Below are 57,671 nucleotides of genomic sequence, written 5' to 3' on the forward strand. Positions count from 1 at the left end.
TGAGGCTAGCGATGAGGAAATTGAGCAAGCTGCTAGGGATGCTTTGGCGCACGATTTTATTTGCGAACTTCCAAATGGATATAAAACGCTTATCGGTGAAAGTGGACACACGCTGTCAGGCGGACAGAAACAGCGTTTGGCAATCGCGCGGGCGCTATTAAAAAATGCTAAACTGGTTTTACTCGATGAAGCGACATCAGCCTTAGACAATGAAACAGAGGCGAAGCTGCAAGTTGCGATGCGGCGTTTGATGAGCGGGCGAACAACACTTGTTATTGCCCATAGACTTTCAACAATTCGGCATGCTGATAAGATTTGCTTTTTGCGTAATGGAGCGATTATTGAGCAGGGTAGCCATGAAGAGCTGATTGCACAAGAGGGCGCATACGCTGCTCTTGTCAACCTACAGTTTTCCAAGGCAGAGGATGCAGCAAGCAAAAGCTCTGCTACACAAGTAGAAGCGGCCCACTTTGGGTAGTCTACCTTAAGTGATAGAGCATGCTGTATTTTAGACAGTTACGACTTCAACACCTTGTTCTTCAAAGTTTTGTTTCAATTCGGCATCGATATCTGTATCTGTGATGAGAATATTGATTGCGCTGGTATCGAGCACCTTGCTAAATCCTACACGCCCTATTTTGGAGCTATCCACCACGGCGATGATGGTTCTGGCACAGTCCGCCATAACAGCGCTGATAGCGTAACCTGTGTTGAAAGTTGTGATGCCCTTCTGGGGATCAATACCGTCGGCGCCAATGAAAAGAATATCTGCTGACACTCCTTCCAGGCACTGCTCGGCTTTTGGTCCGTGTAAGGATTGCGTCTTGTGGCGGTACGTTCCGCCGCATAAAACGAGCGTGGTATCAGGCGCCTCAGCCAACGCGTCCGCGGCGGGAAGGTTGTTTGTGATAGCGATGATATTTCCAGATCGCGCCAGTTGCAGTGCGATGAGGTGTGTAGTGCTGCCGCTATCTAGAATGACAGAGCTACCGGGAGAGACATAGGCAGTAGCACGCTTGGCAATCCGCTCTTTAGCGCCCGCGTTGATGCCATAACGGCGCTCAATGTTTACTTCGTTTTCCAACGGTCGTAATGGAGAGGTACTGAGCAGCTGCGCCCCACCGTGAAAGCGCTTCAGTTTACCTTCTCGCTCCAGCTTGCGCAGGTCGGTGCGAATTGTAACTTCGGATGTTTCAAACATCTCGACAAGTTCTCTCACTTCGACACGCCCCTTGGCGTGGAGGCGTGTGAGGATTTCGCTACGTCGTTCTGCGGCGCTCATGACCAATCACTTTCGAATTTTCGAAATGTGATTTCCCCTAGCATGAAGAGAAAGGGGAAACCACAGCTACTATGACAAATTCAGGTACTATCCGGCGATCTTGCCGTCAAGATCCCAAAGGTCTTCCCAATCATTTGCTGACTCCCAAAGGAACACCTGACCTTTGATCAGACGACAGTTTTTGTCGATTTTCGAAATAGCTTCCATTTCTGCAGTGGTCAGTGGGTTTTCGGTGATGCAGCGCAGATTTGAAGTGTACTCGTTCTCATGAATTGAGAAAGGAATTGGCACGTGCCCGCGCTGAACAGCCCATTTAATACAAACAACAGCCGGGTGCACACCAAGACGTTTCGCCGCAGCAACGATGACAGGATCCTCGATATCAACAGTATCGTTCTCGGTCATATCGCGATCTGGCCGGGTTGGAGAACCGATCGGGCAGAAGCCAATTGGCTGAACGCCGTTCTTCGTCAAGAAGCTGTAAAGCTCTTGCTGCTGGAAGTGTGGGTGACACTCCATTTCGTTTACAACCGGCTTAATGCGGGCATCGCGTAACAGCAATTCCATTTTCGGGATAGTCATGTTGGACGTGCCGATGGAGCGAACGAGACCCATATCGACAAGCTCTTCCATTTGCGCCCATGTTTCCATGAATTGCTCGTGGCGGTAAGGCACGGCATCTGGGCTGCGGGAATCTACATCACACCCAGGTGCGTGATAGTTAGGGAAAGGCCAATGAGTCAGATAAAGGTCGAGATAGTCGAGTTGCAGGTCATGCAGAGTTTGCTTACAAGCGGCAACGACATTTTTATGTTGGTCGTTCCAAACTTTTGAATCGATGAAGAGCTCGTCGCGGGGGATGACGGTCATCATTTCTTTGAAAATGTTGCCGATCTGTGGTTCGTTTTCATAAACAGCGGCGCAATCGAAAAAGCGGAAGCCTGCAGCTGCGCCCCCAAGAACTGCATTGGCAATATCATCGGCTGTAAAACGGTCAGAGCCGAAAGTGCCCATGCCGATTGCCGGCATGACGACACCATTAGCGAGAGTTTTTGTTGGGATCACGGATTGATCAACGGCGTTTTCGCTAAGTTTGAAACTAGACATTTTGACTTCCTTAAGGGGAGAGGGCTACCTCTATTTTAAAGAGATAGCCCCAGTGGGTTTTTATCTATTAGTAAAGAACAGCCTGAGCTTCTGGGCTGTCGATATTTTCTTTGGTCACAAAGACAACACCGGTATCGATGAACTTCTCTACTTTTTTACCGTCCAAAACAGCCTTGACAGTTTTTACACCTTTGTAGCCCATTGCGAAGGAGGACTGTACAACGATGCCATGCAGAGTGCCGTCACGAACGAATGCCTGCAGATCGGAGTTACCATCAAAGCCAACAGCTGCAACCTTACCGGCGTAACCTTGCTGTTTCAGTGCGCGTGCCATGCCTACTGCGGTTGGTTCATTGGAGCCGAAGATACCCACGAGGTCTTGGTTAGAGGCCAGTACGTCGATGGTCTGGTTCAGCGCGGTTACCATGTCAGCCTGAGAGTAGAATGGGCCGATAACGGTGTTACCTGCTTTTTCGATAGCGCCTTTGAAGCCGCCGTCACGATCGATTGCAGAACCTGCACCCGGGGTGAAGGACATCATGGCGACCTTGCCTTTTTTGCCCATCGCTTCAGCAAGCTTTTCGGCTGCAAGAGCACCAGCTGCGCGGTTGTCTGTTGCCAGGAAGGATTGGTAGTACTTGCCTTCACTGTTCAGGCTAGAGTCAATCAGGATGACCGGAATGCCAGCTTCCCAAGCTTTTTTCACGGAAGGAACCAGCGCGACAGGATCGGAAGGAGCAAGAACGATACCGGCAACACCGCGGTTTACTGCGTTCTGCACCATGTCCACCTGTTTGGCGACTGCGGTTTCCGCTTCAGGGCCTTGGAAGGTGATTTTATAGTCTGGCAGTTCTTTTTGCGCAGCGTCTGCACCGCCGCTTACGTTCTGCCAGAAGTTAGAGTTTGAGGTCTTTACGATGACTGCGATTTCGTTTGACTTCGCAAACACGCCTGGTGCGGTCATTACTGCTGTCAGACCAACCATTGCTGCAATTGCTAGTTTTTTCATAACATCGCCCTCCCTTTTAGGCGCTTTAGTAGTAGACACTTTCTTTGGTTTGGATTTCCGCTGGCTTTGGCGCAGCTGATCGAAGGCAACAGTCGCAATGATGACGCCACCAATGATGATTTGCTGGATAAAGAAGGATGTACCGTTCATGTTCAGGCCATTCCGCAGAACGCCCATGATAAAGGCACCAATAAGTGTGCCGGGAACGGTGCCAACACCACCGGTGAGTGAGGTTCCTCCAACAACCGCACTCGCGATCGCGTCAAGTTCGTACATAACGCCGCCGTTTGGCTGAGCTGTTACTAGGCGGGAAGCCAGAACAACACCAGTCAGACCAGCTAGCGCGCCAGAGGCCATGTAGGCATAAACTTTGACACGATCAGTTTTGATACCCGATAGACGGGCAGCCTCTTCGTTTGAACCGATGGCATAGAGATAACGGCCCACACGAAGCTTGGTCAGCGCGAAGGTGAAAGCCAACGCGAGAACAATCATAAGAATTACAGGATAAGGAATGCCGGGGAACTTGACGATAGGGAAACCGTTTGCCCCAACTTCCACAACACGGAACAATGCACCATTGCCCAGTTCGGAAAAGGATTCCGGCATCCCCGAAACCGGCGCTGCATTGGTGATGTAAAGCGCGATACCACGGGCGATCATCATCATACCAAGCGTGGCGATAAACGGCGGCAGGCGCAGCATAGTGATAAACAAGCCATTGGTTGTACCGCAAAGGCCACCAATGAAGATGCCAAAGAGCATCCCGAGCGGCACCGGAACGCCAGCGTTAACAATCATCGCCGCAGCGACACCGGACAAGGCCACAACAGAGCCGATGGAAAGATCAATACCGCCTGTCAAAATTGGCAGGGTGACCCCGATACCGATGAAGGCAATGGTTGAGGTCTGCAAACCAATGGTCATCAAGTTGTTGACCGTGAAAAAGTATTCGTTGGTAGCGGCAAAATAGATGAACAGGCAGATCAAGCCTGCGAGTGCTGCTAGTTTTTGCAGCATTAGCTTTTGTTTCTCAGACATTTATGCCACCTCCACCTGTGGTGTAAACATGTTTTTCACGCCTGTTGCGTATTGCATTATTTCTTCTTGGTTTGTGCCTGCCCGATCAATGAGGCCGGTGACTTCACCCTCTTTCATCACCAGAACACGATCGGACATACCCAGGACCTCTGGCAGCTCGGAAGAGATCATAATCACGCCAACGCCATTCGCGGCCAGTTCATCAAGCAACTGATAAATGGCGTATTTTGCGCCAACGTCGATGCCACGCGTTGGCTCGTCAAAGATCATGACCTTTGCGTCGCGGAACAGCCATTTGCCGATCACAACCTTCTGTTGGTTGCCGCCGGAGAGGTTGTTCACCAGCTGCTCAACGGTTGGGGTCTTGATTTCCATTTTTTTGATGTAGGTGTTGCTTGCAGCAACTTCGTCACCATGAGAGATCACACCTGCGCCATTCGAGACTTTGTCCATGGAGGCCATGGTTGTGTTCTCGCGGATGGACATTTTTACGGCGACACCATTCAGCTTCCTATCTTCGGAGAGGTAGGCAATACCTGCACTGATCGCGTCAGCCGGACAGTTAATGCAGACATCCTCCCCATGGATAAGGATGCGCCCGGAAGTCGCTGGATCTGCACCAAAGAGTGTCCGCGCCATTTCGGTGCGTTTCGCCCCGACGAGACCGGTAACGCCGAGAATTTCGCCCTTGCGAAGCTCAAAGGAAACCGGATCAAAGACGCCATCGCTACCAAGGTTTTCTACCTTCAATACGATATCATCGGAAATGACAGCGGTTTTCTCGGGGAAGTGATTGTCTAACGAGCGGCCCACCATCTTCGCAATTATCTCATCCATCGAGATCTCTGAGAAGACATGATCAGAGACGTAGGTACCATCGCGGAAGATCGTAATGCGGTCACAGATGCGCTTCAGTTCGTTCATCCGGTGAGAGATGTATACGATACAGACGCCTTTCGCTTTCAGCTTGTCCACTAACTCGAAGAGCTTGTCGATCTCGCGCTCTGTCAAGGCGGAGGTTGGCTCATCCATGATGAGGACTTCAACGTCAAACGACAGAGCCTTGGCGATCTCAACCATCTGCTGCTTAGCAACCGAAAGGGTATTTACGATATCTGTTGGCTTAACATCGATATCGAAAACCTTCAGGAGTTCGGCAGCGTCTGCCTCCATTTTTTTGTGATCAATAATGCCACTCTTGAGTGGTTCGCGAGCAAAGAAAATGTTCTCTGCGACAGACAGGTGGGGAATTAGGTTCAACTCCTGAAAGATCATGGAGATGCCTTGTTCCTGCGCCGCCAGAACACTTTCGAATTTGACAGGCTTGCCTTTGTACACGATTTCGCCTTCATCGGCCTCGTGCACCCCGATGAGGACTTTCATCAGGGTAGATTTACCGGCGCCGTTTTCGCCCATAAGAGCGTGGACTTCGCCTTTTTTGAGAGAGAATTTTACATCTTTCAGCGCCTGAACCCCCGCGAAAGATTTGTAAATTCCCTGCATAGACAACAGAGTGTCTGACATTTTTAGCCTCCCTAAGACTAGGTTTAGTCAGAGTTAATTCAGTCGGTCACGCCTTTCTTCAAAATGATGTTCCCGTATTTGCGCGTTGTCCCGGTCACAACGACAACGCTGGCAGTTTTGGCACGATCGTAGAAGGCGAAGCGGTCTGTGTAGGTAATAGAAACGCCCGCTGGCAGCGCACTTTGGTAATCCTCAGCCAGCCCCTCCGGCAAGCTGTCGCCTTCTACCGGTGCCATCATTACGGCTTTGTCATCCACATACTGGTCCAATTCAAAAAGGGGGAGAATAGCCTGCATGAGGCGCGTGACTTCTAAGCCGTCAGCACGCAATACTTTGTCGTTTACCGAGTAAGCGGGAAAGTGAGCATCGCTCAATACGATCTCATCGCCATGACCCATCTTGTGGATCTCGTAGAGGAGTTCCGGCGAAATGGTCGGGTCAATATTCTTTAACATGGGTGTTAGCCTGCTTGCCGGTTTCGATATTGCGATTTAATCGTTTTTTGTTTCGAATAGTGAATACGCAAAAATACGAGAAAGTCAAACGCGTAAGAAATTTGTCGAAACTTACGTAGCGTTTATAGGCCTGAAATATCTCTCACGACACTTTGTCGCAGGCGGTAAATATGAGGATAACTTTCTCTTAGGTGAGCATGATTCGTGTAAATGGGAATGACTGCGAGTCGATTCGCGATGGGAGGCGCTGAAATCGGCAGAATTCCAACACTAAATGGAGGTGCTCAAATCTTTATTTTGTAAAATAAAATGTGAAAATGGCTGCCTATAACAGAACGCAATATCCGTCTTGAGCTCGCGAGATATCATTGACGGATAGTCGCGAAATACGAGGCACACATGATGAGCCATGTTCTACCTTTCTTGAACGGATCTGAGGCTGGCTTGCATTTCGAATAGCATCACTTTGTGCTTTCGTTTGGCGAAAGCAACTAAGAGTTATTTGCAGTTATTTCATATCGTTAAAGTTGCTTGAAATTTTGATAGATATTGCGTAAAATGACCTTATAGTCATTATAGAGCCCTGAATAGGCGTAGAATTTGTGTTCATTTGGCTCTTGTAAATTATAGGATAGTGCCTATCTAGGCTTCCGGGTTACGTTCATCTGGCTGTCGTGAAAACGGCTATCCTACAAATTATAAAAACACGCCGCTGGAATTGGTCACCATGCTTTACTAAAGGAAATAAGGATTGATCTATGGAACCGAAGCGCGCAGCTAAAGCATTTAAAGAGCTCGGCCATATTGTTCGGCTCGATATTCTACGGCACCTCGTTCGCGCAGGTCGTCGTGGCTGTCCCGTGGGAGAACTCCAGTTGGAGTTAGGGATTCCGAACTCTACTTTGTCGCATCACATACATGCTCTTATGGAAGCTGGTCTTGTGATTCAGCAACGCGAAGGGCGTGTTCTTCGCTGCTTTGCCGATTTTAACGTTGTTGAGGCGCTAGGCTTGTTTCTGGCGCAAGAGTGTGGCGCTGATTTGCCACCAAAGTTTGAAGGTTTGCAGCCAATCTCGACGGTTGCTTAACCCACACTTTCTCCCCCGAAAGGTAAAAAAGGGCCACCCGTATGCGGGTGGCCACGAGGTGTGATGCCGTCTTCCGTGGCCAAGCGGGAAAGAGGCCATGGGAGGAGGTAGTGCTGGGAGACGGCCTCAGATAATGGGGCTGGCTGTTGCCCCACGCTCTTTAGGCGTCACGGCAGCCGAAGCGATAATCTTCGAGCACCTGCGTTACTTTGTCGAGCAAGACACTTGTGGCGGTTACTGGCTTTCCGGCGCTTGCAAGGCGACTTCGTTCAAAGCCGACATATTGGCGCGCAAGACTATCAATGATTACTTGATCACCGAGGTTGTTCATTAGCTTTTCTACTGCTAGTTGAACTTCCGTTTGCGGCCAGTAGTAGCGGATGCGGTCAGAGTTAGAGTAGGCGCGCAATATCTTTTGCTCAGATGCGTTACCTTGATAGTAACGTTGCCACTGAGATGGATCGTCAGTCATGATTCGTTCCATGACAGCGCGGAGTTGCGAACGCTGCTCGGCAGGAATGAGCTCGTCTTCTATGGCCGCGAGAGCAAAGTATCCTTCACGAAGTGCAAAGGTCAGTGCAGGACCGACTTTTAGTATGGCAAAGTGATCGCGGACCAGCTCAAAGAACTTTTCCTTAGGCTGGTAGTCGGTTGAATGGGCTTCAAAAACCATGCCCGCTTGAGATTCTATGAACTTGGCGAGCTCTGCAGCTTTTTCCGGTTCATATGCGATGATGCTGGTGTGGTCAAAATCCACGCCGGGTTGCACAACGACGCCAATAACGCGAGAAAACGCATCCTCCAGCCCGCGTTTTGCAAATGCTGTGCGATGTAGCTCGATTGTCTCCTTCACATCGGGAACTTTGGAAATCTGGATTCCATCAAGTCCATCGGTTTCCCCACCAGGAACCGGAACTTCTGTGCCGATAATGTAAAGTGGCTTGTCGCCATCTGTTGCTGCTTCTTCGCAAGCTTGGCAAAGGTCTGCCGCGCGCTCTGCGACAACTGCCGGGTCGATTGGATCGACTTCGCTTGCAACTGCCATAGATGCATCGAGGTGGATCTTACGAAAGCCAGCTGCAACGTAATCTGCAACAAGTTTACGAGAGAGCTCCATGGCAACGGCCGGGGATTTGTCGCGCCAGCAGTTTGGGCCCAAATGGTCACCGCCCAGACAGATGCGCTCTTTTGGGAAACCAACCTTTTCGGCAATGCTCAAGACAAAGTCGCGGAAGTCAGTTGGCTTCATACCTGTGTAACCACCAAACTGATTGACCTGATTTGACGTCGCTTCAATCAATACTGTTCGGTTTGTTTCAAGATCAAAGCGCAAAGCCGCTTCGATGACCAGTGGGTGGGCGGAGCATACGGAGCAAATGCCGGCAACCTTGCCGCTTTTGTGCAATTCGAGAATGTGTTTCATCTGAACCTCAAAGAGCCTTCGTTTGTTGCTGCTGCAGTTGTTGCAGTGGCGGAAAGGGGAGGAAGTCAAGGCTCAGCCTTGTAATGCGGGGGAGACTCGGCATTGAGCAATTGACATCCAAACGGATAATTACTCGTTAAATGAACACATGACCAACAAAAGCGCAATAGCTCAGGGTCATGTGAGACATTCTGTCATTGTACGGCTGGCAACGCAGACAGGGGCACTGCTACGCTGAAAGGCTTTACCTACAAGTTGTGCAGCAAAATAGATCTTTGATATCAATGTTATAGTAGGAATTCGCTATTACGGCACTAATGAGCAGCCCAGACAAAAACCACGTCAATCACGCTGTGGATTCTGATACATTGATGTGGAGTTGGCAGCTGTCAATTTTCTGAATAGGTCAGCATTGCGCACTTTTAAGGGCCAAAAGTGTGCTCTTTCGTAACAAAACCAAGTGCGTCAATTTGGCATGACCTTACTGATTGGCTGTAGAAGACAAGTTAACCTATTGAAATAGAATCAGAAAAGGAAACGTATGCATTGATGATATTGCAAATGCTTGAAAAAAGAGTAATTGCCCATGTTTGGGGAAGTTGCTAAAAGCAAGTCAGCACCAGCGATCCGTTATCTCAGTTTTCGGAAGCAGGGCCCGAAAATTGGGAGTATGCACTGGCCTTACTTGGGCATGATGCCAGCTGTATGCACATACTACCCACGGCTCGCGGTGCCGTTCTGGAGGAATGACAATATGTCTGCGACTTTAACAATTGATATCGGGACCACGAGCCTAAAGGCAGTGCTCTTCAACGAAGCTTTGGAGGTTTTGGCGGAGGCTAAGCAGGAATATGCCACCACATACCCCCGCTTGGGTTGGGCAGAGCACAATCCGGCTGAGTGGTGCCGAGCTACAAAAATTGTTATTGCCGAATTGCTCCAGAAAACAAAGGTCCGGCCCGCCGAAATCGTCGGCGTTGGCGTCGCTGGCATGTCCAGCTTGATGCTCCCGGTGGATAGCCAAGGTAACCCGCTAATGAACGGGCTTATCTGGCTTGATCGGCGGGCCGTCGACCAGTCAGAGTTTATATCCGCTCATCATGGCGTGGAGCAGTTATCCATCGGTGGCAATCGGTCAGATCCATCAAATTTTGGACCCAAAGCCATGTGGTTGAAGCAACAGCATCCAGATGTCTATGAAGCCGCTGCTTGCCTTATGCACTGCAACAGCTATCTCGTGCAGCAGATGACAGGCACTTTTTCGATGGACCGGACACAATCCGGCCTCTCGCAAATCTGCGATATCGCCACTGGCGAGTATAGCGATGATCTGCTTAAAGCATGCTCTTTGGAGAGATCAAAACTTCCTGACATCTTTGATGCGACCGCTATTGTTGGCAAAGTTGACAAGCGCGGTGCGCAGGCGTTTGGCCTTGCAGAAGGGACGCCCGTAATTGCTGGTGCGATGGATAACGTCGCCGCGACTGTCGGACTTGGCCTTAGTAATGCGGGTGATGCCTATATGGCCGCAGGTACTGTAGTCAATGCAGGCGTGCTGCAGGATCATGCCAAAACAGATGGAACCGGATTGATCTACCATTTTGCCGACAGCAGGCAGTGGCTGATAAATGGTGGTGTCGATTATGGCGGGGCTGGTCTGCTTTGGTTCCGCAATCTGCTCGAAGACGCATCCTATGAAGATCTTTGCTCAGCCGCCGCTGAAACGCCAGCGGCAGAGTTACCTATGCTGTTCCTCCCATACATGGCGGGGCAAAGGGCGCCAAACTGGAACGCTGATCTTTCCGGGGTAATGCTTGGCGTAAGTCCCTCAAGCGAACGCCGACATCTGGCGCGAAGCCTAATGGAAAGCGCAGGTCTGGGCGCGCGCCATGTCTTCAAAAAGCTATGTGATCACATGCCTGCGTTCGTGGCGCTGACTGGCGGTATTACCAATAGCCCGCAGTTTACCCAAATCTTCGCGGATGCATGTGGTGCATCCCTACGAATTCCCCCGCAAGCCGAAACTGGCAATCTTGGTCTTGCTGTCTTGGTTGGTGTTGGCGTGGGTCGTTATGCAAGTGTGGCGGAGGGCATTAAGCATCTCCCTGCACAACGTGTTGTCGCGCCGCATGCGCAAACCAAGACGTATTATGCCGATCTTTTTGACCTTTTCTGTCAAACATATGAAGCGAACTTAAGCACGCTTGCAGGCCTAAGCGCTCTGCGCAAGCGTTACGAGGTAACCCAATGAAAGCCGCAGTACTGCATGCAAACTGCGATTTGCGTAGCGAAGACGTAGAAACCCCAACCCCCGCCGCAGGTGAAGTCCTGATAAAAGTTGCTTATTGTGGTGTGTGTGGATCAGATATCCCCCGATTGATCCACGAAGGGGCGCATTACTATCCTATTATCCTTGGCCACGAGTTTTCTGGCGATATTGTTGGTGTCGGCGAAGGCGTCGCTCAAAGCTGGATTGGGCGCAAAGTGGCATGTGCACCATTAGTTCCAAACTTTGACGATCCACAATCAGCGCAAGGGAACTATTCCCTATCCAAAGGATACAGCTTTATTGGTTCGAGGCAGCAGGGCGGCTTTGCAGAGTTTGTCTGCGTGCCGCTGATCAATGCGGTTCCTCTTTCAGATGATGTGGATCTGCTCGCAGGCTCCTTCTTAGAGCCCGTGACGGTTGGCCTCCATGCGATCAACATAATGGATCTGAAGCTCGGCCGGCCCGTCGCTGTTATTGGTGTTGGGACTATCGGCAATCTCCTCATGCAGGCGCTAAAGAGCCTTGGCGCAGGCCCGATCACCGCATTTGACGTGGATGACGAAAAACTCGGTGCGGCGAAGCGGGCAGGTGCGGATTACACGTGTAACTCACTACAAGATGAGCAGGTAAAACAGGCGCTGAGTAGAACACCCGGTGGCGCTGGATTCCATGCTGTCTTTGAAAATTCTGGGGTACCAGCCGCGGAGATTATGTCGCTGCGTGTTGCCGGGCCTAACGGGCGCGTGATGTTTGTTGGTACGCCGCACGTTCCGCTCACGTTGCAACCAGCCGAGTTTGAGCTCATCAACCGTAAAGAGTTGATGGTTCAAGGGTCTTGGATGAACTATTCCGCACCATTCCCGGGATGGGAGTGGCAGTATGGGTCTAAGTTACTATCCGGCGGCTCGCTAAAGCTGGATGAGCTGGTTGACCGGGTGGTCCCACTATCAGAAGCCTCGTCTATTCCGGGCCTCTTGCAGAAAAAAGGCGAGGTCCGCTCGAAACTGGTGATTGATTGCCGCGCATAGTCGGCGCCAATACGATCAAAGAGATCGGTGCGTAAAGCGCGCCGATGTCTTTTTGTATTGGCATGCGAGAACGAGCGGTTTTTGATCACGAGAGCTTTGATAGACAAGCGGGAAGCAGTTTAGTAAGAAACCTAAGCCTTGCTGGGCTACATGCAAGGCCAACACAGGAAAGAACAAGAGGTCATGATGGCCAGAGCCGCACGCAGTGAACAAAAACTGGAGCAAGCCGCCCGGGCAGCGTGGCTCTATTATGTCGTGGGCGACACCCAAGATCAGGTCGCGGCCAAGTTGAATGTTTCCCGGCAAGCGGCACAGCGCCTTGTGTCGCTGGCAGTCAGCGAAAAGCTGATAAAGTTTCGACTTGATCACCCAATCGCAGCGTGTGTCGAACTAGAGCAACGCCTGCAAGATAAATTTGGGCTGCAATTGTGCGAAATCGTCCCGACAGCGGAGACAGGGGCACACCCGCTTGGAGGCCTTGCTGTTGCTGTTGCCGAGCATTTGGAAGATGCCTTGCAGGCGAGCGAGCCAGCGGTGATTGGCGTATCTACGGGGCGAACATTGCGCGCGGCGGTGGAAGAAGTACCGCATATGGAATGCCCAGACCACAAGATCGTTTCTCTGGTTGGTGCTATGAGCCGCGACGGTCAGGCAAGCCATTTCGAAATTGCTGGACGGCTGGCAGATAAGGCAAAAGCCATGTGTTTTCCAATGCCGGCTCCGGTGGTGACAAGCACGGTAGAAGAGCGCGAAATCATGCAAGCGCAGCGCTTCTACAGAACAATTGAAGAGCTCGCTGCGCAAGCACAAAAGTGTTTTGTTGGCGTCTGCGAAATTTCATGGAACTGCCCTTTACAAAGAGATGGGTTCTTAACCCCTTCTGAAATCATTGAATTGGCCGATAATGGCGCGGTTGGCGAAATTGTTGGCTGGACATTTGATCGCGCGGGTAATCTTCTCGACAATCCCATCAACTCAAGGGTCACGGGCATTCCGTTGGATGTTTTGGCGCAGCGACATACGATAGCAGTGGGCAGTGGTGCGCATAAAATTCAGCCCATTCTAGGGGCTTTGAGGGGTGGTATCGTCTCTGGGCTTATCTCTGATGAGGCGACAGCACGCGCACTAATTGCCGCGAGTTGACCTCAGGCTGCGGCTGGTATTTTTCCTAATCCTCAACGGCTTTTCTCCTCCCATTACTTGAGGAGAAAAATTAGCAGGTTTGCCAAGTTCGCGCTCTGTGCTTTGCTAGAGCCACTGTGTTTCAGGTGGGTAGGCGATTTTGGCTGTGCAAGCGCAAAAAATAGCTGGTCTTTCAGCTTTTATCATCTGCAAAAATGAGGAGGATCGCATCCTTCTCGCGATCAACTCGCTTCGAGAGCTCGTCGAAGAAATCGTAGTGGTTGATTCCGGTTCCACCGATAAAACTGTTGAAGTTGCCCAAAGGCTTGGGGCCAAGGTCTTTTACAATGAGTGGCGTGGTTACGGTCTGCAGAAACGCTTTGCGGAGGAATGTTGCAGCAATGACTGGCTGCTGAACCTTGATGCCGATGAAGAGTTGACGTCGGAGCTTGCCAAGGAAATAAGGGGGCTGTTTCTTGAAGGCCCCAAGAACGACATCTACAAAATTCATATTTTGGACGTTTATCCGCATGAGGACCAGCCCAAACCTTGGGCCTACGGCTATTGGCAGTTTCGCCTTTACAACAGAAGCTTTGGGCGCTTTTCTGAATCATCGGTTCATGACACGGTGCAGCCTCTTCCCAATGCGAAAATCGCACGTCTTTCAGGTAAGATGAACCACCGCTCTTTCCGCTCCTTGAATTTCTGGAGTGACAAATTCAACCGGTACTCTTCAATGCAAGTTGCTGATATGGTGACGAAAAATAGAAAACTGCCACACTTCAGGCTGGTGATAGAGTTTCCCATCGCGTTTTTGAAGAGCTACATTTTGCGCCGCGGATTTCTTTATGGCTGGTGGGGCCTGGTTATCGCGCATAATTATGCATTTGGGCGTTTTTTACGCATCGCCAAATATTACGAGCACGAGCTGCTAAAGCGATCTTAACGCTGGTTGCCCGCGCTCGTCTCATTTTAGTTGCTTGTCTTGCCCAGTTCGATGCTTCGCAAAGTAGCCGCTTCAATAGCTTGGTCAACTGTTGGCGCGATGCCATCTTGCGGGTGCATCAATACGGAAAGCGCCGCTGCTGTGGTGCCATTGGGTGAAGTTACGTTCTTGCGCAGATGTGCTGCACCTTCTGATGAGCTTTGTGCCAGTTGCCCTGCGCCACTTACCGTCGATGTGGCCAGATTAGCGGCCAAAACTTCTGGAAGGCCCTGTGCAACTCCGGCTGCTGTCATGCATTCGATTAGGTAAAATACATAGGCAGGGCCTGAGCCAGACACAGCTGTTACTGCATCCATTTGCGCTTCATCGGTTAGCCGAACTGTAGAGCCAACGGCCTGTAACAGCGCTTCGGCTAATGCTAGGTGTTCTTCGCCGCAGATGCAATTGCCAATCAGCGCAGTAATGCCTTTACCAATAGCAGCTGGTGTGTTGGGCATAGCCCGAACAATAGGTGTGCGCGTACTAAGCGTATCGGCAAGTACATCCAACGAAATACCCGCCGCGACTGAGACAAATAGAGTTTGACCCTTTGCCAAAGCTTGTACCTGTGGTGTGGCGACGCCCATCATCTGCGGTTTAACCGCCAGAACACAAACAGCAGCAGTTGAGGGCAGTGTTTTGTTGAGATGCAACCCTTGTTGTTGTAGTTCCAAAAGCCAAGAGGAGGGGAACGGATCAACGACAAAGGCGGAAGAGGGCTGCACGCCTGCGTCTAGCCAACCCTTTAGCATCGCAGACCCCATTTTTCCGCAGCCAAGCACCACAAGGCCTTGCTCATTCACTTTGTCTATTTGCGTTGCTTGGGACATTTATCTTGCCTTGTGTTGAATCAGATTTAGGCGAGGGTCATCAAGTTCAAGTGGAAACTTGCGTGGTACCAGCCCGGCTTGAAACCAATTGACAAATGAATAGATCGAAAAGACCGGCAAGCCAGTCAGTTTGCGGATGTCATTGGCATAAGGCACCATATTCGTACATTCAAGCACAATCGCGCCGATGTTGTCGTGCTCGCACACAAGTTCTCTGGCTGCATCCAACAGATCTAGTCGCGCATCTTCAAAGTTGATTGCCTTGTAATCGCCAAGCACCTCTCTCGTGAAGTTACGCAGTCCATCCGTTCCTACGATAACCGTATCCTCAGGAGCCCCAGCCGCTGCTAAATGGGCCTTAGATAGCGTTGCCTTGGAAATGGTGATAACGCCGACCCGTTTGCCTGCCGGTAACAGTTGTTGTACGGCAGGTATCTGCATTAAAGATGACGTGGCAACCGGCACACCAAGTGCCTGTTTTACTTCATCCTGTATGAGTGCGAGAAAGCCGCAGTTGGTGGTTATCCCATCGCAGCCGGTGCGCACCAAGTCTTGCCCAGCTTCTATGAAGGCATCAAGCAACAAGCGTGGATCGTTGCGCACAACCTTGTCAGGAGTTGCACCGCTGACGACACGGTAATGTACCGGAAAATCCCATGTTTGCGCATTGCCAATGTCCCCGTAAATTCTCGGAAAGCGCGTTTCAAGCATAAGTATGCCGATTGAGGCTCCGAATACGGTCTTGCCGCCAAATTCCTTATTCATTTTGTTCCTCTAGACTAATCATCACCCGGTACGTACAGTTGGGAATATGCAATCCGCACCGCCTCGGTCGCTTCTTCAAGTCTGCGTTCAATGTGGTGGCGCATGGTTCGCGAGGCGGTATCTGCATCTCTCGCCAGCATCGCGTTGAGTACAATTCTATGGGCGGAAAGCTGTGCCTTCTCGTGGTTTGAAACCGGACTTTTTCCGCGCAGGCTTTTTAGGTCGATCAAGCGGATATAGCGCATGCGATCATTGATATTGGCCAGAGTGCGTTGCAGCTCTTCATTTTGGGAAAGTGCTGCAACTTTCATATGGTAAGTTTCGTCCATACGCAGCAATTCCAACGGATCCTCGCAGTTATCGTAGTCTGGCTCGGTGGCATCCAGATAGTCTTGCACCGCGCGAATGTCGGCATCCGCAGCACGCTTACAGGCAAGGCGCACTATCTCGGTTTCAACCGCCACGCGAGCCTCGTAAAGATCCATGATCCGAGCAGGGCTGAGAGGACGGCAGAAAAACCCTTTTCCGCTTTGGAAGCGTAGAAAGCCTTCAGCTACAAGCCTGTTTAGTGCTTCTCGCAGGGGAGTTCGGCTCGCGCCAAGCTCTGTGGATAAAGCGCTTTCGTTTATTCGAGCGTCCGGCTTGAACTCAAAATTTGCCGCCATTTTCCGTAGTTTTTCGTAGACTCTGTCCACGTTGCTATCGGTCTTGCTCATCTGGAAATCCGATCTATTTGCTGCGCAATTGGCTTTAAATACCGCTTCTAATCTCTCGTTTTCGCTTGCAACAATACAATCTAATTGACTTGCGCTCAATACTGAATAATCATCTGTATACAGATTGGAGTTCAGCCGAGTCTTCAGCATGGAAAGGTCGCAAGGTGTTCAACACCGTGCAGGTGAGCGAGTGGTACAAAATGTGATTGGCAGCAGGTGCAATGCGGTAGCCATAGGCAATGCGATAAAAGAATAGGGGGTTACGCGCAGTGGCGAGTTAGAAGTACCGCGCGGTACCCCTAGATATTTGCAGATAGTCACACCCGTTTCTCCGCACCCCACATGCCTAGAATGTATAGCCTCGACTAACCAAAAGACAAGCAACGCACCAGTACAGCGCTGGATGGGATAAGAATGATGAATACCGAACAAAAAATTATCGGGATGGACCTTTGGCACTTGCAACTCCCTGTAAACGCCAGACGCGACCATGGAATTGGTTCAGTAGAACATGTTGTTGATGTTGTTGTGTTGCGTTTGACCGCAGAAGGTGGGGAACATGGCTATGGTGAAGCATCCCCATGGTCTGTCTTCACAGGCTCTGCGGAAGCGTCCTTCGCTGCGCTTGATCGCTACATCCGCCCGCTGGTTGTCGGGCGCGAGATTGGTGCTCGCGCTGCGATTATGAAGGATGCGCAAAAAGCAGTTGCCCACTGCACAGAAGCTAAGGCAGCTCTGGAAACCGCTCTACTTGATTTGCAAGGACGCATTGCCGGATTGCCAATTTGGGCTTTGCTGGGAGGCAAATGCCGCGACACGATCCCTCTGTCTTGTTCAATCGCGGATCCAGACTTTGAGCGTGATCTGGCACTAATGGAACGCTTGAAGAATGACGGTGTTCGGGTGATCAAGCTGAAAACTGGCTTCAAAGGTCATGCCTATGATATGATGCGGTTGGAGCGGCTGCGCAAAGATTATCCTGAGTTTGCTATTCGCGTTGATTACAATCAGGGTCTGCACCACGATGATGCGGTCCGCTGCGTGCAAGATGTTGCAAGCTTTAATCCGGATTTTATTGAACAGCCTGTAGCGCACCACCTTCGTCCTCTCATGGCGAAGATAAGAGACTCAATCGATGTACCTCTGCTGGCTGACGAAAGCATCTTTGGCCCCGAAGACATGCAGATGGCAATTAATTTGGGAATTGCGGATGGGGTCTCTGTCAAGATTATGAAAACTGGGGGGTTAACTAGGGCGCAAACGGTCGCACGCATGGCGTCATCTGTCGGAATGAGTGCCTATGGTGGTGACATGTTCGAAGCGGGAATAGCGCATCTTGCCGGAACACACATGATTGCGGCAACGCCGGAGATTTCGTTGGGCTGCGAGTTCTACCAAGCATCCTATTTCCTCGTAGAGGATGTATTGGAAAGCCCGTTTGAGGTGAAAGACGGCCAAGTAATCGTGCCAAAAACACCGGGTCTTGGCGGGCACCCTTCATTGGAAGTGCTTGAGAAATATGCTGTAAACAAAAAGTTTTCGGGGTGAAGATGAGCTCGAAGAAGGTTGTGGTTGTTGGGGCAGGCATCATAGTTGCCTCAACTGCCCTATGGCTTGCCCGCGCCGGGCACCGTGTCACCTTGATTGATCGCGATGAACCGGGAATGGGCGCATCCTATGGCAATGCAGGGGTGCTTGCTGCCTGTTCTGTTGCGCCGGTGACGGCCCCCGGCCTAGCGCTTAAGGGACTAAAACTGCTGCTTGACCCCAATTTTCCTTTGTTTCTTCGCTGGGGGTATCTGCCAAGGCTTGCAGGATGGCTGATGCGATATCTCTCCCATGCAAATGACAGGGATACGCGCAGGATTGCAAAAGGGCTAACACCACTGGTTGCTGATGCGCTAGAGCAGCATAAAGCACTGGTGAAAGGCACAAGGGCAGAGCGTTGGCTGCAGCAGAGCACATATAGCTTTGCCTATAAGGATCGTCAGGCGTTCGAGGCCGACGCCTATACGTGGGAGCTTCGCCGTATTGCCGGCTTTCAGCCTACGCTGATTGAAGGAGATGAGCTGCGCCAGCATGAACCTTCGCTGAGTAAGGACATTGGATTACTGGCGCAACTGCGCGATCATGGCTACATCAGCAACCCTGCCGCTTATACTGCAGATATAATTGAGACATTGCGAGAGCTGGGCGGGAAGTTCGTTCAAGACGATGTGCAGGATTTTGAACTGGCGGCTGGTAAAATCTCCAAGGTGCTTGGCAAGTGCGAAATCTATACTTGCGATGCTGCCGTTGTTTGCTCAGGCGTTTTTTCCAAGTCGCTGATGCACAAGCTAGGCTTGAATGTGCCGCTTGAGGCGGAGCGTGGCTACCACATTGTCTTTAAAGACCCGAGCTGCAAGCCAAATCAACCCATTATGGTTGCCTCTGGCAAGTTTGTTGCAACCCCGATGGAAGAGGGGCTGCGCTGCGCGGGTGTTGTGGAATTTGGCGGCACACAAGCTGGTCCTTCCACGGCGCCGTTAAAGCTGCTGCGCAAGAAGGTCAAAGAAAGCTTTCCTAAATTGTCAGCTTCGAGCGAAGAGGAGTGGCTTGGCTTTCGACCCGCGCCAACAGACAGCTTGCCTCTTATCGGCGAGCTCAAAAATACCGGCATCTACACCGCTTTTGGGCATCACCATATTGGCCTAACGGCTGGCCCGAAAACTGGGCGCCTGGTTGCAGATCTTATCTCCGGCCAGCGCTCCAATAATGATTTAAGACCCTACGATCCAACGAGATTTCAATAAGGGGCAGACTTTTCAGAGGAGAGAAAAATGAAAAAAACAGCTTTACTTACATCGCTTAGCGCAACAGCCATGATCTTGGGCGCAACCGTTGCTTCCGCCGAGACTTGGGATTTGCCAATGGCCTATTCCGGCTCGAACTTCCATTCTGTTACTGGTGCTGAATTCGGCAAATGTGTAACAACCGGGACCGGTGGGGAAATCACTGTTAAGACCCATCCGGGTGGCTCCTTGTTTAAAGGCTCTGAGATCAAGCGTGCCGTACAAACCGGTATGGTGCCAATTGGGGAGCGCCTGCTTTCTGGTCACCAGAACGAAGATGCCTTGTTTGGCATTGATTCTGTTCCATTCCTTGCGACGTCCTATGAAAGTGCAGACAAACTTTGGAACGCCGCAAAGCCGGAGATGGAAAAACTGCTTGCAGAGCAAAACCTGACCTTGCTCTACTCAGTACTATGGCCAGCACAGGGGCTTTACTTCAAAAATGAGGTAAAGACACCTGAAGATATGAAGGGCGTCGCATTCCGTTCTTACAACACAGCTTCTGCTCGTATGACCGAGCTGCTTGGCATGCGCAATGTTTCAATTGAGGCAGCTGAAATTTCGCAGGCATTTGCAATGGGTGTTGCAGAGGGCATGGTCTCTTCCGGCGCAACCGGATATGGCCGTAAAGTATGGGAAACACTAAATTATTTCTATTCTGTAGATGCATGGCTGCCACGTAACTACATGTTGGTGAATTCTGAAGTTTGGGCAGGTGTTTCTGAAAGCAACAAAGCTGTTGTGAAAGCATGTGCTGACTTTGCCGAGTATGCAGGCACTTGGCGCTCGAAAGAATACACCAGCTTTACCCTGCAGGGTCTGCGTGATGGCGGTATGACTGTAGAAGGCCCATCGCCTGAGCTAAAAGCAAAGGTTGATGAAGTCGGTGAAATCATGACTTCTGAATGGCTGGAGCAAGCCGGCGAAAAAGGTAAGGCGATTGTTGATGCCTACCTAGCATCCAAGTAATATCTCAGGTTTGTCGGGGTGATATAGTCACCTCGGCGGCTTTTGTGGGAGGGAATAATGGCGCTACTTCACGCGCTGCGTCGTGGCTTGAATGGTGTCTACATTCTGTCGGGAGTGCTGGCTGCTCTTTGCCTGATTGTCATTTTAGGTTTGATTGTAATGCAAATGCTGGCCCGCTGGACTGGAGAGGTTTTTCCAGGTGCAGCCGAGTATGCTGGATATGCGATGGCCGCATCCAGTTTTTTGGCGTTTGCCAGTGCACTTAATCAGAACTCGCATATTCGCGTGTCCATATTGCATCATATGGTGCATCCAAAAATGCAGCGGATCTTGGAGATTTGGTGTTTTTCAATTGGTGCCGCTACTGCGTGGTACTTTGCCTATTACGCGCAGCGCTTTGTCATGTGGTCTTGGAAATTTAACGAACTTAGCCAAGGTCAGGACAGAACCCCGCTTTGGATACCTCAAGGCCTTATGCTGGTTGGTGTCGTCATATTCGCTATTGCCCTAACGGACCACCTTATCAGGATAGTTTTGCACCCGAAGCACCGCTTGGGGCCTGATATGGATGACGTGCTGAACGGAGAATAACAATGGAAAACATCAGCATTATCATCCTTTTTTTGTTTGTGATGTTCACCCTCTTGGGCACAGGCGTCTGGGTTGGTTTGGCCTTGATGGGTGTTGCGTGGGTTGGCATGGAGCTGTTTACCACACGCCCTGTCGGCGATGTGATGATTACCACTATTTGGTCGGCCTCCTCCTCATGGACACTCACCGCGCTACCGCTGTTTATTTGGATGGGCGAAATCCTCTATCGCACCAGATTGTCGGAGGATATGTTTAAAGGCCTCGCGCCTTGGATGGCGCGCCTTCCCGGCGGCTTGGTACATACTAATATTGTTGGTTGTACAGTGTTTGCTGCTGTGTCCGGTTCTTCAGCGGCGACACTGACGACCGTTGGAAAAATGTCCATTCCAGAGCTTCGCAAACGTAACTACCCCGAAAAGATGATCATCGGCACGCTGGCTGGTGCATCTACGCTCGGTTTGATGATCCCGCCGTCTTTGACACTCATTGTCTACGGCGTAACCATAAACGAGAGCATCTCCAAGCTGTTTTTCGCTGGGATTTTACCAGGTATTATTTTGGCGGGCATGTTTATGGCCTATGTTGCTGTGACATCGCGGGTTTCAATAAGCTGGAACCCGGCGGAGGAGCCGAAGCTCAGTTTCCTGCAAAAGGTTGCGAACACGCGTTTTTTGATGCCGGTTATAGTGTTAATTCTGGTGGTCATCGGCTCGATGCATTTTGGTTTTGCAACTGCAACCGAAGCGGCGGCTTTCGGGGTGATTGGTAGTTTGATCCTTGCAGCAACCCAAGGCTCGTTGAGTTGGAAGAGTTTTACCAGCAGCTTGATGGGCGCGACTTACACCTCTGCAATGATTTCGCTTATTCTTGCTGGTGCTGCGTTTCTGTCGCTATCGATGGGCTTTACCGGGCTGCCACGCGGGCTTGCAGACATTATCGCCTCGCTTGAACTATCAAAATTCGAACTGATATTAGCACTTCTGCTTTTCTACATTATCCTAGGCATGTTTCTTGACGGCATTTCCTCGGTTGTGCTGACTATGGCGGTCGTTGAGCCAATGATCCGGCAAGCGGGAATTGACCTGATCTGGTTCGGCATCTTTATTGTGGTGGTGGTAGAGATGGCGCAGATTACGCCGCCAATCGGCTTTAATCTGTATGTGCTGCAAGGGATGACCAATCACCAGATGGGCTTTATCGCAAGAGCCGCGTTCCCGATGTTTGTCATTATGGTGGTGATGGTATTTGTCTTGATCGCGTTCCCGGAGATAGCGACTTGGTTGCCGGACAATATCCGCAGCCGACCAAGCTAGAGGTTTGAATTGCAGCGCGCGATCCAGTTTCGCGCGCTGTTGTTTGTTCAGGAGAGGTAAACCAAGCGGGCATTTGGGTAAGAGCCAACTACGCGTTTTGCCTCCTGCGGCTGCATGAGACAGCAGCCTGTTGAAAGACCGTCTGCCAGAGCAGCTGAGGAGGCGGAAACGCTGACGAGCCGCTCACCATGTGCTGGCAAGCCACTTTGTGGGTTGAGGATATGGCTTTGCCCATAGCGCGCATCAATACGTGTGCCCTGTAGTCCAGAAGTGGCAATTGCCATATCTATCAGCTCTGCGTTCGCAACAATGTTGCCATTTGCGTTTTGTACGCCCGCGCGCCAAGTGGCCCCGTCCCCCTTTGATCCTAGAGCGTAGATCTCGCCTGTTTCGACCAACGCATGGCGAACACCGTTTTCACGCAGCAGCTTGCTGACCTTGTCCGCGATGAAACCCTGAGCAATGCCATTGAGAGTCATTGCCATGCCTTTGCGGGCAAAGCTGATGCTGCTTGCGTCGTAACGAAGCATGTCAAAGCCGACCAAGGCTTGTGCATCATGGATCTGGTGTTGGCTTGGCCGCTGCTCCCTAACCGAGTGGTTTGCGTAGAGTTGCCAAAGCGCTTGAATTGTTGGGTCAAACAAGCCGCCTGTCGCCTTGTGCACTTGGCTACATAGCTGGAGCAGCTCTAGAAATTCCAGTGGCGGTGCCTCCAAAACACCCTTTGCATTGAGCCGAGAGAGCGAGCTATCTACCCGGTATAAGCTGAAGATGCGCTCGAGCCGCGTGATTTCTTGCTGCGCCATCCTCAGAAATTCGCGGGCCTGGGGATGGTCGATACGCATGTATGCCTCGGCTCCCAATGCAACACCGCGCCAGCTGTTGTCTTGCGTGTTTGACAAAGCCCGCGCGACCCCCGGCAATGCAGCAAATGCGCTAACGCCGGCAAGAATTTTTATAAATCTACGCCGCTTCATAGCTGCTCTCCTTCAAAAAGCATAACCTCGCCAAGCACAGATTGGGCTGGGATCTCCGCCAAGGCCATGACTTTGCCGCCCTTACGTTTTGCGTAAGCTTGTGCGGCGTCCTCGCTGCTGAAGGGTACGATTTCCGGCGCACCCATTCCGCCGCTTTGCTTGGCGCCTACGACAAATTTTGCTGTGCTTGCAAGGGTCCAATTGTCATCTCCCGGTGCATCCCAGCTAGGCGCTTTGCCCATGTCCGACACATAAATGGCGAGGACGTCGCCCGGCCGTTCCTCTGACTTGATAAAGGCGATAGCATCTCGGACCTGAGCAAAGAACAATGGGGCGGGTGCGCCTGCAAGGTGTATCTGTGCTTTGGGGCCGGGGTGTTCCAATACGTTCATTTGGCAATAGAAACTCAAGGCTTCTTCACTCAGGGCAACCGGCGCTGGTGGGCTGGTTGCTTTTTGCGGGCCGCCGCCGCATGCTGCCACTGTTAGAGCTAGTAGAAGTGTCACAAAGAAGTGCCTCATGGCTCTACCCTCCGCATAGCAAAGGCGGCAAGGCCAAGTGCGGCCAGCGGCCATGCTAAAAGCGAAACCATTGGCGCATAACTGCGGGCCAAATCTGCTGAAACGAAACCGGACGCCAACTCAGCTGCCTGCCCTGTTGGCAAGGTTACAAGGCGGAAGGCATCTGCAGGGTTTGCGATAAGCAACCATGGAAAGAAGTCTTGCGTAAAAGCACCGTCAGCTCCCGAAAGCACCAGACCTGCGAGAAGAGCAACATCGTAGAGGACTACAAAAACAAGCCAGATTCCGATCGCGTAACCTGCCGCGGCGCCCGCGCCTTTTGCCCAAGCAGACAGCGCATATCCAAGACCTAAAAATGCTGCGCCAAGCAACAACCCGCCGATGGTCAATTTGAGCACGAGCAGCAGGCTGGCTGTACTCACTGTCCCTAGCGCAAGGCAAACCGCAATCGCGGCGCCATAGCCCAGAACAAGTGCAACGCCTAGTGCAAGAAGGTGCGCAAGCAGCTTGCCGATCACCAAGGAAGTCCGCGGCGCAGGGTAACTTAACACTAGAGCTAGCGTGCCGCGGTCCACCTCCCCCGCAATAGCATCGAAAGAAAGCAGCAGTGCAATTAACGGCACGATGTAAACAGACAGTGTGGCAAGGCTGGCGCTGGCCGCTGTTAGCATATCTACGCCAAGCGCCCCAGTGGCACCTGAGCCGAGCACTGTTAGCGACACGGCAAACAGCACCATCATCGCGACGGTTGCGCGCAACAGGTTATTTCGCCGTGAAATCCGAAACTCGCAGGCCGCAATGGCCAAGATAGAGTTCATAGGATGGCCTCCTTGCTATAGTGGCGGTAAAGATCATCCAGATGTGGCGGGATAATATCCATATCGTGCAGGCTCTCGCCCAAGCTAGTAAGCTCGCTGAGGAGCGCCATTTTCTGGGTGGGGCGGCAGCTTATTTCAAAGCGTTCATCGGATACTTTTAGGGCGGAGAATTTTTCTGTGAGAACGTTATGAATTGAGGTACAGGCGCTGATACGTAGCTTCATTGGTAGGTCTGCTTTGCGACGCAGCACTTCCAGCTTGTCATCGACAACCAGCTTGCCCTTGCGCAGAATTACGATGCGGTCCGTCTTTGCTTCCAGTTCTGTCAGCGCGTGTGATGAGATAAGAACAGCGCTGCCAGCAGCGGCCAGCTCATCAACTATGCCGTAGAAATCCCCGCGAGCGATAGGATCAAGACCGCTCGTTGGTTCGTCCAGAATGGCAAGGCGCGGCTTTGAGAGCAACACCTGAGCCAGACCCAGCTTTTGCCGCATGCCTTTGGAGTAGGTGCCGACCCGGCGCTGACCGGCTTCGCCAAGACCAACGCGATCGAGCAAAGCGCTAATGTTTTCGCGGGTTTTTTTAAGAGTGCCAAACATGCGCAAGACTTCAGCACCGGTCAGGGCAGGGTGGAAGCTGACATTCTCTGGCAGATAGGCTGTGCAGTTGCGCGCATGGGCGCTGCCGGGGCGCGCGCCGTCTACCTCTATTTCACCCGCCGCGAGGGGTAGCAGTCCGAGGCTGGCTTTCATCAAGGTTGTTTTGCCAGCACCGTTATGGCCGATAAGCGCCACCTTCTCGCCAGATCTAACATGGAGAGACAACTGGCTTAAGGTTTCGATTTTTCCGCGGCGCACACAGGCGTCTTTAACGATCAAGCTCATTGGATAGCCTCCATTGCTTTGGGCTCCACGGGGCGAACTAAGGGATGGCGGTCTATCACGCCACCGGGCAACGTCGCAGGAAAAGCGCGCTGAGCCCATCGCACCAACTGCACCGCGGGGCTGCCAAGCAGCAGCTTGGCCGAAGGTTGGGTCCAAAGGATGTGGTCTATGGCGTCGTTCGGGCGGTAAGGAGTGTCTGCAAAGCCATCATTATCCAGATCAAACGCTGCGTGATCTGACCAGTAATTGCCAATGCCCTCGGCGCTCCAGTCTACCCATTTGCTGCCAACATATTTCACCTGCTGCCGATTGCCGATAAAGGCGTTGTCGGAAATGGTGTTCTTTTCAGAACCCGCGGTGAAATGGATACCGATGTCATTTCCTTCAAACCGATTGCCAGAGATGGTGTTCTTATGGGCGTTGTAGATAAAAAGGGCGCGCCCTTTAATGCCAAAAATGTAGTTTCCCATGACCGTACCTGCATTGGCGTAGTTCAACATAATGCCTTGGTCACGATCATTGTAGGACAGGTTGTTCTCTACCCGCACACCCTTGGAGAACATGATGGCGTAACCCAGATGGTTGCCAATGGATACGTTATCTGAGACAACAGAGTCCTGCGTGTACATGTAGTGCACTGCAAAGCGCAGATCGCGGAACGTATTGTGAGTGAACAAGTTGCGCTTGGAGGTGTTGGTAAAGATCCCGTCACGGCCATAGCGCACCTTGTTGTAGGAAACTTCCGCACCGGGAGCGTTCCATACATAGACCCCGTTGCCACGGCTGTTCATACGGTGATCTTGCCGGCCAATTATCGTGTTGCGAAGCACTTTGGCATCCTGCGCGCCGTGCACATCAACCCCGTACAAATTTCCGGTAAGGTGGTTGCCTTCTACTCTCGCACCGCGTGCTTTTTTGGTGAGCTGTATGCCTGAGTCTATTGTTTCGTGTGAATTGCCCGAGCCACTTATCTCGCAGCCGCTCACAGCCGTTTCAGGCGCATCAAGCGTGATGACAGATCCGTTCCCATTGCCTTGAATTTTTGCGCCAGCTTCGCATGCTATTTGCATTGGGCGGTTTAGCACAACAGGCCCGGGGTAAACACCAGCGGCGAGGCGAAGCACCCCGTCGCTCGTGGTTGCGTTTATTTGCTGTTGTAGTGCGCCCACGCCTTCCGTTTGCCCTATTGTCTCTGCGTTTACTGATTGGGCAAACGCAAGGAGACTAAGAGGAAACGCAATGCGAAACAGAAGGCGTGGCAGCATATACTAGGCTCCTTCAGGCTCGACAAACATGCGGCCGCGCATTTCCATGTGCAGTGCATGGCAGAACCACTGACAGTAGAACCAGTGTACGCCCGGACGATCTGCCGTAAAGGTGACAGAGGCGGTTGCTTGCGGTGCCAGCTCCATTGAAATGCCGTAGTTGCCGAGAGTGAAGCCGTGGGTCAGATCGTCGATATCATCAATATTGGTGACATAGACGGTGACTTCGTCGCCTTGCTTCACAGTAAAGGTTTCTAGGCCGAAGGCAGGTGCCATAGAGGTCATATAGACCCGCACCTTGTTTCCGTCTCGAATAACAACACTGTCATTCTCAAGGTCCACGCCATCAGCTCTTGCCTGAGCAACAGCATCGGCAAAGACAGGGTCATCTCGGCGCCATGCATTATCTGGGTTCACAACGTCGCGGCGGACGAGAATACAGTCGTGCGGTTCGGCAAATGTCGGCCCATCATGCACCACCTTCATGTCGTCGCTGGAGATGTCGATCACCTGTTCGTTCTCCGGCTTCAGTGGACCAACATTGATAAAGCGGTCCTTGGAGAATTTGTTGAGGGAGATCAGCCACTCGCCATCTGCTTCTTTGGTTTCACCCATGGTGGAGTGGTTGTGGCCCGGTTGGTAGTGTACGTCCACTTTGGAAACAATCGGGTCAACGTCCTCGCCCGCAAATTTGCGAATGGCTTTGTCGATGTCCCATTTCACCATCTGGCTATCGAGGAACAACGTGGTGTAAGCAAAGCCCTTACCGTCAAACGCTGTGTGGAGAGGACCAAGACCAAGCTCGGGCTCTGCCACAACAACAGAACGCGGATCCACATCACTTTCAAACAGAGCATCAAATTTTGTTACGTCCAAAACCGAGCAGGTTGGCGAGAGCTTACCGTTGACGACAACGTGCTTTTGGTCTGGAACTGTGTTGATGCCATGTGGGCTGTTCGGAATTGGCACGTAGCGGGTGTATTTCTTGTTAGAACCTTTGCGGCCATCAATGACAGGTACGCCGTTGAGCTCTTGATAGTCCCCTTCTTTCACGGCGCGCTCGATTTCGGCGATGTTGAAGACCACCACATGGTCCATCTCTGCCGAAGTCATGTCTGCAAGGGTCATACCCATCTCGGAGTTGTAGCTCGTTGAGAAGGCATACTTACCTTGGTAATCACAATCGCAGTTATCGAGATTGCCCGAGACCATCACCTGCCATGCGATTTCCATTGTATCGCCGTCGATCGCGGTGAAAATGTTTACGTATTGGCTAGGGTCATCGAGGATTTTGCCGTCGTTTACCAGCGGTGCTTCATGCTCGCCATTGGCAAAGACATAGCCGGTGCGAGGGTATTTTTGCGGGCGCAGGCCGTGAATATCATGCGCATTTGGAATTTCGATGATCTTGTCGCATTTCATCACATCGCAGCGTACGCGGGCGACGCGGGTGTTGGCCTTGTCGTTCATAAACAGATAGCGGCCATCATAGGTGCCGTCGGTGAACGACATGTGCGGGTGGTGCAGATCGCCGTTGTCGTAGGTTTTTTTGCCCTGTTTTGCGAGGAACTCTTTTGTTTCCGGCAGCAGGCCCTCAGTGAGGATCTTCAGGCTCTCATTGGTCTGTCCCCAGCCAGTGGCGGAACAGCGGTTAAACACCGGCACGCGCATAAGCTCGCGCATGGAAGGGAAGCCGAGGATGCGCATCTCACCGGTTTGACCAGAGGACCAGAAGCCGTAGTACGGATCCAGTTCACCGGGTGCCAGCTCTACTTTACGTCCGCCAACGGTTGCCGCTTTCGCAGAACCCATTGAGCCAGCCAGGCCGCCAGCGCCGCCCAGCATTGCCAAACCGCCACCAGCAGCGGTTGCTCCGAGCATTTGCCGGCGGCTCAGGCCTTCTTGTTTGGTCTTGTTCATTTTCTCACCCATGTCGTCTCCCCTTCTTTAAGGTCAGGATGTAACGGTAGTTTTTCGAGAAGTGTCAGGCTTTGCCGAAGCGGCAAGATGTGCGCGGCGTTTCATCCTTTTGATGACCACGGGGCATTTCTTGTCGCAGTTGTACAGCACTTGGCAGTGCATACAGTTGACACATTCATTCGGATTGATTTCACCTGTTGGGTGAATGGCTTGCACGGGGCATTCATTGCCGCAGGTCTGGCAGGGGCGGCCACATTCCGGGTAGCGCTTCAACCAGTCGAACATGCGCATTCTGGCAGGGATGGCGAGCGCGCCGCCGAGCGGGCATAGGTAGCGGCAGTAAAACCGGTCGATAAACAGGCCGGGCGCAAGCACGAGCAAAGCAAAGAGTACAAACGGCCAACTGCGATCGAATTTCAGGATGATCGCGGTTTTAAATGGTTCGACCTCCGCCAGTCGTTCTGCCCATGGCATGGAAACCAGCGAGATACCAAAAAGCACAAGGAAAATGATGTATTTCAGCGCCCAAAGGCGTTCATGTAGGCCGAAAGGCAGCTGCCATTGCGGGACCTTGAAAAATCGCGCTGTTTTGTTCAGCAGTTCTTGCAGCGCGCCGAAGGGGCAGAGCCAGCCACAGTAGGCTCCTCGGCCCCAGAAAATCAGAGCCGCTGCCACAGAAAACCACAGGATGAAAGTAAGTGGCTCCATAAGGAAGGCATCCCATGTGAAGCCTGTGGTTAGGCTGCCTGCAAGTGCCATTAGATTGACGACCGAGAGTTGGGCGTTTGCGTACCAACCGAGAAACACGAGGGTAGCACTTAAGAACGCGACACGGAACCAGTAGGTAACGCGGGCGGAGCGAGCCAGATAGTTCTGGAAGAAGAATGCCAGAGTCAGCACGCCGAGCATGAGCAGAACACCGGCAATCTCGACCCGCTTTTGCAACCAAACCCGTTTCCATAGAGCCTGTTTTGCTTGTTGTTCGCTTTGGTCGGCTTGTGCGATTGCTGGGTGACTATCAGTCGCTGCAGGTACAGCCACTGGCTTTGTAAAGTGTTTTGGCAACCGATACCCTAGATCAAAGGTAACAAAACTTTTGTCGATTGCGCCGACGCGTCTTTGCACCAGCAATTGCAGTCGCCATGGTTGGGTTGGGTCAAACTCCGAACCAGCCTTGATCTTGAAAAGGTCCATCTCGGTAAAACTTGGCGCACCCTGGGCGCCAATAACGCCGACGCGCTTGTGTACCTTGTCGCGAAAACGGAAGCTATTGTCGCCTTGAACCAGCTGGATGCGGTCAAATATGCCGCCGCGCACATAGCCAGAGCCTTTAAAAGAATAGCGCCCTCGACCGGCGATCAGAAAAGCGTGTTCGCCGGGCTTTAGCCATTTTTGCATGCTGGCATAGTCGTTCTTGCCAAGCAGAGCCTTGCCAATTGCAGGAATGCTGACGGGAGCGGCCACCATGTCGATAAATCGGTCTGTATCTGGGCCTTTTTCCGGGCGCTTGATCGCCCGTTCATCTCCGCTCTGTTCAAAAGCCTGATTAACCTGCGCGACATCAAGGCTTAAGCGGCGAACCGTGCCATCACCGGTTAGATCGCCCCAATCCGCCTCTGCGGTGGCCTGCGGATCAATCTCGAAGCGTTGCGCCTGTACCGTTTTCTTGAGCCCGCCAAGGCCAAGTGCACGCGCTACCTTGAGGCCAGAGCGGATAATTGAGTCATCGATTACGATGATCGTTACAGTCGCTCCGGAAATGATATCCAGATCGTGGCTTTCCCCCCCCGATGCCGCTTCCTTGACGAGATCAACGCCAACGAAAGACTGGGTGAGCTTTATGATTTTCTCGTTCGGGATCCCGACCAGCACGATAGGCTCTGAATGCTCTACCAGTTCAGCGCCAAGGATTTTCGCATTGTCGTCAATCGCAACCAATGTGTGGATTGGCTTTCCCGAATAGCCGGTTGTGCCAACAAAATCCGACGTGAGCCACGCCCAACCAATGCGCTGGCCTGATTTCATTATTGGGGCGACTGGGATGTCATCTCGCACTTTTCCGTAGGAATCGGCAGTGGCGACCAATTGACTGGCGGGGGTTTTTTGCAAAAAACTCTGTAAAAGCGGACTGGCGGATGCCACGGCCGTTAGGCTTGCCAGCACCAAGCTGAGTAACGCAACGAGCCGAATTAGGCTCTTAATACTGGGTAGTCCGCTACACATTCCCATGGGCTCCTAGGGCAAGCCAAAGATGCGGACAATTAGTGGGTCTAAATTTCTTTTGGTCTTTGATGAAACGCAAACTAATCTCGCAAGAGAACTATCTGTTCAAAAGGATCCAAGAAAAGTCATATATTACAATAGGTTGATTAAATACATTTTTGATGGTTGTTTTTAGACATTTCATCCACATTGGGTCCCTTGCGTGATGTATGTCACGATGCTCGCGGGCGTATCACAAAATGCAACTTGATTTTTATGGCGGACTCACCGTCCTGAGCTACGCGCGTCAAATTAAAAGATGGATAAAGTCCGCCTTTGAAAACGGGTGTTTCCTCACCCAAAAAGTTGGTTGAGCAGCCTCTAGTACAATAGTCTTTCCTACGTAAGTAGACTTGATTAGATCCGCAAAATTGTATCAATCTTTTTAATTATTTTGGCACTCGAGATGCGTCGCTGCGGGATCCTCAAAAAACCTTGCACTGAATTCTATCAGTGAATGTGTACGTATCATCGGGCAGGGACTGCTTGGCAAAAGGGAACAAAGCAGCTGCTGCACTTGCCGCAAATGAAAGGAAGGAAGACAGGAATTCTCGAATGCTGTGCTTACGGCGGGAGGCCGCGGGAATAGCTTTCGTGAGATGACAACTGTTTGAGGCTGGGGGCGCATGCAGCAACCAGTCAGATTTCATCCGGGCTTTATGGGAGGAGACCAATGTCCGATAAACAATCCAATAACGCCTATTGGTCCGCCAATATGCGTATTATATCGATCAGCCTCGTTATTTGGGCGCTGGTCTCGTTCGGGTTTGGCATTTTGCTGCGCCCGATGCTCAGCGGCATTGCTGTTGGTGGCACTGATCTAGGCTTCTGGTTTGCTCAGCAAGGCTCCATTCTCGTCTTTTTGGGGATCATTTTCTATTACGCGTGGCGCATGAACCGTTTGGATCGTGAACACGGTGTGGATGAAGAGTAGGGGCGCTAAAGATCATGGATCAATTTACCATTAACTTGCTGTTTGTGGGTGGCTCATTCGCGCTTTACATCGGCATTGCAATCTGGGCCCGGGCGGGGTCCACCTCTGAGTTTTACGCCGCTGGTCGCGGTGTTCACCCTGTTACCAACGGTATGGCGACTGCGGCGGACTGGATGTCTGCAGCCTCGTTCATTTCCATGGCAGGCCTTATTGCGTTCACCGGCTATGACAACTCGTCGTTCCTCATGGGCTGGACAGGCGGCTACGTGCTGTTGGCGCTGTTGCTTGCGCCTTATCTGCGCAAGTTCGGCAAGTTCACCGTTTCTGAGTTTATCGGTGATCGCTTCTATAGCCAGACGGCGCGCATCGTAGCGGTTGTTTGCTTGATCGTGGCCTCAACCACCTACGTGATTGGCCAGATGACCGGCGTTGGCGTCGCTTTCGGTCGCTTCTTGGAAGTGGATAATACAACCGGCCTGCTAATCGGCGCCTGTGTTGTGTTTGCTTATGCTGTGTTTGGTGGCATGAAGGGCGTAACCTACACGCAGGTTGCCCAGTATGTGGTGCTGATTACCGCTTACACTATTCCGGCCATCTTTATCTCCATGCAGCTGACAGGTAATCCAATTCCGGGCCTTGGCCTGTTTGGCGATCACGTTGCCTCTGGCGAGCCGCTACTGGTAAAACTTGACCAAATCGTGGCTGAGTTGGGCTTTGCGTCTTACACCGAGAATCACCTTGATAAAACAAATATGGTGCTGTTCACGCTGTCCTTGATGATTGGTACTGCGGGTCTGCCACACGTGATTATGCGCTTCTTCACCGTGCCAAAAGTGTCTGATGCGCGTTGGTCCGCTGGCTGGGCGCTGGTGTTCATTGCGCTGCTTTACATCACAGCTCCGGCTGTTGGTGCCATGGCACGCCTCAACATCACTGAAATGATGTGGCCAAACGGTGGCATCAAGGGCGGTGCTGTTGCTGTAGAGCAAATCCAGAACGATCCAAAGTATGACTGGATGGACAACTGGCAGAAAACCGGTCTTCTGGATTGGGAAGACAAGAACGGCGATGGCAAAATCCAGTACTACAACGACAAAAATGCTGAAATGCAGGCTATGGCAGCTGAAAAAGGCTGGAGTGGTAACGAGCTGACCAAGTTCAACCGCGACATCCTCGTGCTGGCAAATCCGGAAATTGCCAATCTGCCGGGTTGGGTGATCGGTCTGGTCGCTGCTGGTGGCTTGGCTGCGGCGCTGTCAACGGCAGCTGGTTTGTTGCTGGCGATTTCTTCTGCGGTAAGTCACGACCTTATTAAGGGTGCGATTAAGCCAACCATTTCGGAAAAAGGCGAGTTGATGTCTGCCCGCGTGGCGATGGCTGTCGCAATTATTGTGGCGACATGGCTGGGCCTTAATCCTCCGGGCTTTGCGGCGCAGACGGTGGCACTGGCCTTTGGTCTTGCTGCGGCTTCCATCTTCCCGGCGCTGATGATGGGTATTTTCTCAACCCGCATCAACAACACCGGTGCGGTTTGGGGCATGCTCGCAGGTCTAACTGTAACGCTGCTGTACATTTTCCTGCACAAAGGTTGGTTCTTCATCCCAGGCACCAACAGCTTCACCGATGCTGACCCGCTGCTTGGCACCATCAAGTCCACCTCGTTTGGTGCAATTGGTGCTATGGTCAACTTTGCTGTTGCTTATGTTGTGGCTGGCATGTCCAAGGAAACTCCACAAGCGATTAAAGACCTTGTTGAGAGCGTGCGCATCCCTCGCGGTGCCGGCGCTGCGCAAGATCACTAATCAAATGAAACGGGTCGGGAATTCTTCGCCCCGTTAATATAAGATAGCTCTGCCCGGCATAACTGGGCAGAGCGCTTTTTCTTTTGTCGGGGAGGGACGGAAATGCCTCTAAGTAATTCGCAGGTCTTGCAGTTTTTAAGCTCCGTTCACCCGTATGATGCACTCGAGCAAGTGAGTGTTTCAGACCTTGCCAAGCGTACTGATTGCCTTTCCTATCAGAGCGGTGAACAAATCTACGCTCTGAATGATGAGCTAGCAGGGCTTTACCTCATCATTGAGGGGGCTGTGGAGGTCTTTGACGAGAACGGAGCGTTGTTGAGCCGCTTGGGGCCGCGCAACTCGTTTGGCGAACGCGGGCTGCTGTTAGATGGCAAAGCGGTCACATCAGCGAAGGCAAGTGCAGCGGTTACGCTTCTGCTCATTCCGGCTGCTGTTTTTGCAGAGCTGGTTCAAAAACATGAACCAATCACCCGCTTTTTTGATCGAACTTACAAGGCTCCGACGAAAGGTAATGACCTTGCCTCTATCACAATTGATGCACTAATGGCGGCTAATCCGTTGGTTTGCTCTGGGCAGGAAACTGTCCGGGTTGCGGCGCAGAAAATGCGTGATGCGCGGGTTTCCTCACTATGCGTCACGGACACGGAAGGCACATTAACAGGCATTCTTACTCTGCGCGATCTCGCTTTTAAAGTTCTAGCCGAAGACTTGAGCACGCAAACGCCAGTCAATGCGATGATGACGGCAAGGCCGCTAACGTTAGGTCCCTCTGCGATCGGCTCGGATGTGCTGCACTTGATGATGGAGCAGCGCATTGGCCATGTGCCAATAGTCGAAGGCGGGCGCTTGCTTGGTATTGTCACGCAAACTGATCTTACACGCTTTCAAGCCGTTAGCTCTGCGGAGTTGGTAAGTCAGATTGCCAAGGCACAAGATGCCGAAGAGATCGCACAGGCAACGGCGCGTATTCCGAATGTGCTCGTGCAACTGGTGGCAGGCGGGAGTAGGCATGAAATCGTTACCCGGCTGATTACCGATATCGCTGACGCCACCACCCGCCGGCTGCTCGCACTCGCGCATGAAAAGTTGGGGCCAGCGCCAGTGCCCTACCTGTGGCTTGCCTGCGGCTCACAAGGGCGGCGCGAGCAAACAGGCGTGAGCGACCAAGACAACTGTCTGTTTTTGCATGATGATGTCAGCAAGGAGCAGCAAGAGGGATACTTCGCCAATTTCGCTGCACTTGTTTGCGACGGGCTTAACACAGCGGGTTATGTCTTTTGCCCCGGCGATATGATGGCAACGAACCCGCGTTGGTGCCAGCCATTGAACATATGGAAAAGCTACTTCGAGGGATGGATCGCCAAACCAGATCCCATGGCACAGATGCTGTCATCGGTAATGTTTGACTTGCGACCTATTGGCGGTGAGGCGGCGCTTTTTGCCGATTTGCAGGCCCACACCCTCAAGGCGGCAAGTGAAAACTCGATTTTCGTTGCGCATATGACGAGCAATTCGCTTAAACATACACCCCCACTTAGCCTGCTACGCGGTCTGGCAACTATTCGTTCTGGTGAACACAAAAATACGCTGGATATGAAGCACAACGGCGTTGTGCCAGTGGTTGATTTGGCGCGCATCTACGCGCTGCAAGGGCAGATTAGCGCGGTAAACACTCGCGCACGGCTAGACGCTGCCCGAGCCAACGGCCAAATGAGCAAATCCGGGGCGGGAGATCTACTAGATGCCTATGATCTCATTGCTGAGAGCCGCTTGCAACATCAGGCTTCGCTTGTGCGCCGTGGTATGGCGCCAGACAACTTTCTAGAGCCTTCTACTCTGTCGGATTTCGAGCGCTCGCACCTGCGCGATGCGTTTGTGGTTGTTAAAACCATGCAATCAGCCGTTGGGCAAGGGCGGGGAATGCTGAGTTAGCGGAATAATCAGGCTTAACTGGTTACAAGGCCAGAGAGCCACTTGGGAGAATACGATGTTTGTAGAGTTGATCGCCACTTTTGTTGCAGGCATTGCAGGCGCTGGCGTGGTGTTATTGCTGAACCATGTGCTCAAAGGGAAGTTGCCCCCCTGGCTGGCGCCCGTTGCTGCGGGGGCAGCAATGTTACTGGCGACGATATCCAGTGAATATGGCTGGTATTCGCGTACCGCTGAAAGCCTTCCCGAAGGCATGGTTGTTGCCCAAACTGTTGAGAGCAAAGCCTTCTATCGCCCTTGGACCTACGTAAAGCCCTATGTAGAGCGCTTTGTTGCTGTCGATGTGGCGACCATGCAGCAGCATCCAGAGCAACCTGAACTGCGTTTGGCGCAGGTTTACTTCTTTGGTCGGCGGTCTCCCATTAACAAAATCCCGGTACTTGTGGATTGTGTACAGGGACGGCGCGCAGCGCTGACAGATAACATATCTTTTCGCGATAATGGCGCAATTTCAGGCGCAGATTGGGTAACACCTGCCGCTGCCGATCCGATGATTGCAAGTATTTGCAAGGCAGGTTGATGCTCAAAGATCTCGGCCTGCGACTGCGGATATTTCTGATTTTTTGCGGCGGCGCTGCTGCTGTTGCCGCGGTGATAATTCTATCCATGTATCTGGGACATTCGCGCTTACAAGAAAGCGGCGGAGTTACTGCATTTGTCCTAGCGGGGTTTCTTTCCTGTCTTGGGCTCTTCGCGATTTCTGCATTTGTCTGGCTGCTGTTTGATGAGAACGTAGCCAAACCAATCCTGCGCCTGTCCGCTGCAATCCGCACCCGCGTGCATGCAGATGTTGATCGGCCAATTGATCTGTCTGAAGCAAAGTATCTGGGGGATCTGGCTCCAGCCGCTAGCGCAGTGGTTGGGCGACTGTCACTTGAAAAAACAGGGAGTTCAGGAGCTCAGGCCCGCGCGATTGAACAGTACGCCCGAGAGCGCGAGCAGCTGGCACAGCTGCTTTCCCAAATTCCCGTTGCCATTGTACTCGTGAGTAAAGCCCACACCATTAGCCTTTATGATGGACAGGCTGCTGATATTCTTGCACAGGTGCACGTGCCGCGCCTTGGGGCATCCATTTTCGACTACTTCGATAAACAAGATTTTTTAGCTGCCCTTAAAGTGCTCACACCGTTTAGGAACGAGGCTCACCCGATTGTGAAGGCCGCTGGCGCTGCACTACATTTTCAACTGCAGATTAAGCGATTACCAGAATCGGACGATTTTCTGGTGCTGATAGATAATGCCTCCGCTGACATAGCGCCAGAAGCGCAAAGACCACTGGTTTTTAATTTTGATATGAGCGAGCAAGCCACTCAAGGGGCTATTTACAATAGTCCATTGGACGAGTTGAGCTTCGTGGTGTTTGATAGTGAAACAACTGGCCTCATGCTTAATAAGGACGATATTGTGCAAATAGGCGCACTGCGCGTTGTCGGGGGGCGAATTGTACAGGGGGAAGCGTTTGACCTGCTGGTTAATCCGGGAAGGCCGATCCCGCCAGCTTCGACGCGAGTACACGGGATCAGGGATGAGGATGTCGTTGGTGCGCCCGATCCGATAAGCGCTGTGGCGCAGTTTCATCGATTTGCCAAAGACGCGGTCATTGTCGCGCACAATGCGAATTTTGATATGGCTTTTGTGCGCCGCTACGCCAAGCGCTCTGGCGAGCGTTGGGACCATCCGGTCCTTGATACAGTGCTCCTCTCGGCTGTCGTTTTCGGAACCAATGAGGTGCATACGCTTGATGCGCTATGTGAGCGCCTCGGCATTAGCATTCCGCTGGAGATGCGCCACACTGCCATTGGTGATGCAAAGGCCACCGCAGAGGCTCTATGCAAGCTCTTGCCGATCTTGAAAGAACGTGGCTTTGATAGCCTTGAAAAGGTTATCAAGCAAACCCGTAAACACGGCCGCTTACTCAAAGATTTAAACTAGGCGAACCATTTGTAAATGGAGGGTCGCAAGGCAACCCTCCACCTGTAGTCTTATGCTTTTACGGCGGCGGAAAGCCCGAGCAAGTCAGCAGAGTTGCGCACGTTGTCGAGGTTCGCCTGAACACGGAAGATTCCGCCTTCGCCTACCTTGTACCCGGCTACGCCCGTACATGCTTTCTGAATCGCTTTTCCGCCCATGGTTTCAGTTGAGAGAGTAAGCAGCTCGTTTTGGGCGGTGGTCCGCTCCCCGTAGATTTTTGGGACGTTTGATTTAATTTCACGCCCTGCATTCATGCTTTCCACTTCCATCAGGCGTGCTTTTACCGCTGCATCCAGATAACCGGTCCGGTCTTTACCAGACATGCAGTTGATCGCAGGAACAGCGCCAATCTCATTGGCTATGAGGTTTACCAGCACAGCAACCCCATAAGCATTGCCAGCAGAGCGCCGCTGCTTTCCGTCAGCAATTGCCTCTGTCAGCTGCTGCCTGTAGCTCATAATGCGCATGCCTTTACCTGTGTCGCCATCTCTGTTTTGCGCGGCTTCAGCCGCCTTGTCCAGTTTTTCAAGCAGAACTTGATTGTGATTATCAGCCCAATTCCATCCGGTCAGTTTATCGCCGATCCGTTTGCCGATCTCTCCGGAGAACATGCCCAGCTTGGCAAAGCCGTTGACCCCCATCGAGAACGGGAGAACGTCCAGCTTGATTTTCACGGCTTGAGGACCATTACCATCACCTAGGTCGACTTGCACTTCCTTGATACCATCTTGCGGATCCGCTGCCCGCTTCCATGCATCTTGTTGACCAACTTCATAAGTCTTCGCCTTCTTGGCAGCTGTCAGCAATGATGTTGAAACAATCGTGAGCTCGAATGGCTCATTTGGGTTGTTTTTCAAGTGTTCCTTGATAGCGTCTGCCTTTGTAGCTGCGGCAGCAGTCACAACCTCTCGCGTACGATTGTCCGCGCCAGCCTTAATCTCCTCTGCAGAACCCTTGAGGCCGAATGGGTGGTTTACACCATGGCGCACAGCGGCGTAGGACGTATGCGCGCCTTTTAGTTCGCTGGTCCACAGGTTGACAGCATGGTTCGCTTCGCCTGTTGAGATAGAGCTAACTCCCGACAATCCGTCGTCCTTGTATGACTTCGCAAGGGCACCAAGTTGCGCTGCTGGAGTAGATGTGGCGGTGAAGCTGATTTCAGTTTTCGCAAGACGCCCGGCACCGAGAGCTTTCTGGCTGTCAACGCTTAAACTCACAGTTTCCGTGGTCACCTGCCAATTCTCAGAGGCTTTATTCAAAGAGGACGTCATCGCCTCTTTCATGCGCCCTTGGAACTCGCTGGCAAACTGTTTGATTTCGCTCTTGCTTGCCGACGGATGGGCGCGCTTGAACGCTTCAACGGCACCATTCTGCAAGTCTTTGTTCAGCCCCTTTGACGCCTTCGCAATGCTCTTGATATCGCTTGGATCCGCTTCGATAACACTTGTCAGCTTTGCCAGTGCATCATATGACTTTGCATCATAAGCTCCAGTAATTTTGTATTTAACTGTTTCTGAGAAGTTGCCTGCCAAATCTTCGATAGCTTGCCTTGCTGCCGGGACCACATGCGTTTCTGCGCGTGCCTGAATATTATCAGAGTTTGTCTTCAGGCTGTCATTGCGGCCCATAAACTCATTGACTTTGCCGGTTACATATTCCGTCAGGCTTTTGGTTGGCGCATCCATGTCAGCTGTCGATTTTTGCGAGAGCTGACTAGACCCCTTGAACAGGCTTTTGAGAAAATCGAGAACGCCACTGCCTTTGCCGCTGCTTTTCGGGGTGTCAATCCTTGAAGAAAGTGCGCTGGTAGAGGACGTGTCGTTGTCTTTACGCTGGCTTGTCGCAACCAGATTTAGCTGTGAGCCGTTAGCTGTGCGGACCTGACCACTTGCACTTGTTGCTGAGGACGGTGTGCCTCGCTCTTTGCCTGCGCTCATAATGTCGTTCATTGGGCGATGCTGAATGGGGGCACCTGAATTTATGCGATTATCAATCATCTTGTTTCCTATTCTTTTTAGCGTTAGCAGCGCTGCGTTGACTCGTTTTTATGAAGAGCAGCATTGCCAAGTTGTGCCCTTTGGCACGCAAGATAAGGATCACGCTCGCTAAGTTGTTCGGTAGGTAATAAAAAGCACTAAGGAGCACCCTGTGTCCGATTTTCAGGCATCAGTAAATCAATTCCTCGAAACGATTGGCATTGACCAAATCTTGGAGGACGATCCAGATAGCGAGCTGCTGATAGACGTCAACGAGAGTTTTTCGATGCTCTTTAGTTTTGAGCAGGAGAAAGAAGAGGCAATACTGCGCGTCGTATTTAATGACACGCCAACCGATGCAAAAGTGCTGACTACCTTGCTGGAAAACAGCAACTCAATCTCTATAGCTGGAAAGACCTTGTCCTTTGGTATTGAAAGCGCGCTTGCCAGCGCGTATGGGGAAATTCGTGTTCCGGAGGGCGAGTTCGAAGTCAGCCACCTTGAAGCGGCCTTTCCCATCTTCCTGCAGATAAGCGAATGGTATGACGAGGTTAAAACAGGTGCAGCACCTGAACTGCTGGCGCAAGATCAGGCTCAGATGTGGTGCTAATCGCTAAGTGGTAGCGAAAGGAACTGCCGCAGGTGATGCCTGCGGCAGTTTTTTACTCGCTTACGCACTGTGGCAAGCCGGTTTCCAAGGATTTTGCAGCAGCATCGGCGAGGCGCTGCGCCTGCAAACCATCATAGATTGAAGGTGAGGGAGGGGTGCCTTCCAAAACGGCTGTGACAAAGTGAACCAACTCGTTGCGATAGGCAGCCTCATAGCGTTCTAGAAAGAAGTGCTGCGCAGGGGCGCGCCCATAGCCTGCCGAGGTTGCCAGCTCTACAGTGTTTTCCAGCTGATTTTCTGCCTTTATCGCGCCCTTCGACCCATGCACCTCAATGCGTTGATCGTAGCCATATGTGGCGCGCCGTGAGTTAGAGATCTGGCAGATTTTACCACTTGCAGTTTTTAGGGTGATCACTGCGGTGTCGATGTCGCCAGCAACGCCGATTTCTGGATCAACCAAGGCAGACCCTGCTGCGAAGACTTCCACGGGCTCTTCTGCGAGCAGAAAACGCGCCATGTCGAAGTCATGGACTGTCATATCTCGGAATAGGCCTCCGGAGCTTTTAATATAGCTCACCGGCGGCGGTGAGGGATCCCGTGAGGTGATTTGGACCAGTTCCACATGCCCAATAGCGCCTAAGCGTATTTGCTTCTCCACCGCTGCAAAGTTCGGATCAAAGCGGCGGTTAAACGCAGTCAAAAAAGGCAGTTCCGCGGCTTCAACAAGCGCAACAAGCTCTTCGATGCGCTTTGCAGACATGTCTACCGGCTTTTCGCAGAAAATAGCTTTACCGGCGTTTGCGGCCTGCTTGATCAAGTCAAAATGGGTGTCTGTTGGCGTACCAATGATCACTGCATCTACATCATCACTCGCCATGATTTGTGAAATGCTGCGCACCTGCGCACCCAGTTCACCAGCCAGTTTTTCCGCAGTTTCAGGGAAAGCATCTGCAACGGCGACCGCCTTTGCATTGCTCAGAGACTTAATTGTGCGGGCATGCACTTGGCCAATTCGCCCGCAGCCCAGAATTGCCAATCTTAGCATGAACTTGCCTCCTGCTTCCTACAGGTCTTCCGCAAATCAGGTGCACCAAACGCCCGCAGCACTTTGCGCGCCGCTTCGAAAACCGGATCATGTGTTTCTTTCAAAATCGAAACACGGTCAAATCGCTCCGCATCCTTCAAGACAGCCTCTCGCAGTGCAGAGCCAAACGCCATCCGCAATTCGGTACCGATATTGAATTTGCAAATGTTTGAGGTTTTTGCCAGTTCGCTGCGCTGTGCGACGGGTACGCCGGAGCCACCGTGAATTACCAGCGGAACGCTGGTAAGCGCTTCGATCGCGCGGATGCGCGGCTCATCCAGTCCGCCCTCCTTATCCTGCTGCAAATGAACATTACCAACGGAAATCGCCATGGCGTCTATTCCGCTTTTGTGAGCAAATTCAGCAGCCTCATTCGGGTCTGTACCGTTGGAGCCTTCGCCGCCAGAATACCCGACAAAGCCAATTTCGCCCTCGCATGACACACCAGCAAGGTGTGCCATTTCGGCGATTGCTGCGGTTTCCTCGATGTTTTGGGCAAGAGACTTTCGAGAACCATCGAACATGACCGAGGTAAACCCACTCTCGATGGCGATGCGGCAGTCCTCATAGGTGTAGCCGTGGTCTAAATGCACCACCACAGGCACACTGACGCTTTCCGCCAAGTTGCGCATCATAGCGCCGAGCACTGGCAGAGGCGTGTGGGCGCGGCAACTGGGCCCCGCCTGTAATATAACCGGCGCACCTTCGGCCTCAGCAGCCATCGCAAATGCACGCATATCTTCCCAGCCAAGGCACACCAGCCCACCGACAGCATAGCCGCCAGCAAGTGCTGGGTCCAAGACGTCTTTTAGTGTCGCCAGCGTCATTTGAACTTGGCCACCATGTCTTTGATGCCGGGAATGGTTTCTACCTGATAGGCGTGGGTCGGCTGGAAATATTGCTTCAAAGAGCGTTGGCTGAGCCCGCCCAAAATAGTGAAGTAATACATCTCGTAGCCCGGCAACACAGCGCAAGGATGATAGCCTTTATCGAGGCAAATCGTGGAACCATCGACAATATGGTAGGCGTCGCCCGGTTCGTTATCGACCCGCTGCAGCATTTGCACGCCAGAGCCCCAGTTCGGGCGAAAACGGAAGTTGTAGGTCTCGTCGTGGCGGGTTTCGTCGGGCAAACGATCCGTATCATGCTTGTGACTCGGGAAACCAGACCAACCACCTTGCCCAACAGTAAACAGCTCACTCACAAGCAGTCGGCCAACTTTGCCATGCTGCTTTTGGCCAAGTATGTGTTTGATTTTGCGATGGGTCTTGGTGTCATCAGAGCCATATTGAACCAGATCGAGTTCATCAGCACGGACATCGAATGGCTCCAGTACCTTGTCGTAGCTCGCGCCTGCGATGAAGGTTTCGGTTTCGTCCGATACGCAGCTAATGGTTACTTTCGCGCCAACGGGAATGTAGACGCCCTCCGGCTCACCATCCCAAACGTCAACTCCGCGGTTGCCGACAGAAGAATAGTGTATGCCTTCCACTTCAATATCAACTGAGCCGGTTGCTGGCACAATGCAGGTTTCGTAGCCCGGGACCTGATAATGGAACGCCTCGCCCTTTTTCAGTTTAACGATGTTGAAATAGTTCAGCGGCACGCAAGCATTATCAGCGTCCACGATCGGCTTGTTTTGGTTGTCATAGGGTGCGATATGCATACTGTTTATCCTTGCGAAAGCATGTCTTCTAATTGGTTTGCGGCGATTGGAGCGCTGGGGCCGGGATGGGTTGCTAAAAACTCATCCAGTTCTGCGGTTGTGGGCATTGCAGGTGCGCAGCCGACCCGCCCAACGACGATTGATGCGCAGGCCGAGCCTCGTAACACTGCCTCTTGCACTGGCAGTCCAGCGGCAAGCGCGGCAATAAAGCCCCCCATAAAGCTGTCGCCGGCGCCGGTGGGCTTAAGTGCGGTTACCGGGTAAATACCGGTTTTGATTTCCTCGCCATTCGCAAATGTTATCGCGCCATGCTCGCCCATCTTATAGACAACAATTGCCGCGCCATTTCTTGCCAGTTCCCGCGCCTTGCTCAGCCCTTTACTGTAATCTCCGGCCATGAAACCGAACTCGACATCATTGCCTATGATAATGTCGCAGAGCGCCGCCGCTCGCGAGTAGGTTTGTGCAGCAATCTGAGCAGAGGGCCAGCTGTACGGGCGGTAATCCACGTCAAAGATCAGCGGCATTCCAGAGGCTTTGGCCAGCTCAAATGCGCGGAAACAGGCACTACGAGAAGGCTCTGCCGCCAGCACTGTTCCTGTGGTGATCAAGGCAGCGTAAGCGCTGAAATCTACCGCATCGATATCCTCAAGGCTCATTTGGAAATCGGCAGCACCGTTGCGGTAGATTACCGATTGGTGATCTTCCACCCGTGTTTCAACTACGGCAAATGTGTTGCGATATTCGCCGCCGATTGTTGTTACGTGCGTGTGATCAATGCCATATTTGCGCAGCTCGTTGATGGAGAAGCGACCAATGGCATCGTCGGCAACGCGTGTAACGAGTGCAGTTTTGCCCCCATGTTTGGTGAGTGCGACCGCTATATTTGCTGAAGACCCGCCAAGACAGCTGAAAAACTGCGTTGCCTCTTCGGTTTTTGTTCCCGGTGGATCAGGATAGATATCCATACCCGCGCGGCCAATGATGAGGAAGTTGTTTTCACTCAGCCTAGCAAGGGAGGTCATTTGCGCCCCTCGGTATTTCCGGCCTTTGCAGCATCCAGGACTTCTGGATAAGGGTAGTTCAGGCCAAGAAGCTGGCGCATATCTGGGCTGGCAGCTTCTATAAATTCGCTCGGCAATGCTGCCGGCATGTCTTCCATGGGCTTTACCCACTTTGGCAAGTACTGGATGAGAATGGCGCTGCGATCATGGTTGGCTTTATTTGGCATCGCGCAGTGCCACGTTACCCCGTAAAACAAGGCAACATCGCCCGGTTCACCGGTCATGCGTTCACACCGTTCAAAGAAGTTGTCCGTAGCTGTTGGGTAGCGCAGCTCCTTTTGGCTCCCGGGCACATAGCCGGTAGCGCCACTGGCCTCGGTGAAGGGATCAAGCAGAATCGAGACCTGCGCGTTCATTGGGAACGAGCCATTCAGGCCAACTGGATGACTTTCTGGCCGGTGAAAATCCCAGTAAGGGTAATCCACATGAGGCTCCTGACCGGGGCCGCCCGGCAGGATGCGGTTTGCAGCGATAGAGCCCATGATAAACTCTGTGCCCAAAAATGAGCGCAGGATGTTCATCAAAACCGGATGTGCGGCCATGCGCGAAAATATTTCGCCTTTGGCAAGCAGATTCCATACGCGGCGTTGTAGGTTCAATGCCCCATCTTCGGCCGCCTGCCCTTGGAAATGAGTGACTTTGTCGCCATCTCCTTCCGAATGCGCCATTACGATTGCACGCGCCTCAGCGATTTCTTCTTTGGAAAACAGGCCCGAAATTCCCACGGCGCCGCCGCCATGCAGAAGCTCTTCAACAATAGCTTCGGGAGTTGCAGTTTCAGCTGTAAAACGACGCATGTTATACCCCTTTGCGTTGTTGAGGGCGGATGGATTCTATCTCTACGTGGGCCTTGTGCACCTTGTCGCTTTTGCTGATGTGTGGTGTGCCCACTTCCCACCAAGTGTGGCCTTCAGTGGTCCAGCCGTTGTAAGGATCGACCTGCATGCAGATGATATGCGTACGGTCACTTTGCTTGGCGCGTTTAAAGGCTTCACCCAGCTCTTGTGGAGTGGCGACTGTTTCTGCAATCGCGCCCATTGCGCGGGCGTGTGCTTCAAAGTCGACCGCAAATGGTTGTGGTACGGTGGGGCAATCGGCAATCAGATTGTTAAAGCTCTCGTTGCCGGTATTGTTTTGGAGTTTGTTGATAACAGCGAACCCGCCGTTATCGAGCACAAGTATGATGAGTTTCTTTTGGCTCAAGACAGAAGAGTAGATATCGGAATTCATTAGTAGATACGAACCATCGCCAACGAAAACGATGGTGTCCGCGTCTGGCTCTCGCTCGCTTTGGGCGATTTTTGCTCCCCAGCCGCCAGCAATTTCATAGCCCATGCAAGAGAAGCCGAATTCAACATCAACGGTGCCAACATCAAGTGTGCGCCAATTGGCCGTGACTTCAGCGGGCAGCCCTCCAGCCGCAGTGACCACGCGGTCGCGCTTATCACAAAGCGCATTTACAACGCCGATGGCCTGCGCGTATGAATTGGGACGGTTCTTATCGGTGCTTACATTGTCGGCAACGTAGGCATCCCATTTGACTCGCTCAGCTTTCGCTAGGTTTGTCCAGTCCGCCGGTGCTGAATAGTCGTTAATGGCGTCGCCTAGGGCACCAAGTGCAAGTTTTGCATCTCCAACAATTGGCAAGGCCATATGCTTGCCCGCGTCATGCCTTGCTGCATTGATCGAGATAAACTGCGCGTCCATCGCAAACGCCGCCCAAGAGCCAGTTGTAAAATCCTGCAGGCGGGTGCCAACAGCGACAATCACATCCGCCTGCTTCGCGATCGCATTTGCACTGTCTGAGCCGGTAACACCTATCGGACCGATATTGAGCGCATGCTCTGCTGTGAGGTTTGCACGGCCAGCGATGGTTTCCACAATGGGGATCTGGTGCGCTTCTGCAAAAGCGGTGAGTTCGTCCACGGCTTGGGAATACTGAACCCCGCCACCTGCAATCAGCATTGGCCGCTCTGCCGTTTTCAGCAAGGCTGCGGCCTGTGCAATCTCGCAAGTATCCGCGGCTTGGCGGCGAATGCGATGGACTTTTTGTTTAAAGAAACTCTCCGGATAGGCATAGGTCCAGCCTTGTACATCCTGCGGCAAGCCAAGAAACGCAGGGCCACAATCCGCAGGGTCCAGCATGGTTGCCAAAGCGGCAGGCAAGGACTGAATAATCTGTGCCGGGTGGCTGATACGATCCCAGTAGCGCACCACTGGCTTGAAGGCATCATTTACACCGAACGTGGGGTCGTTGAAATTTTCCATCTGCTGCAAGACCGGGTCCGGCAAGCGTGTGAGAAAGGTGTCACCGCATAGAAGCAGCATGGGCAGGCGATTTGCATGTGCAAGTGCCGCCGAGGTAACAAGGTTTGAAGTGCCGGGTCCTGCGCTTGCTGTACAGAACATAAAGCGCTGGCGCAGCTTCTGCTTGGCGTAGGCGGCCGCGGCAAAGCCCATGCTCTGCTCGTTTTGACCCCGGTAGAGTGGCAGCTCCTGCTTGTATTCGTAGAGCGCTTCACCAAGACAGGTGACATTGCCATGCCCGAAGATGCCAAAACCACCGCCGCAGAGGCGCACTTCCTCGCCATCAATCTCAATAAACTGATTGGCCAAATATCTGACTATTGCCTGAGCTGTTGTTAGCTCGACAGTTTTATCGTTTGCGGACATGTCTTCCTCCCACAACGGTAAACCGTTGCCCCTTACCAGCAAGGGGTCCTCGAATGCGTTGAGCAGCTATCCCTGAAGTCTGCTCATCTGAAAAACCGTGAAGACGTCGATTAGCTATTGACGCCTCGTTGATTCAGAGGATACATAATTTGCAACCGGTTGCAAATAGAAATGGTTGGGAGGCCAAAATTTGCAAAAATTAGGGATAGGAATCGTTGGTGGGGGCTATATGGGCAAAGCGCATGCTGTTGCAATGCGTGCGGTTGCTTCGGTGTTTGATTGCCCCTTGCGTCCTGTGCTTGAGCGCGTCTGTGCTACAACTGTGCAAAGCGCAAGTAACTACAAAAAAGCTTATGGCTTCAACACCATGACAACTGACTGGCGCGTGCTTGTAAATGATCCAAAGGTCGAGGCTATCATCATTGCATCGCCACAAAAAACGCATCGCGAGATCGCTGAGGCCGCCCTTTCCCTAGGGAAGCCGGTGTTCTGCGAGAAGCCGTTGGGGGCTTCTTTGGCAGATGCAGAAGCGTTGGTTGCCTGTGCAAAGCGCACGGGAGCGGTCAATATGGTTGGGTTTAATTACATTCGCACGCCTGCAAGCCAATACGCGCGTAAGCTTATTGAAAGCGGCGCCTTGGGCGAAATCTATTGGTTTCGCGGTGAGCATACAGAAGACTTCCTAGCGGATCCGGCAATCCCTGCCAGCTGGCGCACGCAGGGGCTTGCAAACGGTGTCATGGGTGATTTGGCACCCCATATGGTCAATGCCGCTTTAGCGCTCATGGGGCCAATCGCCGAAGTTTGTGCGCGTCGTAGCACGGTGCACAAAAGCAGACCGCTTGATGGTGGTGAGCAAGAAGTAAGCAACGACGATCAGCTGCAGTTTATGTGCCGGTTTACCAATGGGGCCGATGGGCACCTGTTTTTCAGCCGCGTCGCGACAGGCCGTAAGATGGGCTATGCCTATGAGATAACAGGAACCAAAGGGGCGATACGGTTTGATCAAGAGGATCAAAACGCCCTGTGGCTGTATAAAGCAGAAGGGCCAGAAGTCGAGCGCGGTTTTCGTAAAATCCTGACAGGGCCAGCGCATCCGGATTATGGGGCATTTTGCCAAGGGCCTGGGCATGGCACCGGCTATCAAGATCAGATCATCATAGAAGCGCGCGACTTTTTACAAGCAATTCATAGTGGAATCAGTCTCTGGCCAACATTTGCCGATGGTTTGGAGGTCTCCCAAGTGCTGGCTGCCGCTGAGCAATCTCATGCCAGTGGTCGCTGGCAACCAGTTTTTCCAGAATGAGTGAACGAGGAATAAAATGTCCATCAGAATTGGCAATGCCCCCTGCTCTTGGGGTGTCGAGTTTGCAAATGATCCACGTAATCCAGCTTGGGAAACCGTTCTTCAGCAATGTGCGGCCGCAGGGTACAAAGGCATTGAGCTGGGCCCGGTCGGTTTCATGCCGGAAGACCCGGCGCAGTTGGCGGATGCGCTTGCAAAGCACGACCTTGAGCTAATCGGTGGTGTTGTTTTTCGTGCTTTCCACGATGCAGCGCAGTGGGATGACGTCATGGATGGGGCCGTACGAACCTGTAAAGCGTTGAAAGCCCATGGTGCACAGCATCTTGTTTTAATTGACTCCATTTCCCCTCGTCGTGCGCCGACAGCAGGTCGCGCTGCCGAAGCCGAGCAGATGGATAAGGCCGAGTGGGCGGCATATCGCGATCGCCTCGCGACCATCGCCAAGCTGGGTACGGAAGATTATGGCCTAACTGTCGGGATCCATGCACATGCTGCCGGCTTTATGGACTTTGAACCTGAGTTAGAGCGCCTTTTGGATGAAGTTGACGAGAGTATCTTAAAGATTTGCTTTGATACCGGCCACCATTCTTACGCCGGATTTGATCCGGTAGCATTTATGGAGCGCCACATCGGGCGGATATCCTACATGCACTTTAAAGACATTGATCCAGTCGTAAAAGCGGACGTCATCGCTAAGCGGACCGGTTTTTATGAAGCATGTGGGCAGGGCATTTTCTGTAATCTGGGTCAAGGAGATGTGAACTTCCCCAAAGTTCGTGAGCTGCTTGTAGCTAACGGGTTTAAGGGGTGGTGCACCGTTGAGCAGGATTGTGATCCGACACTTGATGTGAATCCGGTTGATGATGCACTTTCAAACCGTAAATATTTAGAATCTATCGGTTTTTCAAACTGATCGCCTCAGGAGGATTGTGAAATGACGAAATTGAAATGGGGTATGATCGGTGGCGGCGAGGGGTCGCAAATCGGCCCTGCGCACCGCTTAGGTTCGGGCCTAGATGGTTTGTTCGAGTTTACAGCTGGCGCGCTGGATCATCGCCCCGATGCCGGGCGCGAGTATGGCCAGCGTCTGGGACTTGCTAAGGATCGCGCCTACGGTGATTGGCGGGAAATGCTGGCAGGTGAAAGGGCGAGGGAGGATAGGATCGACCTTGTAACCGTAGCGACACCTAATAACACCCACTTTGAAATAACCAAGGTCTTTCTCGAGGCCGGATTTCACGTACTCTGTGAAAAGCCGATGACCATGAGCGTGGAAGAGGGCGAAGAGATCGTCAAAATTGCCGAGAAAACTGGGCAGATTTGCGCCGTGAACTATGGCTACACCGGTTACTCGCTTGTGCGGCATATGAAAGCGATGGTTGCGCGCGGGGATCTTGGTAAGATCCGCTTGGTGAAGGCGGAGTTTGCACATGGTCATCACGCTGATGCGGCGGATGCTGATAACCCGCGTGTTCGCTGGCGGTATGACCCAAAGCAGGCAGGTGTCTCCGCGCAGTTTGCAGATTGCGGTATTCATGCACTGCATATGGCGAGCTTTGTTGTCGGGCAAGAGGTCGAAAAGCTGTCGGCTGATTGTGTTTCCTGCATTGCTAGTCGCGAGCTGGAAGATGATGCAATGGTGAACTTCCGAATGGATGGGGGCGCAGTTGGTCGTTTGTGGACGTCGTCCGTCGCAATCGGTCGCCAGCACGGCCTAACCTTGCAAGTGTTCGGCGAAAAAGGAGGATTGAGATGGGCGCAGGAGCAACCAAATCAACTCCACTACATGCCTCTTGGAGAGCGTTTGCAAATCATCGAGCGTGGTGAGGCTGGCCTATCGCCTGAGGCAGATCGTTCGACCCGTGTAACTATTGGTCATGCTGAGGGTATGCCACTCGCCTTTGCTAACATTTACAAGGACCTTGAGGAAGCGATCCGAGCAAGAAAAGAAGGTCGTAAAATGGATCAAGCCGCAGACCTGTATCCACGGGCCGAAGACGGTTTGCGCTCGATGGCAGCGGTTGAGGCTGTGGCGCACTCGGGCAAGCAGGCAGGCTCTTGGGTTGACGCCCGCCCGCCAATGTTCCGTTAACAAGGCAATATAACTGAGGGAAGGGGCGGCCGTGTGCCGCCTTTTTCCTATTAAATTCTGGGCTTCAAAGTGCCGCGCTCAATCATTTTACACGGAAAAAGGCGGGCCTCTGGATAGCGCTCAGGATCATCAAGCATTCCGGCTATGAGGTCGACCGAAGAATTTATAATTTCTTGTACCGGCTGGTGAATGGTCGACAGATTTATGTTCTCCCAACCCGCCATTTCCATATCATTCAATCCGATGATCCCAACATCGTCGGGGACTCCAAGGCCGTAGTCACGTAGGGCGCTCAGAGCGCCGATCGAGATTACATCATCACCGCAAAAGTAAGCCTCGCAGGGTTCTCCAGCTGCTAGAAGCTCAAGCGTCTTTGCGCGTCCAGCCTCAAAACTATAATCAACACAATAGGATACTTCCGGCGTTATGTTAAAGCGATAGGAGAGCTCACGCTCAAATCCCGCAAGGCGGTCTTGCGTTGATGTCGCTTGGGCTGGGCCTCCTAAAAAACCGATGCGCTTGTAATCACGGGCCACCAGCTCTTCTGCTGCAAGTTGCCCGCATGCTAAATTGTCAATACCAACCACATGTACATGAGGCGCATTTGAGTAGCGCCCAAATGAATGAACCACTGGCATGCGTGCTTCTCGAAAAGCCATGGCAAACTCAGGTGGCAGTGTTGAGGAGGCCACTACAACTCCGTCAACCGAGTATTGTTGCAGCATCCTTACCGAGTTTTGTGGGTCTGTTTCTTCAGAAAGATTTACAAGCAATGGCCGCAATCCGCGCGCCTGCAGGCCCTTGGTGAACAAGTCGAAGACTTGCAGGAAAATCGGGTTGTGAAAGTTATTGGAAACTAGGCCAATCAAACTGGTTCGGCGTGTGGTCAGACTTCTCGCCAAAACGTTTGGACTGTAACCAAGCTCACTGGCTGCCTTTTCAACAAGGTGCCTAGTTTTGGCGGAAACGGACGCGCCCGGGGTGAAGGTTCGAGATACCGCAGATCTTGAAACTCCTGCTTTTTCAGCAACATCTTTAAGCGTAATCGCCATTAATACATCCCGCTAGTCATGCGCCCGTTCTGGTTGATTGGGCTTTGTTTATAGGAGTGCATCTTAAAAAACAAAATTTGTTATTGCAACCGGTTGCAATAATGCGAGACTCGTGCTTAGTTAAAAGTCGTAGTAGTACCTAGGAGGAGGTCTGCTGCAATCTATTTATGTCACCGATGGGGAGGACGAGATGACGTCATTGATGAAAAAATTGGCGCTAGCAACAGCCGTATTTGCTGCGCCATTGGTTGCTGTTAGTGCCGCACAAGCTGAGCGCTATGTGTTGGTGAGCCATGCGCCAGACTCTGACAGCTGGTGGAATACAATCAAGAATGGTCTTGCGCTTGCGGGCAAGCAAATGAATGTAGAGGTCGAGTATCGAAATCCACCTACCGGTGACCTTGCTGATATGGCTCGTATCATTGAGCAAACAGCCGCATCGCAGCCAGATGGAATTATCACGACACTGGCTGACTTCGATGTTCTTTCCGGACCAATTCAGGCGGCTGTGGATCAGGGCATTGATGTCATTATCATGAACTCTGGAACGCCGGAGCAAACCCGCGAAGTTGGCGCGTTGATGTTTGTTGGGCAGCCGGAATATGATGCGGGCCTCGCTGCTGGGATGCGCGCGAAGAAAGATGGTGTGAGCTCATTCCTTTGCGTCAATCATGTAATCTCGAACGCTGTTGTCGCAGAGCGTTGCCGTGGTTTTGCAGATGGTCTGGGCGTGGCTCTTGGCGGGCAGATGATTGATTCAGGGCAGGATCCATCAGAAATCAAAAATAAAGTTCAGGCTTACTTGGAAGCAAACCCGGAAACTGATGCAATTTTGACATTGGGCCCTACTTCAGCTGATCCAACCATTCTGGCTTTGAATGAAAACGGTATGGCCGGAGACATCTATTTTGGAACCTTCGATCTTGGCGATGAGATCGTAAAGGGTATTAAGGCTGGCGTTATCCAATGGGGTATCGATCAACAACCGTTCCTCCAAGCGTATTTGCCAGTCGTCGTATTGACGAACTATCACCGCTTCGGCGTTTTGCCAGGCAATAACATTAACTCCGGACCTGGTTTTATCACCAAGGATGGTTTGGAGCTGGTTGAACGCTACGCAGGTGAATACCGCTAATTGCTGGTGGTGGCAGGTTTCCTGCCACCACTTTGACTAAAGATATGATTGGGGTGGGAGCCCTATCTCCTAGGGAGGACAATATGACAGAGGCAACACAGCCAGCTGTTATTGACGAGCGGGTCAAGGAAATTTCCAGCTTTCGCAAAGCGCTAATTCGTCCGGAATTAGGCGGAATTTGCGGTACTATTCTTGTCTTTATTTTCTTTTTCTTGACAGCAGCAGACAGCGGCATGTTCTCCGCAAAAGGTGTGATGAACTGGTCGGTTGTGTCTGCGCAATTTGCGATCATTGCTGTCGGTGCCTGTTTGCTGATGATTGCAGGTGAATTTGATCTGTCAGTTGGCTCTATGATTGGTTTTGCGGGCATTTCCATCGCGATCTTGTCCGTTCAGCTCGGCTTACCGATGTGGTTCGCGATCATAGCAACCTTTGTGCTTTGTATTGCGCTTGGCGGGTTAAATGGTTGGCTGGTAATAAAGACTGGATTGCCGAGTTTCATTGTTACGCTTGCATTCCTCTACATTCTCCGCGGGTTGACCATTTTTGCGGCCATTTCTACCACGCGTAAAACAATCATTGGTGGCGTTAAGGATGCAGCTGAAGGTGATTGGCTTGCACCGCTGTTCGGTGCAAAAGTGTTCACGGGCTTTTTTCAATGGCTTGCAGACATGGGCTTGATTGATACTTTTACGCGTGGGGTAAAAAAAGGCATGCCGGTCGTTGAGGGCGTTCCCATGCTAATCATCTGGGCAATTGGACTTATTGTTTTTGGCCATATCCTTCTTACACGCACCCGTTTTGGCAACTGGATCTTTGCATCTGGTGGCGACGCAAGAGCAGCGACCTATGTGGGTGTCCCAGTAAACCGCGTGAAAATCGTAATGTTTATGTTCACCGCGTTTTGCGCCACCATTTTCGCCACTTGTCAGGTTATGGAATTCGGCTCCGCAGGTGCTGATAGGGGGCTCCTTAAAGAATTCGAAGCGATTATTTCGGTGGTGATTGGCGGGGCGCTACTCACAGGGGGCTATGGCTCAGTTATCGGTGCTGCACTTGGTGCGTTAATCTTCGGTGTAGTGCAACAAGGCTTGTTCTTTGCAGGCGTCGAGAGCTCTCTGTTCCGCGTCTTCTTGGGGGTAATTCTTCTAATGGCCGTTATCCTAAATACCTATATCCGCCGTATGATTACAGGGGAGAAATAGGATGAGCCAACCGATAATCCAAATGAAGAATATCGAAAAGCACTTCGGTTCAGTCATTGCACTGAATGGTGTCTCCGTTGATATACATGCAGGCGAATGTCACTGCTTGCTTGGAGACAATGGTGCGGGTAAATCTACATTTATCAAGACCATGTCGGGCGTGCACAAGCCGACGCGAGGTGAAATCCTATTCGAGGGTAAGCCACTTAATTTTTCCCGCCCTCGCGACGCTATCGAAGCTGGTATCGCGACGGTATACCAAGATTTGGCGATGATTCCGCTCATGTCTGTCAGCAGGAACTTTTTTATGGGCAATGAACCTATCAAAAAGTTTGGACCTTTTAAGCTGTTTGATCATCATCATGCCAATGAAGTCACGATGGAGGAAATGGAACGCATGGGCATCCACCTCCGTGGTCCGGATCAAGCCGTTGGGACTCTTTCCGGTGGTGAGCGTCAAACCGTGGCCATTGCACGAGCTGTCCATTTTGGTGCCAAGGTACTTATTCTCGATGAGCCGACCTCTGCACTGGGAGTGCGTCAGACCGCGAACGTACTGGCGACTATCGATAAGGTTCGAAAGATGGGTATTGCAGTCGTGTTTATTACCCATAACGTTCGCCATGCGCTTGCTGTTGGCGATCGCTTTACAGTACTCAATCGCGGTAAAACCTTTGGTACAGCGACGAGAGGTGAAGTGACGCCTGAAGAGCTGCAGGACATGATGGCAGGTGGAAAAGAGCTTGCTACTCTGGAAGGCATTCTGCACGGAACAGTTTGATCTCGAATATCAAGTCGTCACCTCTTGAAGTAGTGACGACTTGATACAGGTTTGCCCGTAGCAAACTAGGCCAGCTCAAGCTTTTGCACTTGCTCAATAGAGTTCCGCTGTAGTTGAGCACTAATCCAGCTGTAAGTTTCCTTCAAACCATTTTGTAGAGGGAGGTTAGGAGCCCAGCCCAGCTTTTCCTTTATCAGGCGATTGTCTGAGTTACGACCACGCACACCAAGAGGACCGTCTATATGGTTCTTATCAAGTGATTTGCCAGAGATATCCGCAATGATATCCACGAGTTGATTTATCGAGACCATTTCATCAGAACCAATGTTAACAGGTCCTTCAAAAGAAGGGTGCCGAAGTAGTCGAACAGTGCCTTCTATGCACTCATCAATGTAGAGAAATGAGCGGGTTTGCTCGCCATCGCCCCAGATCTCAATAGCATCCCCAGAGTTCGCCTGTGCCACCTTTCTGCAGATGGCGGCTGGGGCCTTTTCTTTTCCGCCCTGCCAAGTTCCTTCTGGGCCAAAAATGTTATGATAGCGGGCCACTCTACAGCGCATGCCATAGTTACGGTTATATGAAAGGTAAAGGCGCTCGGAGAATAGCTTTTCCCAGCCATATTCACTATCAGGCGCAGCTGGATAGGCGGAGCTCTCTTCGCAGTTTGGGTTGCTTGGATCAAGCTGGTTATGTTCTGGATACATACATGCGGACGAGGAGTAGAAAATGTTGCGAATATTTCGCTTGCGGCATGCTTCAAGTATATTAAGATTGATAGTGGCTGAATTATGCATAATTTCGGCATCATGTTCGCCAGTGAAGATATAGCCGGCGCCGCCCATATCTGCAGCAAGTTGGTAAACTTCGTCAAATCGCTGATCGATTACATCTCGGCAAATCGTTTGATCGCGTAGATCTCCTAAAACAAAATCATCGGCTTGAGTTTCTGCGTGCTCATGGAACTTTACATCCACACCACGTACCCAGTAACCCTCTCGTTTTAGTCGTTTCACCAAATGGCCGCCAATAAAACCGCCCGCTCCGCAAACGAGTGCACTCTTCATGTTGATCCACCTTGTAACCAGCAAAACGTTTTTGTTGCGTTAAGTGTTAGGTGTCTGGAGAGATGCGTTCAACTAGCAGAATTGGGACCAATAAAACCTAGGGATTGGCAGTAATTGATTGGAACAATAAAAGAACAAGACCCCCAGCCAAATTTTGCTGAGGGCCTGGTCACTAGTTAATTTTTTGAAGGAGCTGATCCATTGATGACTTTGCATCACCATAGAACATTCGGGAGTTTTCCTTAAAGAACAGAGGGTTTTCTACCCCGGAGTAACCCGTTCCCTGACCACGCTTGGAGATAAAGACTTGTTTAGCCTTCCAAACTTCCAAGACTGGCATACCTGCAATAGGAGAGTTTGGATCGTCTTGGGCCGATGGGTTCACGATGTCGTTCGCGCCGATAATAATGACAACATCAGTATCAGCAAAATCGTCGTTGATTTCATCCATCTCCAATACGATATCGTAGGGTACTTTTGCCTCTGCCAAAAGGACATTCATATGCCCCGGCAGGCGTCCGGCTACTGGGTGAATAGCGAAACGAACATTTTTTCCTTTTGCGCGCAGTCGCTTTGTCAACTCGGATACCGCCTGCTGCGCTTGTGCCACTGCCATGCCGTAGCCAGGCACGATGACTATGCTTTGCGCATCATCAAGAGATTCTGCAACAAAATCACCATCAGTTGCAACCATCTCGCCTTCGATTTCCATCGCGGGGCCACTGGAGTTGCCAAAGCCACCGAGAATAACAGAAAGGAAGTGTCGGTTCATTGCCTTACACATAATGTAAGACAGGATCGCGCCCGAAGACCCGACAAGCGCACCGGTGACAATCAACAGGTCATTGCCGAGGAGGAAGCCAGTCGCTGCGGCTGCCCAACCAGAATAGGAGTTGAGCATGGATACCACGACCGGCATGTCTGCACCACCAATGGCCATCACCATATGAACACCAATCGCAAACGCGATAAGCGTCATGAGATAGAGGGTCCAAGAGCCAGCGTGGTTCATGTACAGGATCATGAGGGCGATGGACGCGACGACCATAGCGATGTTCAGAAAATGGCGGCCGGGCAGAATCAAAGCCTTACCACCGATTTTGCCAGCAAGCTTGCCATAGGCAATTATCGAGCCGGTAAAGGTGATTGCGCCAATAAAGACGCCCAGAAAAATTTCTGTTTCATGTATTACGCGCTCCGCATCGCTGGCAAAGCTGTGGGTGGTGAGATCAGAGTTAATGCCGATAAAAACGGCAGCCAGACCAACGAAAGAATGCAACGCAGCGACGAGCTGTGGCATTCCGGTCATTTCAACTCGTTGCGCGACGATAGCGCCGATCACGGTACCTGCAATTACCGTAACCAAAATCACAGAAACAACCAGTGGGCTGGAAAGATCTACGCCCGGCCCGAAGACAGTTGCAGCAACTGCAAGCGCCATGCCCACAATACCGAACCAAACGGCGCGCTTCGCGCTTTCCTGGTTAGACAGTCCTCCGAGAGACAAAATGAAAAGAACCGTGGCCGCGATGTAAGCGGCTGTTTGAAGACCGATAGACATAACTTCAACTACTCCGCTCTACGACTTGTTGAACATTTGCAGCATACGCCGGGTGACCATAAAGCCGCCGACGATGTTAATTGTTGCGATTAAGACAGAGATGCCCGCAAGTACTGGCACAATCCAGCTGCCGCTGCCCAACTGCAAAAGTGCCCCCAAGATGATAATCCCGGAAATTGCGTTTGTGACAGCCATCAGCGGCGTGTGCAGCGAATGTGAAACATTCCAAATAACCTGAAACCCGACAAAAACAGCCAATACGAACACGATAAAGTGCTGCATAAACGCTGCAGGGGCATAAAGACCGATCAGACCCATAAGTGCGGCACCAAAAACAAGAAGGCCAACCTGCTGACGCCCTGCCTTGCGCTCCGCTGCAACAGCATCCGCCGCAATTTCTTCCGCCGTTTTCTCGGGTACTTTGGGTTTTTGTGCGGCGATTGCCGCCACTTTAGGCTTAGGTGGAGGGAATGTGATTTCGCCGTTTTTGGTAGCAGTGGCGCCACGAATAACGTCGTCGTCCATGTTGATGTTGATCTGCCCATCTTTTTCTGGCGTCAGATCATCCATCATGTGGCGAACATTTGTGGCAAACAAAGTCGAAGATTGGGTCGCCATCTGGCTTGGGAAGTCTGTGTAGCCGACTACAACAACGCCGTTTTCTGTGGTAATCTTCTCACCACTCACCGTAAGATCACAATTGCCGCCTCG

The 57,671-nt window shown here is 52.0% G+C and carries 50 protein-coding genes and 1 pseudogene (2 of these 51 only partly in view); 23 read left to right on the top strand and 28 right to left on the bottom strand.

Annotated features, from left to right (window positions below; genetic code table 11):
- Positions 1-478, top strand: partial view of an ABC transporter ATP-binding protein gene (locus AYK82_RS00740; RefSeq protein WP_068310323.1) — the final stretch only. The gene continues 1,346 nt to the left of window position 1, outside the view; the window shows 478 of its 1,824 coding nt (coding positions 1,347-1,824); its start codon lies beyond the left edge, outside the window; it ends in the stop codon at positions 476-478.
- A 30-nt stretch (positions 479-508) separates the two neighbouring features.
- Here the strand turns inward: AYK82_RS00740 and AYK82_RS00745 are convergent, their stop codons facing one another.
- The 6 genes and pseudogenes from AYK82_RS00745 to fucU all read right to left on the bottom strand — a co-directional run bounded on the left by AYK82_RS00745 (position 509) and on the right by fucU (position 6,418).
- Positions 509-1,282 carry a DeoR/GlpR family DNA-binding transcription regulator gene (locus AYK82_RS00745; protein ID WP_068310325.1) on the bottom strand — a complete coding sequence of 258 codons (774 nt, stop codon included), beginning with the start codon at positions 1,280-1,282 and terminating at the stop codon, positions 509-511.
- Between the two features lie 87 nt (positions 1,283-1,369).
- A complete protein-coding gene (locus AYK82_RS00750; RefSeq protein WP_068310327.1) occupies positions 1,370-2,389 on the bottom strand; it encodes an aldo/keto reductase family protein in 1,020 nt (339 codons plus the stop codon).
- A gap of 67 nt (positions 2,390-2,456) precedes the next feature.
- A complete protein-coding gene (locus AYK82_RS00755; RefSeq protein WP_068310429.1) occupies positions 2,457-3,398 on the bottom strand; it encodes an ABC transporter substrate-binding protein in 942 nt (313 codons plus the stop codon).
- Positions 3,399-3,467: 69 nt separating this feature from the next.
- Positions 3,468-4,439, bottom strand: a pseudogene (locus tag AYK82_RS00760) (ABC transporter permease); the annotation flags it as partial.
- Positions 4,440-5,963, bottom strand: coding sequence for a sugar ABC transporter ATP-binding protein (locus AYK82_RS00765; RefSeq protein WP_068310328.1), 1,524 nt, complete (start codon positions 5,961-5,963; stop codon positions 4,440-4,442).
- Positions 5,964-6,001: 38 nt separating this feature from the next.
- Positions 6,002-6,418 (bottom strand): L-fucose mutarotase, encoded by a 417-nt coding sequence (gene fucU / locus AYK82_RS00770; RefSeq protein ID WP_068310330.1) that lies wholly within the window; start codon positions 6,416-6,418, stop codon positions 6,002-6,004.
- 758 nt (positions 6,419-7,176) lie between these two features.
- On the opposite strand from fucU, the gene AYK82_RS00775 reads away from it, so the two are divergent.
- Complete coding sequence (locus AYK82_RS00775) at positions 7,177-7,506, top strand: ArsR/SmtB family transcription factor (protein WP_068310333.1); 330 nt, start codon at positions 7,177-7,179, stop codon at positions 7,504-7,506.
- 160 nt (positions 7,507-7,666) lie between these two features.
- Here AYK82_RS00775 and AYK82_RS00780 read toward each other — a convergent pair whose 3' ends face one another.
- Positions 7,667-8,929, bottom strand: a complete 1,263-nt coding sequence (locus tag AYK82_RS00780) for a D-tagatose-bisphosphate aldolase, class II, non-catalytic subunit (RefSeq protein ID WP_068310335.1) — start codon at positions 8,927-8,929, stop codon at positions 7,667-7,669.
- A gap of 754 nt (positions 8,930-9,683) precedes the next feature.
- On the opposite strand from AYK82_RS00780, the gene AYK82_RS00785 reads away from it, so the two are divergent.
- The 4 genes from AYK82_RS00785 to AYK82_RS00800 all read left to right on the top strand — a co-directional run bounded on the left by AYK82_RS00785 (position 9,684) and on the right by AYK82_RS00800 (position 14,294).
- A complete protein-coding gene (locus tag AYK82_RS00785; RefSeq protein ID WP_068310337.1) occupies positions 9,684-11,180 on the top strand; it encodes a xylulokinase in 1,497 nt (498 codons plus the stop codon).
- The gene (locus tag AYK82_RS00790) at positions 11,177-12,226 is read left to right on the top strand and encodes a galactitol-1-phosphate 5-dehydrogenase (RefSeq protein ID WP_068310339.1); all 1,050 of its coding nucleotides are present in this window, start codon (positions 11,177-11,179) and stop codon (positions 12,224-12,226) included. The genes AYK82_RS00785 and AYK82_RS00790 overlap by 4 nt, the downstream gene beginning before the upstream one ends.
- Before the next feature lie 183 nt (positions 12,227-12,409).
- Positions 12,410-13,369, top strand: coding sequence for a sugar-binding transcriptional regulator (locus tag AYK82_RS00795; RefSeq protein WP_068310431.1), 960 nt, complete (start codon positions 12,410-12,412; stop codon positions 13,367-13,369).
- 145 nt (positions 13,370-13,514) lie between these two features.
- Positions 13,515-14,294: a glycosyltransferase family 2 protein gene (locus tag AYK82_RS00800; protein ID WP_068310341.1), complete on the top strand. Its 780-nt coding sequence runs from the start codon at positions 13,515-13,517 to the stop codon at positions 14,292-14,294.
- A gap of 26 nt (positions 14,295-14,320) precedes the next feature.
- On the opposite strand, the gene proC is transcribed toward AYK82_RS00800, so the two are convergent.
- From proC to AYK82_RS00815, 3 genes are read right to left on the bottom strand one after another with little or no spacing between them, the layout of a single operon-like run.
- Positions 14,321-15,163, bottom strand: a complete 843-nt coding sequence (proC, locus tag AYK82_RS00805; protein WP_068310343.1) for a pyrroline-5-carboxylate reductase — start codon at positions 15,161-15,163, stop codon at positions 14,321-14,323.
- Positions 15,164-15,928 carry an aspartate/glutamate racemase family protein gene (locus tag AYK82_RS00810; RefSeq protein ID WP_068310345.1) on the bottom strand — a complete coding sequence of 255 codons (765 nt, stop codon included), beginning with the start codon at positions 15,926-15,928 and terminating at the stop codon, positions 15,164-15,166.
- Between the two features lie 14 nt (positions 15,929-15,942).
- Positions 15,943-16,644 (bottom strand): GntR family transcriptional regulator, encoded by a 702-nt coding sequence (locus AYK82_RS00815; protein ID WP_068310433.1) that lies wholly within the window; start codon positions 16,642-16,644, stop codon positions 15,943-15,945.
- 414 nt (positions 16,645-17,058) lie between these two features.
- Between AYK82_RS00815 and AYK82_RS00820 the strand changes: the two genes are divergently transcribed.
- Genes AYK82_RS00820 through AYK82_RS00840 form a run of 5 tightly spaced genes read left to right on the top strand, consistent with a single transcriptional unit; the run spans position 17,059 to position 22,348 of the window.
- The gene (locus AYK82_RS00820; RefSeq protein ID WP_068310347.1) at positions 17,059-18,192 is read left to right on the top strand and encodes an enolase C-terminal domain-like protein; all 1,134 of its coding nucleotides are present in this window, start codon (positions 17,059-17,061) and stop codon (positions 18,190-18,192) included.
- Between the two features lie 2 nt (positions 18,193-18,194).
- The gene (locus AYK82_RS00825) at positions 18,195-19,436 is read left to right on the top strand and encodes an NAD(P)/FAD-dependent oxidoreductase (protein ID WP_068310349.1); all 1,242 of its coding nucleotides are present in this window, start codon (positions 18,195-18,197) and stop codon (positions 19,434-19,436) included.
- Between the two features lie 27 nt (positions 19,437-19,463).
- Positions 19,464-20,444, top strand: a complete 981-nt coding sequence (locus AYK82_RS00830; protein ID WP_068310351.1) for a TRAP transporter substrate-binding protein — start codon at positions 19,464-19,466, stop codon at positions 20,442-20,444.
- Between the two features lie 57 nt (positions 20,445-20,501).
- Positions 20,502-21,035, top strand: coding sequence for a TRAP transporter small permease (locus tag AYK82_RS00835; RefSeq protein WP_068310353.1), 534 nt, complete (start codon positions 20,502-20,504; stop codon positions 21,033-21,035).
- Between the two features lie 2 nt (positions 21,036-21,037).
- The gene (locus AYK82_RS00840; RefSeq protein WP_068310355.1) at positions 21,038-22,348 is read left to right on the top strand and encodes a TRAP transporter large permease; all 1,311 of its coding nucleotides are present in this window, start codon (positions 21,038-21,040) and stop codon (positions 22,346-22,348) included.
- Between the two features lie 47 nt (positions 22,349-22,395).
- Here AYK82_RS00840 and AYK82_RS00845 read toward each other — a convergent pair whose 3' ends face one another.
- From AYK82_RS00845 to AYK82_RS00875, 7 genes are read right to left on the bottom strand one after another with little or no spacing between them, the layout of a single operon-like run.
- Positions 22,396-23,325, bottom strand: a complete 930-nt coding sequence (locus AYK82_RS00845; protein WP_068310357.1) for an FAD:protein FMN transferase — start codon at positions 23,323-23,325, stop codon at positions 22,396-22,398.
- The gene (locus AYK82_RS00850; RefSeq protein WP_244265692.1) at positions 23,322-23,831 is read right to left on the bottom strand and encodes a nitrous oxide reductase accessory protein NosL; all 510 of its coding nucleotides are present in this window, start codon (positions 23,829-23,831) and stop codon (positions 23,322-23,324) included. The genes AYK82_RS00845 and AYK82_RS00850 overlap by 4 nt, the downstream gene beginning before the upstream one ends.
- Positions 23,832-23,842: 11 nt before the next feature.
- Positions 23,843-24,664, bottom strand: a complete 822-nt coding sequence (locus AYK82_RS00855; RefSeq protein WP_068310361.1) for an ABC transporter permease — start codon at positions 24,662-24,664, stop codon at positions 23,843-23,845.
- Complete coding sequence (locus AYK82_RS00860; RefSeq protein ID WP_068310363.1) at positions 24,661-25,548, bottom strand: ABC transporter ATP-binding protein; 888 nt, start codon at positions 25,546-25,548, stop codon at positions 24,661-24,663. Before AYK82_RS00860 ends, AYK82_RS00855 begins: the two co-directional genes overlap by 4 nt.
- On the bottom strand, positions 25,545-26,813 hold the full coding sequence (locus AYK82_RS00865) for a nitrous oxide reductase family maturation protein NosD (RefSeq protein WP_068310365.1): 1,269 nt from the start codon (positions 26,811-26,813) through the stop codon (positions 25,545-25,547). Before AYK82_RS00865 ends, AYK82_RS00860 begins: the two co-directional genes overlap by 4 nt.
- A 3-nt stretch (positions 26,814-26,816) precedes the next feature.
- A complete protein-coding gene (gene nosZ / locus AYK82_RS00870) occupies positions 26,817-28,745 on the bottom strand; it encodes a TAT-dependent nitrous-oxide reductase (RefSeq protein ID WP_068310367.1) in 1,929 nt (642 codons plus the stop codon).
- A gap of 21 nt (positions 28,746-28,766) precedes the next feature.
- Positions 28,767-30,956 (bottom strand): NosR/NirI family protein, encoded by a 2,190-nt coding sequence (locus AYK82_RS00875; RefSeq protein ID WP_068310369.1) that lies wholly within the window; start codon positions 30,954-30,956, stop codon positions 28,767-28,769.
- A gap of 712 nt (positions 30,957-31,668) precedes the next feature.
- Here AYK82_RS00875 and AYK82_RS00880 point away from each other — a divergent pair.
- The 5 genes from AYK82_RS00880 (at position 31,669) to AYK82_RS00900 (ending at position 37,652) form a co-directional block, all read left to right on the top strand.
- The gene (locus AYK82_RS00880) at positions 31,669-31,929 is read left to right on the top strand and encodes a DUF4212 domain-containing protein (protein ID WP_068310371.1); all 261 of its coding nucleotides are present in this window, start codon (positions 31,669-31,671) and stop codon (positions 31,927-31,929) included.
- Positions 31,930-31,943: 14 nt separating this feature from the next.
- Positions 31,944-33,731, top strand: coding sequence for a sodium:solute symporter family protein (locus tag AYK82_RS00885; protein WP_068310373.1), 1,788 nt, complete (start codon positions 31,944-31,946; stop codon positions 33,729-33,731).
- 102 nt (positions 33,732-33,833) lie between these two features.
- Entirely contained in the window at positions 33,834-35,663 is a 1,830-nt protein-coding gene (locus AYK82_RS00890; protein WP_068310375.1) for a DUF294 nucleotidyltransferase-like domain-containing protein, read from the top strand.
- Between the two features lie 55 nt (positions 35,664-35,718).
- Positions 35,719-36,240, top strand: coding sequence for a hypothetical protein (locus AYK82_RS00895; RefSeq protein ID WP_068310376.1), 522 nt, complete (start codon positions 35,719-35,721; stop codon positions 36,238-36,240).
- Positions 36,240-37,652 carry an exonuclease domain-containing protein gene (locus AYK82_RS00900; RefSeq protein ID WP_068310378.1) on the top strand — a complete coding sequence of 471 codons (1,413 nt, stop codon included), beginning with the start codon at positions 36,240-36,242 and terminating at the stop codon, positions 37,650-37,652. The genes AYK82_RS00895 and AYK82_RS00900 overlap by 1 nt, the downstream gene beginning before the upstream one ends.
- A gap of 50 nt (positions 37,653-37,702) precedes the next feature.
- Here AYK82_RS00900 and AYK82_RS00905 read toward each other — a convergent pair whose 3' ends face one another.
- Positions 37,703-39,688 (bottom strand): inositol phosphate phosphatase SopB, encoded by a 1,986-nt coding sequence (locus AYK82_RS00905; RefSeq protein ID WP_068310380.1) that lies wholly within the window; start codon positions 39,686-39,688, stop codon positions 37,703-37,705.
- A 151-nt stretch (positions 39,689-39,839) separates the two neighbouring features.
- On the opposite strand from AYK82_RS00905, the gene AYK82_RS00910 reads away from it, so the two are divergent.
- On the top strand, positions 39,840-40,277 hold the full coding sequence (locus AYK82_RS00910; RefSeq protein WP_068310382.1) for a hypothetical protein: 438 nt from the start codon (positions 39,840-39,842) through the stop codon (positions 40,275-40,277).
- 52 nt (positions 40,278-40,329) lie between these two features.
- On the opposite strand, the gene iolG is transcribed toward AYK82_RS00910, so the two are convergent.
- The 6 genes from iolG to iolD are packed head-to-tail and all read right to left on the bottom strand — an operon-like array spanning position 40,330 to position 46,764.
- Positions 40,330-41,322 carry an inositol 2-dehydrogenase gene (gene iolG / locus AYK82_RS00915; protein WP_068310384.1) on the bottom strand — a complete coding sequence of 331 codons (993 nt, stop codon included), beginning with the start codon at positions 41,320-41,322 and terminating at the stop codon, positions 40,330-40,332.
- Positions 41,316-42,188: a class II fructose-bisphosphate aldolase gene (locus tag AYK82_RS00920; protein ID WP_068310386.1), complete on the bottom strand. Its 873-nt coding sequence runs from the start codon at positions 42,186-42,188 to the stop codon at positions 41,316-41,318. The genes iolG and AYK82_RS00920 overlap by 7 nt, the downstream gene beginning before the upstream one ends.
- Positions 42,185-43,027, bottom strand: coding sequence for a 5-deoxy-glucuronate isomerase (locus tag AYK82_RS00925; protein WP_068310388.1), 843 nt, complete (start codon positions 43,025-43,027; stop codon positions 42,185-42,187). The genes AYK82_RS00920 and AYK82_RS00925 overlap by 4 nt, the downstream gene beginning before the upstream one ends.
- A 5-nt stretch (positions 43,028-43,032) precedes the next feature.
- Positions 43,033-44,052: a 5-dehydro-2-deoxygluconokinase gene (gene iolC, locus AYK82_RS00930; RefSeq protein WP_068310390.1), complete on the bottom strand. Its 1,020-nt coding sequence runs from the start codon at positions 44,050-44,052 to the stop codon at positions 43,033-43,035.
- Positions 44,049-44,888 (bottom strand): phytanoyl-CoA dioxygenase family protein, encoded by an 840-nt coding sequence (locus tag AYK82_RS00935; protein WP_068310392.1) that lies wholly within the window; start codon positions 44,886-44,888, stop codon positions 44,049-44,051. The genes iolC and AYK82_RS00935 overlap by 4 nt, the downstream gene beginning before the upstream one ends.
- A gap of 1 nt (position 44,889) precedes the next feature.
- Positions 44,890-46,764 (bottom strand): 3D-(3,5/4)-trihydroxycyclohexane-1,2-dione acylhydrolase (decyclizing), encoded by a 1,875-nt coding sequence (iolD, locus tag AYK82_RS00940; RefSeq protein ID WP_068310394.1) that lies wholly within the window; start codon positions 46,762-46,764, stop codon positions 44,890-44,892.
- 190 nt (positions 46,765-46,954) lie between these two features.
- Here iolD and AYK82_RS00945 point away from each other — a divergent pair, with 190 nt between their 5' ends.
- From AYK82_RS00945 to AYK82_RS00955, 3 genes are read left to right on the top strand one after another with little or no spacing between them, the layout of a single operon-like run.
- Positions 46,955-48,070 (top strand): Gfo/Idh/MocA family protein, encoded by a 1,116-nt coding sequence (locus tag AYK82_RS00945; protein ID WP_068310435.1) that lies wholly within the window; start codon positions 46,955-46,957, stop codon positions 48,068-48,070.
- 16 nt (positions 48,071-48,086) lie between these two features.
- Positions 48,087-48,983 (top strand): sugar phosphate isomerase/epimerase family protein, encoded by an 897-nt coding sequence (locus AYK82_RS00950; RefSeq protein WP_068310396.1) that lies wholly within the window; start codon positions 48,087-48,089, stop codon positions 48,981-48,983.
- 21 nt (positions 48,984-49,004) lie between these two features.
- Positions 49,005-50,162, top strand: a complete 1,158-nt coding sequence (locus AYK82_RS00955) for a Gfo/Idh/MocA family protein (RefSeq protein WP_068310398.1) — start codon at positions 49,005-49,007, stop codon at positions 50,160-50,162.
- A 50-nt stretch (positions 50,163-50,212) separates the two neighbouring features.
- On the opposite strand, the gene AYK82_RS00960 is transcribed toward AYK82_RS00955, so the two are convergent.
- Positions 50,213-51,214 (bottom strand): LacI family DNA-binding transcriptional regulator, encoded by a 1,002-nt coding sequence (locus tag AYK82_RS00960; RefSeq protein ID WP_068310400.1) that lies wholly within the window; start codon positions 51,212-51,214, stop codon positions 50,213-50,215.
- A gap of 190 nt (positions 51,215-51,404) precedes the next feature.
- Here AYK82_RS00960 and AYK82_RS00965 point away from each other — a divergent pair, with 190 nt between their 5' ends.
- The 3 genes from AYK82_RS00965 to AYK82_RS00975 all read left to right on the top strand — a co-directional run bounded on the left by AYK82_RS00965 (position 51,405) and on the right by AYK82_RS00975 (position 54,335).
- The gene (locus AYK82_RS00965; RefSeq protein ID WP_068310402.1) at positions 51,405-52,349 is read left to right on the top strand and encodes a sugar ABC transporter substrate-binding protein; all 945 of its coding nucleotides are present in this window, start codon (positions 51,405-51,407) and stop codon (positions 52,347-52,349) included.
- A gap of 83 nt (positions 52,350-52,432) precedes the next feature.
- Positions 52,433-53,554, top strand: a complete 1,122-nt coding sequence (locus AYK82_RS00970) for an ABC transporter permease (protein ID WP_068310404.1) — start codon at positions 52,433-52,435, stop codon at positions 53,552-53,554.
- 1 nt (position 53,555) lies between these two features.
- Positions 53,556-54,335: an ATP-binding cassette domain-containing protein gene (locus AYK82_RS00975; RefSeq protein ID WP_068310406.1), complete on the top strand. Its 780-nt coding sequence runs from the start codon at positions 53,556-53,558 to the stop codon at positions 54,333-54,335.
- Positions 54,336-54,400: 65 nt separating this feature from the next.
- Here the strand turns inward: AYK82_RS00975 and AYK82_RS00980 are convergent, their stop codons facing one another.
- The 3 genes from AYK82_RS00980 to AYK82_RS00990 all read right to left on the bottom strand — a co-directional run.
- Positions 54,401-55,399 (bottom strand): NAD-dependent epimerase/dehydratase family protein, encoded by a 999-nt coding sequence (locus tag AYK82_RS00980; protein ID WP_068310408.1) that lies wholly within the window; start codon positions 55,397-55,399, stop codon positions 54,401-54,403.
- 172 nt (positions 55,400-55,571) lie between these two features.
- Complete coding sequence (gene pntB, locus AYK82_RS00985; protein WP_068310410.1) at positions 55,572-56,960, bottom strand: Re/Si-specific NAD(P)(+) transhydrogenase subunit beta; 1,389 nt, start codon at positions 56,958-56,960, stop codon at positions 55,572-55,574.
- An 18-nt stretch (positions 56,961-56,978) separates the two neighbouring features.
- A protein-coding gene (locus AYK82_RS00990) for a Re/Si-specific NAD(P)(+) transhydrogenase subunit alpha (RefSeq protein WP_068310412.1) crosses the window boundary here: on the bottom strand, positions 56,979-57,671 show its end. 876 nt of this gene lie beyond the right edge of the window; 693 of the gene's 1,569 nt are visible here — the last part of the coding sequence; its start codon lies off the right edge, out of view; its stop codon occupies positions 56,979-56,981.

This window comes from Polycladidibacter hongkongensis, from assembly GCF_001561995.1.
In the GTDB taxonomy this organism is placed as follows: domain Bacteria; phylum Pseudomonadota; class Alphaproteobacteria; order Rhizobiales; family Stappiaceae; genus Pseudovibrio; species Pseudovibrio hongkongensis.

Coding starts and splice junctions, on each gene's coding strand:
- AYK82_RS00920 (WP_068310386.1), bottom strand. CDS start 42,188: ATGACGCTGGCGACACTAAAAGACGTCTTGGACCCAGCACTTGCTGGC.
- AYK82_RS00780 (WP_068310335.1), bottom strand. CDS start 8,929: ATGAAACACATTCTCGAATTGCACAAAAGCGGCAAGGTTGCCGGCATT.
- AYK82_RS00905 (WP_068310380.1), bottom strand. CDS start 39,688: ATGATTGATAATCGCATAAATTCAGGTGCCCCCATTCAGCATCGCCCA.
- AYK82_RS00845 (WP_068310357.1), bottom strand. CDS start 23,325: ATGAAGCGGCGTAGATTTATAAAAATTCTTGCCGGCGTTAGCGCATTT.
- AYK82_RS00810 (WP_068310345.1), bottom strand. CDS start 15,928: ATGAATAAGGAATTTGGCGGCAAGACCGTATTCGGAGCCTCAATCGGC.
- AYK82_RS00815 (WP_068310433.1), bottom strand. CDS start 16,644: ATGAGCAAGACCGATAGCAACGTGGACAGAGTCTACGAAAAACTACGG.
- iolD (WP_068310394.1), bottom strand. CDS start 46,764: ATGTCCGCAAACGATAAAACTGTCGAGCTAACAACAGCTCAGGCAATA.
- AYK82_RS00955 (WP_068310398.1), top strand. CDS start 49,005: ATGACGAAATTGAAATGGGGTATGATCGGTGGCGGCGAGGGGTCGCAA.
- AYK82_RS00900 (WP_068310378.1), top strand. CDS start 36,240: ATGCTCAAAGATCTCGGCCTGCGACTGCGGATATTTCTGATTTTTTGC.
- AYK82_RS00790 (WP_068310339.1), top strand. CDS start 11,177: ATGAAAGCCGCAGTACTGCATGCAAACTGCGATTTGCGTAGCGAAGAC.
- AYK82_RS00875 (WP_068310369.1), bottom strand. CDS start 30,956: ATGTGTAGCGGACTACCCAGTATTAAGAGCCTAATTCGGCTCGTTGCG.
- AYK82_RS00765 (WP_068310328.1), bottom strand. CDS start 5,963: ATGTCAGACACTCTGTTGTCTATGCAGGGAATTTACAAATCTTTCGCG.
- nosZ (WP_068310367.1), bottom strand. CDS start 28,745: ATGGGTGAGAAAATGAACAAGACCAAACAAGAAGGCCTGAGCCGCCGG.
- AYK82_RS00975 (WP_068310406.1), top strand. CDS start 53,556: ATGAGCCAACCGATAATCCAAATGAAGAATATCGAAAAGCACTTCGGT.
- AYK82_RS00775 (WP_068310333.1), top strand. CDS start 7,177: ATGGAACCGAAGCGCGCAGCTAAAGCATTTAAAGAGCTCGGCCATATT.
- iolC (WP_068310390.1), bottom strand. CDS start 44,052: ATGACCTCCCTTGCTAGGCTGAGTGAAAACAACTTCCTCATCATTGGC.
- AYK82_RS00860 (WP_068310363.1), bottom strand. CDS start 25,548: ATGAGCTTGATCGTTAAAGACGCCTGTGTGCGCCGCGGAAAAATCGAA.
- AYK82_RS00880 (WP_068310371.1), top strand. CDS start 31,669: ATGTCCGATAAACAATCCAATAACGCCTATTGGTCCGCCAATATGCGT.
- AYK82_RS00840 (WP_068310355.1), top strand. CDS start 21,038: ATGGAAAACATCAGCATTATCATCCTTTTTTTGTTTGTGATGTTCACC.
- AYK82_RS00785 (WP_068310337.1), top strand. CDS start 9,684: ATGTCTGCGACTTTAACAATTGATATCGGGACCACGAGCCTAAAGGCA.
- AYK82_RS00965 (WP_068310402.1), top strand. CDS start 51,405: ATGACGTCATTGATGAAAAAATTGGCGCTAGCAACAGCCGTATTTGCT.
- AYK82_RS00745 (WP_068310325.1), bottom strand. CDS start 1,282: ATGAGCGCCGCAGAACGACGTAGCGAAATCCTCACACGCCTCCACGCC.
- AYK82_RS00890 (WP_068310375.1), top strand. CDS start 33,834: ATGCCTCTAAGTAATTCGCAGGTCTTGCAGTTTTTAAGCTCCGTTCAC.
- AYK82_RS00830 (WP_068310351.1), top strand. CDS start 19,464: ATGAAAAAAACAGCTTTACTTACATCGCTTAGCGCAACAGCCATGATC.
- AYK82_RS00795 (WP_068310431.1), top strand. CDS start 12,410: ATGATGGCCAGAGCCGCACGCAGTGAACAAAAACTGGAGCAAGCCGCC.
- iolG (WP_068310384.1), bottom strand. CDS start 41,322: ATGCTAAGATTGGCAATTCTGGGCTGCGGGCGAATTGGCCAAGTGCAT.
- proC (WP_068310343.1), bottom strand. CDS start 15,163: ATGTCCCAAGCAACGCAAATAGACAAAGTGAATGAGCAAGGCCTTGTG.
- fucU (WP_068310330.1), bottom strand. CDS start 6,418: ATGTTAAAGAATATTGACCCGACCATTTCGCCGGAACTCCTCTACGAG.
- AYK82_RS00970 (WP_068310404.1), top strand. CDS start 52,433: ATGACAGAGGCAACACAGCCAGCTGTTATTGACGAGCGGGTCAAGGAA.
- AYK82_RS00855 (WP_068310361.1), bottom strand. CDS start 24,664: ATGAACTCTATCTTGGCCATTGCGGCCTGCGAGTTTCGGATTTCACGG.
- AYK82_RS00835 (WP_068310353.1), top strand. CDS start 20,502: ATGGCGCTACTTCACGCGCTGCGTCGTGGCTTGAATGGTGTCTACATT.
- AYK82_RS00885 (WP_068310373.1), top strand. CDS start 31,944: ATGGATCAATTTACCATTAACTTGCTGTTTGTGGGTGGCTCATTCGCG.
- AYK82_RS00960 (WP_068310400.1), bottom strand. CDS start 51,214: ATGGCGATTACGCTTAAAGATGTTGCTGAAAAAGCAGGAGTTTCAAGA.
- AYK82_RS00865 (WP_068310365.1), bottom strand. CDS start 26,813: ATGCTGCCACGCCTTCTGTTTCGCATTGCGTTTCCTCTTAGTCTCCTT.
- AYK82_RS00750 (WP_068310327.1), bottom strand. CDS start 2,389: ATGTCTAGTTTCAAACTTAGCGAAAACGCCGTTGATCAATCCGTGATC.
- AYK82_RS00825 (WP_068310349.1), top strand. CDS start 18,195: ATGAGCTCGAAGAAGGTTGTGGTTGTTGGGGCAGGCATCATAGTTGCC.
- AYK82_RS00755 (WP_068310429.1), bottom strand. CDS start 3,398: ATGAAAAAACTAGCAATTGCAGCAATGGTTGGTCTGACAGCAGTAATG.
- pntB (WP_068310410.1), bottom strand. CDS start 56,960: ATGTCTATCGGTCTTCAAACAGCCGCTTACATCGCGGCCACGGTTCTT.
- AYK82_RS00895 (WP_068310376.1), top strand. CDS start 35,719: ATGTTTGTAGAGTTGATCGCCACTTTTGTTGCAGGCATTGCAGGCGCT.
- AYK82_RS00980 (WP_068310408.1), bottom strand. CDS start 55,399: ATGAAGAGTGCACTCGTTTGCGGAGCGGGCGGTTTTATTGGCGGCCAT.
- AYK82_RS00950 (WP_068310396.1), top strand. CDS start 48,087: ATGTCCATCAGAATTGGCAATGCCCCCTGCTCTTGGGGTGTCGAGTTT.
- AYK82_RS00925 (WP_068310388.1), bottom strand. CDS start 43,027: ATGCATATCGCACCCTATGACAACCAAAACAAGCCGATCGTGGACGCT.
- AYK82_RS00935 (WP_068310392.1), bottom strand. CDS start 44,888: ATGCGTCGTTTTACAGCTGAAACTGCAACTCCCGAAGCTATTGTTGAA.
- AYK82_RS00820 (WP_068310347.1), top strand. CDS start 17,059: ATGATGAATACCGAACAAAAAATTATCGGGATGGACCTTTGGCACTTG.